General features: G+C 46.0%; 63 protein-coding genes, 2 rRNA genes, 1 pseudogene and 1 other annotated feature (1 of these 67 running past the window's edge). Of the genes and pseudogenes, 57 read left to right on the forward strand and 9 right to left on the reverse strand.

The genetic code is table 11. The features are described 5' to 3' along the window. The 4 genes from G6R27_RS00005 to G6R27_RS00020 form a co-directional block, all read left to right on the forward strand. Positions 1-251, forward strand: a 23S ribosomal RNA gene (locus G6R27_RS00005); the annotation flags it as partial. Positions 252-330: 79 nt separating this feature from the next. Further along, positions 331-447: ribosomal RNA gene (gene rrf / locus G6R27_RS00010) — 5S ribosomal RNA — on the forward strand. Positions 448-626: 179 nt separating this feature from the next. Next, positions 627-1334, forward strand: a complete 708-nt coding sequence (locus G6R27_RS00015; protein ID WP_213819040.1) for an adaptor protein MecA — start codon at positions 627-629, stop codon at positions 1332-1334. 63 nt (positions 1335-1397) lie between these two features. Next, positions 1398-1808: a rhodanese-like domain-containing protein gene (locus tag G6R27_RS00020; protein ID WP_213819041.1), complete on the forward strand. Its 411-nt coding sequence runs from the start codon at positions 1398-1400 to the stop codon at positions 1806-1808. Positions 1809-1855: 47 nt separating this feature from the next. On the opposite strand, the gene G6R27_RS00025 is transcribed toward G6R27_RS00020, so the two are convergent. After that, positions 1856-2041: a DUF3042 family protein gene (locus G6R27_RS00025; RefSeq protein WP_213819042.1), complete on the reverse strand. Its 186-nt coding sequence runs from the start codon at positions 2039-2041 to the stop codon at positions 1856-1858. A gap of 80 nt (positions 2042-2121) precedes the next feature. Between G6R27_RS00025 and miaA the strand changes: the two genes are divergently transcribed. The 25 genes and pseudogenes from miaA to G6R27_RS00150 form a co-directional block, all read left to right on the forward strand. After that, positions 2122-3030, forward strand: coding sequence for a tRNA (adenosine(37)-N6)-dimethylallyltransferase MiaA (gene miaA / locus G6R27_RS00030; protein WP_213819043.1), 909 nt, complete (start codon positions 2122-2124; stop codon positions 3028-3030). After that, on the forward strand, positions 3031-3204 hold the full coding sequence (locus G6R27_RS00035; protein WP_213819044.1) for a hypothetical protein: 174 nt from the start codon (positions 3031-3033) through the stop codon (positions 3202-3204). Between the two features lie 96 nt (positions 3205-3300). Then, complete coding sequence (locus tag G6R27_RS00040; RefSeq protein ID WP_213819045.1) at positions 3301-4308, forward strand: rod shape-determining protein; 1008 nt, start codon at positions 3301-3303, stop codon at positions 4306-4308. 67 nt (positions 4309-4375) lie between these two features. Beyond that, on the forward strand, positions 4376-5230 hold the full coding sequence (gene mreC / locus G6R27_RS00045) for a rod shape-determining protein MreC (protein ID WP_213819046.1): 855 nt from the start codon (positions 4376-4378) through the stop codon (positions 5228-5230). After that, positions 5231-5755 (forward strand): rod shape-determining protein MreD, encoded by a 525-nt coding sequence (gene mreD, locus G6R27_RS00050; protein ID WP_213819047.1) that lies wholly within the window; start codon positions 5231-5233, stop codon positions 5753-5755. Positions 5756-5794: 39 nt separating this feature from the next. Beyond that, positions 5795-6021 (forward strand) — a binding site (T-box leader). A 48-nt stretch (positions 6022-6069) separates the two neighbouring features. Beyond that, a complete protein-coding gene (locus tag G6R27_RS00055) occupies positions 6070-6711 on the forward strand; it encodes an amino acid ABC transporter permease (protein ID WP_213819048.1) in 642 nt (213 codons plus the stop codon). 3 nt (positions 6712-6714) lie between these two features. Then, positions 6715-7353 carry an amino acid ABC transporter ATP-binding protein gene (locus G6R27_RS00060; protein WP_213819049.1) on the forward strand — a complete coding sequence of 213 codons (639 nt, stop codon included), beginning with the start codon at positions 6715-6717 and terminating at the stop codon, positions 7351-7353. Further along, positions 7350-8225, forward strand: a complete 876-nt coding sequence (locus G6R27_RS00065) for an amino acid ABC transporter substrate-binding protein (protein WP_213819050.1) — start codon at positions 7350-7352, stop codon at positions 8223-8225. The genes G6R27_RS00060 and G6R27_RS00065 overlap by 4 nt, the downstream gene beginning before the upstream one ends. A 56-nt stretch (positions 8226-8281) precedes the next feature. Then, positions 8282-9577, forward strand: coding sequence for a M16 family metallopeptidase (locus G6R27_RS00070; RefSeq protein ID WP_213819051.1), 1296 nt, complete (start codon positions 8282-8284; stop codon positions 9575-9577). Then, positions 9567-10871, forward strand: a complete 1305-nt coding sequence (yfmH, locus tag G6R27_RS00075; RefSeq protein WP_213819052.1) for an EF-P 5-aminopentanol modification-associated protein YfmH — start codon at positions 9567-9569, stop codon at positions 10869-10871. Before G6R27_RS00070 ends, yfmH begins: the two co-directional genes overlap by 11 nt. After that, positions 10849-11703 (forward strand): helix-turn-helix domain-containing protein, encoded by an 855-nt coding sequence (locus G6R27_RS00080; protein WP_213819053.1) that lies wholly within the window; start codon positions 10849-10851, stop codon positions 11701-11703. The genes yfmH and G6R27_RS00080 overlap by 23 nt, the downstream gene beginning before the upstream one ends. Before the next feature lie 10 nt (positions 11704-11713). Next, positions 11714-12289 carry a CDP-diacylglycerol--glycerol-3-phosphate 3-phosphatidyltransferase gene (gene pgsA, locus G6R27_RS00085; RefSeq protein WP_213819054.1) on the forward strand — a complete coding sequence of 192 codons (576 nt, stop codon included), beginning with the start codon at positions 11714-11716 and terminating at the stop codon, positions 12287-12289. A 125-nt stretch (positions 12290-12414) separates the two neighbouring features. Then, complete coding sequence (gene recA, locus G6R27_RS00090) at positions 12415-13527, forward strand: recombinase RecA (protein ID WP_213819055.1); 1113 nt, start codon at positions 12415-12417, stop codon at positions 13525-13527. Between the two features lie 177 nt (positions 13528-13704). Continuing rightward, on the forward strand, positions 13705-14586 hold the full coding sequence (locus G6R27_RS00095) for a phosphate ABC transporter substrate-binding protein PstS family protein (protein ID WP_213819056.1): 882 nt from the start codon (positions 13705-13707) through the stop codon (positions 14584-14586). Between the two features lie 17 nt (positions 14587-14603). Beyond that, positions 14604-15527: a phosphate ABC transporter permease subunit PstC gene (gene pstC / locus G6R27_RS00100; protein ID WP_213819057.1), complete on the forward strand. Its 924-nt coding sequence runs from the start codon at positions 14604-14606 to the stop codon at positions 15525-15527. After that, the gene (gene pstA / locus G6R27_RS00105) at positions 15527-16411 is read left to right on the forward strand and encodes a phosphate ABC transporter permease PstA (RefSeq protein WP_213819058.1); all 885 of its coding nucleotides are present in this window, start codon (positions 15527-15529) and stop codon (positions 16409-16411) included. Before pstC ends, pstA begins: the two co-directional genes overlap by 1 nt. Before the next feature lie 85 nt (positions 16412-16496). Continuing rightward, positions 16497-17261, forward strand: a complete 765-nt coding sequence (gene pstB / locus G6R27_RS00110; RefSeq protein ID WP_420798188.1) for a phosphate ABC transporter ATP-binding protein PstB — start codon at positions 16497-16499, stop codon at positions 17259-17261. Further along, complete coding sequence (gene pstB, locus G6R27_RS00115) at positions 17258-18025, forward strand: phosphate ABC transporter ATP-binding protein PstB (RefSeq protein WP_213819060.1); 768 nt, start codon at positions 17258-17260, stop codon at positions 18023-18025. Before pstB (G6R27_RS00110) ends, pstB (G6R27_RS00115) begins: the two co-directional genes overlap by 4 nt. 58 nt (positions 18026-18083) lie before the next feature. Continuing rightward, complete coding sequence (gene phoU / locus G6R27_RS00120; RefSeq protein WP_213819061.1) at positions 18084-18758, forward strand: phosphate signaling complex protein PhoU; 675 nt, start codon at positions 18084-18086, stop codon at positions 18756-18758. 107 nt (positions 18759-18865) lie between these two features. Continuing rightward, complete coding sequence (locus G6R27_RS00125) at positions 18866-19219, forward strand: phage holin family protein (protein WP_213819062.1); 354 nt, start codon at positions 18866-18868, stop codon at positions 19217-19219. A 4-nt stretch (positions 19220-19223) separates the two neighbouring features. Beyond that, on the forward strand, positions 19224-20189 hold the full coding sequence (gene hprK, locus G6R27_RS00130) for an HPr(Ser) kinase/phosphatase (protein WP_213819063.1): 966 nt from the start codon (positions 19224-19226) through the stop codon (positions 20187-20189). Further along, the gene (locus G6R27_RS00135; protein WP_213819064.1) at positions 20182-21192 is read left to right on the forward strand and encodes an NAD(P)H-dependent glycerol-3-phosphate dehydrogenase; all 1011 of its coding nucleotides are present in this window, start codon (positions 20182-20184) and stop codon (positions 21190-21192) included. The genes hprK and G6R27_RS00135 overlap by 8 nt, the downstream gene beginning before the upstream one ends. A 70-nt stretch (positions 21193-21262) precedes the next feature. After that, positions 21263-22138 (forward strand): UTP--glucose-1-phosphate uridylyltransferase GalU, encoded by an 876-nt coding sequence (galU, locus tag G6R27_RS00140; RefSeq protein WP_213819065.1) that lies wholly within the window; start codon positions 21263-21265, stop codon positions 22136-22138. Positions 22139-22238: 100 nt separating this feature from the next. Continuing rightward, a complete protein-coding gene (gene trxB, locus G6R27_RS00145; RefSeq protein ID WP_213819066.1) occupies positions 22239-23183 on the forward strand; it encodes a thioredoxin-disulfide reductase in 945 nt (314 codons plus the stop codon). Between the two features lie 118 nt (positions 23184-23301). Then, positions 23302-23508: pseudogene (locus tag G6R27_RS00150) on the forward strand (elongation factor 4); the annotation flags it as partial. Between the two features lie 53 nt (positions 23509-23561). Here the strand turns inward: G6R27_RS00150 and G6R27_RS00155 are convergent. From G6R27_RS00155 to G6R27_RS00165, 3 genes are read right to left on the reverse strand one after another with little or no spacing between them, the layout of a single operon-like run. Continuing rightward, entirely contained in the window at positions 23562-23945 is a 384-nt protein-coding gene (locus G6R27_RS00155) for a VOC family protein (RefSeq protein ID WP_213819068.1), read from the reverse strand. Positions 23946-23993: 48 nt separating this feature from the next. Further along, the gene (locus G6R27_RS00160) at positions 23994-24707 is read right to left on the reverse strand and encodes a DUF6198 family protein (protein ID WP_213819069.1); all 714 of its coding nucleotides are present in this window, start codon (positions 24705-24707) and stop codon (positions 23994-23996) included. A gap of 5 nt (positions 24708-24712) precedes the next feature. Further along, entirely contained in the window at positions 24713-25729 is a 1017-nt protein-coding gene (locus G6R27_RS00165) for a zinc-dependent alcohol dehydrogenase family protein (protein WP_213819070.1), read from the reverse strand. Between the two features lie 439 nt (positions 25730-26168). On the opposite strand from G6R27_RS00165, the gene G6R27_RS00170 reads away from it, so the two are divergent. The 6 genes from G6R27_RS00170 (at position 26169) to G6R27_RS00195 (ending at position 32686) form a co-directional block, all read left to right on the forward strand. Beyond that, complete coding sequence (locus G6R27_RS00170) at positions 26169-26849, forward strand: DedA family protein (protein WP_230791113.1); 681 nt, start codon at positions 26169-26171, stop codon at positions 26847-26849. A 1-nt stretch (position 26850) separates the two neighbouring features. Further along, positions 26851-28557: a phospho-sugar mutase gene (locus G6R27_RS00175; protein ID WP_213819071.1), complete on the forward strand. Its 1707-nt coding sequence runs from the start codon at positions 26851-26853 to the stop codon at positions 28555-28557. Positions 28558-28677: 120 nt separating this feature from the next. Next, the gene (gene rplS / locus G6R27_RS00180; RefSeq protein ID WP_213819072.1) at positions 28678-29037 is read left to right on the forward strand and encodes a 50S ribosomal protein L19; all 360 of its coding nucleotides are present in this window, start codon (positions 28678-28680) and stop codon (positions 29035-29037) included. An 85-nt stretch (positions 29038-29122) separates the two neighbouring features. Further along, positions 29123-30208, forward strand: a complete 1086-nt coding sequence (gene dinB / locus G6R27_RS00185; protein WP_213819073.1) for a DNA polymerase IV — start codon at positions 29123-29125, stop codon at positions 30206-30208. Positions 30209-30290: 82 nt separating this feature from the next. Further along, the gene (locus G6R27_RS00190) at positions 30291-31253 is read left to right on the forward strand and encodes a DHH family phosphoesterase (protein WP_213819074.1); all 963 of its coding nucleotides are present in this window, start codon (positions 30291-30293) and stop codon (positions 31251-31253) included. 74 nt (positions 31254-31327) lie between these two features. Beyond that, positions 31328-32686, forward strand: a complete 1359-nt coding sequence (locus G6R27_RS00195) for a DEAD/DEAH box helicase (protein ID WP_213819075.1) — start codon at positions 31328-31330, stop codon at positions 32684-32686. Between the two features lie 83 nt (positions 32687-32769). Here the strand turns inward: G6R27_RS00195 and G6R27_RS00200 are convergent, their stop codons facing one another. After that, positions 32770-33633 (reverse strand): YslB family protein, encoded by an 864-nt coding sequence (locus G6R27_RS00200; protein ID WP_213819076.1) that lies wholly within the window; start codon positions 33631-33633, stop codon positions 32770-32772. A gap of 95 nt (positions 33634-33728) precedes the next feature. Between G6R27_RS00200 and murI the strand changes: the two genes are divergently transcribed. The 12 genes from murI to G6R27_RS00255 all read left to right on the forward strand — a co-directional run bounded on the left by murI (position 33729) and on the right by G6R27_RS00255 (position 43764). Next, positions 33729-34559, forward strand: coding sequence for a glutamate racemase (murI, locus tag G6R27_RS00205; protein ID WP_213819077.1), 831 nt, complete (start codon positions 33729-33731; stop codon positions 34557-34559). Positions 34560-34567: 8 nt separating this feature from the next. Continuing rightward, positions 34568-35176, forward strand: coding sequence for an XTP/dITP diphosphatase (locus G6R27_RS00210; protein WP_213819078.1), 609 nt, complete (start codon positions 34568-34570; stop codon positions 35174-35176). Positions 35177-35285: 109 nt separating this feature from the next. Further along, complete coding sequence (gene ruvB / locus G6R27_RS00215; protein WP_213819079.1) at positions 35286-36341, forward strand: Holliday junction branch migration DNA helicase RuvB; 1056 nt, start codon at positions 35286-35288, stop codon at positions 36339-36341. A 9-nt stretch (positions 36342-36350) separates the two neighbouring features. Continuing rightward, on the forward strand, positions 36351-37412 hold the full coding sequence (gene queA / locus G6R27_RS00220; RefSeq protein WP_213819080.1) for a tRNA preQ1(34) S-adenosylmethionine ribosyltransferase-isomerase QueA: 1062 nt from the start codon (positions 36351-36353) through the stop codon (positions 37410-37412). Between the two features lie 127 nt (positions 37413-37539). Further along, positions 37540-37995 carry a tRNA (adenosine(37)-N6)-threonylcarbamoyltransferase complex ATPase subunit type 1 TsaE gene (gene tsaE, locus G6R27_RS00225; protein WP_213819081.1) on the forward strand — a complete coding sequence of 152 codons (456 nt, stop codon included), beginning with the start codon at positions 37540-37542 and terminating at the stop codon, positions 37993-37995. Continuing rightward, on the forward strand, positions 37995-38549 hold the full coding sequence (locus G6R27_RS00230; RefSeq protein WP_213819082.1) for a GNAT family N-acetyltransferase: 555 nt from the start codon (positions 37995-37997) through the stop codon (positions 38547-38549). Before tsaE ends, G6R27_RS00230 begins: the two co-directional genes overlap by 1 nt. Further along, entirely contained in the window at positions 38546-39079 is a 534-nt protein-coding gene (locus G6R27_RS00235) for a 3'-5' exonuclease (protein WP_213819083.1), read from the forward strand. The genes G6R27_RS00230 and G6R27_RS00235 overlap by 4 nt, the downstream gene beginning before the upstream one ends. Before the next feature lie 279 nt (positions 39080-39358). Beyond that, complete coding sequence (locus tag G6R27_RS00240) at positions 39359-39517, forward strand: hypothetical protein (protein ID WP_213819084.1); 159 nt, start codon at positions 39359-39361, stop codon at positions 39515-39517. 13 nt (positions 39518-39530) lie between these two features. Next, positions 39531-39656, forward strand: a complete 126-nt coding sequence (locus G6R27_RS06380) for a hypothetical protein (RefSeq protein WP_274381116.1) — start codon at positions 39531-39533, stop codon at positions 39654-39656. A gap of 88 nt (positions 39657-39744) precedes the next feature. Then, complete coding sequence (locus G6R27_RS00245; RefSeq protein ID WP_213819085.1) at positions 39745-40452, forward strand: CPBP family intramembrane glutamic endopeptidase; 708 nt, start codon at positions 39745-39747, stop codon at positions 40450-40452. Positions 40453-40492: 40 nt separating this feature from the next. Next, positions 40493-42652 (forward strand): peptide cleavage/export ABC transporter, encoded by a 2160-nt coding sequence (locus G6R27_RS00250; protein WP_213819086.1) that lies wholly within the window; start codon positions 40493-40495, stop codon positions 42650-42652. Positions 42653-42666: 14 nt separating this feature from the next. After that, positions 42667-43764 carry an HlyD family efflux transporter periplasmic adaptor subunit gene (locus G6R27_RS00255; protein ID WP_213819087.1) on the forward strand — a complete coding sequence of 366 codons (1098 nt, stop codon included), beginning with the start codon at positions 42667-42669 and terminating at the stop codon, positions 43762-43764. A 49-nt stretch (positions 43765-43813) separates the two neighbouring features. Here G6R27_RS00255 and G6R27_RS00260 read toward each other — a convergent pair whose 3' ends face one another. The 3 genes from G6R27_RS00260 to G6R27_RS00270 all read right to left on the reverse strand — a co-directional run bounded on the left by G6R27_RS00260 (position 43814) and on the right by G6R27_RS00270 (position 46475). Then, positions 43814-44584 (reverse strand): helix-turn-helix transcriptional regulator, encoded by a 771-nt coding sequence (locus tag G6R27_RS00260; RefSeq protein WP_213819088.1) that lies wholly within the window; start codon positions 44582-44584, stop codon positions 43814-43816. A gap of 162 nt (positions 44585-44746) precedes the next feature. Beyond that, a complete protein-coding gene (locus G6R27_RS00265; RefSeq protein WP_213819089.1) occupies positions 44747-45565 on the reverse strand; it encodes an exodeoxyribonuclease III in 819 nt (272 codons plus the stop codon). 55 nt (positions 45566-45620) lie between these two features. Beyond that, positions 45621-46475: an NAD(P)H-hydrate dehydratase gene (locus tag G6R27_RS00270; protein WP_213819090.1), complete on the reverse strand. Its 855-nt coding sequence runs from the start codon at positions 46473-46475 to the stop codon at positions 45621-45623. A 165-nt stretch (positions 46476-46640) separates the two neighbouring features. On the opposite strand from G6R27_RS00270, the gene pepV reads away from it, so the two are divergent. Continuing rightward, positions 46641-48056 (forward strand): dipeptidase PepV, encoded by a 1416-nt coding sequence (gene pepV, locus G6R27_RS00275; protein WP_213819091.1) that lies wholly within the window; start codon positions 46641-46643, stop codon positions 48054-48056. 90 nt (positions 48057-48146) lie between these two features. On the opposite strand, the gene G6R27_RS00280 is transcribed toward pepV, so the two are convergent. Continuing rightward, on the reverse strand, positions 48147-48563 hold the full coding sequence (locus G6R27_RS00280) for a GtrA family protein (protein WP_213819092.1): 417 nt from the start codon (positions 48561-48563) through the stop codon (positions 48147-48149). 187 nt (positions 48564-48750) lie between these two features. Here G6R27_RS00280 and tig point away from each other — a divergent pair, with 187 nt between their 5' ends. The 9 genes from tig to G6R27_RS00325 form a co-directional block, all read left to right on the forward strand. After that, positions 48751-50043, forward strand: coding sequence for a trigger factor (gene tig / locus G6R27_RS00285; protein ID WP_213819093.1), 1293 nt, complete (start codon positions 48751-48753; stop codon positions 50041-50043). Positions 50044-50137: 94 nt separating this feature from the next. Then, complete coding sequence (gene clpX / locus G6R27_RS00290; RefSeq protein ID WP_213819094.1) at positions 50138-51388, forward strand: ATP-dependent Clp protease ATP-binding subunit ClpX; 1251 nt, start codon at positions 50138-50140, stop codon at positions 51386-51388. Between the two features lie 2 nt (positions 51389-51390). Beyond that, the gene (gene yihA / locus G6R27_RS00295; protein WP_213819095.1) at positions 51391-51975 is read left to right on the forward strand and encodes a ribosome biogenesis GTP-binding protein YihA/YsxC; all 585 of its coding nucleotides are present in this window, start codon (positions 51391-51393) and stop codon (positions 51973-51975) included. 94 nt (positions 51976-52069) lie between these two features. After that, positions 52070-52600, forward strand: a complete 531-nt coding sequence (gene msrA / locus G6R27_RS00300) for a peptide-methionine (S)-S-oxide reductase MsrA (protein ID WP_213819096.1) — start codon at positions 52070-52072, stop codon at positions 52598-52600. After that, positions 52593-53030, forward strand: coding sequence for a peptide-methionine (R)-S-oxide reductase MsrB (msrB, locus tag G6R27_RS00305; RefSeq protein ID WP_213819097.1), 438 nt, complete (start codon positions 52593-52595; stop codon positions 53028-53030). Before msrA ends, msrB begins: the two co-directional genes overlap by 8 nt. Positions 53031-53141: 111 nt before the next feature. Next, positions 53142-53447: a PadR family transcriptional regulator gene (locus G6R27_RS00310; RefSeq protein WP_213819098.1), complete on the forward strand. Its 306-nt coding sequence runs from the start codon at positions 53142-53144 to the stop codon at positions 53445-53447. Between the two features lies 1 nt (position 53448). Then, a complete protein-coding gene (locus G6R27_RS00315) occupies positions 53449-54054 on the forward strand; it encodes a DUF1700 domain-containing protein (RefSeq protein WP_213819099.1) in 606 nt (201 codons plus the stop codon). Next, positions 54047-54754, forward strand: coding sequence for a DUF4097 family beta strand repeat-containing protein (locus tag G6R27_RS00320; protein ID WP_213819100.1), 708 nt, complete (start codon positions 54047-54049; stop codon positions 54752-54754). The genes G6R27_RS00315 and G6R27_RS00320 overlap by 8 nt, the downstream gene beginning before the upstream one ends. Before the next feature lie 161 nt (positions 54755-54915). Continuing rightward, positions 54916-55319, forward strand: partial view of an AAA family ATPase gene (locus tag G6R27_RS00325; RefSeq protein ID WP_213819101.1) — the 5' end (the start) only. Its footprint extends 712 nt past the window's final position; only the first 404 of its 1116 coding nucleotides appear in the window; it begins with the start codon at positions 54916-54918; its stop codon lies off the right edge, out of view.

The raw sequence follows: 55319 nt of genomic DNA on the forward strand, positions 1-55319 counted from the left end.
CCTTAGTACGAGAGGACCGGGATGGACATACCGCTGGTGTACCAGTTGTTCCGCCAGGAGCATAGCTGGGTAGCTACGTATGGATGAGATAAACGCTGAAAGCATCTAAGTGTGAAACTCGCCTCGAGATGAGATTTCCCATCTAATGAATAGAGTAAGACCCCTCAGAGATGATGAGGTAGATAGGCTAGAAGTGAAAGTTCGGTGACGGATGGAGCGGACTAGTACTAATCGGTCGAGGACTTAACCAAAGAGTCAAATGAGTAAAGGGATATTTAAGGAAAAAGAGAAGTAAGGATTATTTAGTTTTGAGTGTAAAAGCTCAAAAGGTGTCGTGTTGATGGCAAAGAGGAACCACCTGTACCCATCTCGAACACAGAAGTTAAGCTCTTTAGCGCCAAAAGTAGTTGCCGGAACGCTGGCTGCGAGGATAGGACGACGCGATGCCTGTACATATGAAAGACCAGTCAAGCAATTGACTGGTCTTTTCTTTTATAAATTGGTTTCGAAAAAAGACCAAGTTTTCGATTCTTGGTGGGCTGTCATTTTATTTCGACCTTTTGTATAATAGTAAGTAAATACTAGATGAATTTCGAGTAGTCTTCTGGTGAAACAGAGGTGATCTGATGGAAATGGAACGCATAAACGATAACACCATCCGTGTAATGGTCGAAAACGACGATTTGAAGGATAGGGGGACTTCGGTTCGTGACCTATTATCGGACCGCAATAAAATTGAATCTTTTTTCTACAACATTCTTTCGGAATTAGACACGGAGGATGAGTTTGTCGACAACGACAAAGTTTCATTCCAAGTGTTGCCCAACCAAAATGGTTTGGAATTGTTTATTTCTCGTTTGGATGATGAGGAATCTCTTGGAAACTTTTTGAACTCGTTAACTGAAGGTCAAAAACAAGAAGGTGATCAAGACGAAAAGGGGCTTTCGGCTATCGACGAGCTTTCGCTTGACAAGAAGGTCGCTTTGCAAGAAGAAGATCTGAGTAAGGGCCAATCATCTGAATCGTCTGTTTCTACGACTGGTCGGATTGAAGTAATCGCTGTTGAAGACTTCGAAACCTTGTTGTCCTTGACTTCAGTCTTAGATAACTTTTCGGGCCGCTCTTTTGTCTATCGGTATAAGGATCAGTATTTCTTGTCCGTTGATGCCCGTTATTTGGAGTGGACGGCTGCTGAAATGAATGCCTTTTTTGCAACGCTGATTGAATACGGTCGTTTTTCTAAGTTATCAGACTCTTTTTTGTCTGAGCATGGTGAAGTTCTCTTTGAAGGCCGAGCAATTCAGTCGTTGAATGCGATTTTTGCTTCTCGCTAATTTGGTTCGCATGGAAAATCAAAGTCTTGTATAATAGTCTTATCTTATTTATGGAGTTTCTTTATGCAATTGTTTAGCTTTATTACCCTAATTCTGATTTTCATTTTGGCTTTTTACGTGATTTCCAATTTAATGACTCGGTTTCTTGCCAAGCAGCGTGGGACGGTATTGAAGGCCGATCAGTTTGTTTCAAAGGCACAGGAATCAAATGGTCAGTTGATCGATGTCCGTGAAAAGCAACCGTTCAAGCGTCATCACTTGAAAGGGGCACGTAATATGCCTGCACTGACTTTCTCACAGGGAAAATCGGGCTTGCGTAAGGATATGCCAATCTTTTTGTATGGGGACACGCTACAAGCAGCGAACGGTGTGGCGAAGCAATTAAAAAAAGAAGGTGCTGATAAAAAGCAGGTCTTTTTGATGGCCGGTGGTTTTCGTCAATATGTTGCGCGTCAAAACAATCAGCGTAAATAAAAAAGAATCGCTGGGTTAGCGATTCTTTTTTATTTGAAACGAAATGATTAGAAGCGTGACTGGTGGGCCGCTTTCGAACGACGAACAGCTTGCTTGGAAACGTCTTCATATTCTTCGTCTGCTTTTTCTTGTGGTGCAACAACGGCCTTCTTGTAACCAAAAGCAGTGGCTGCGGCAGCTGCGGCGGATCCAAGAACGCCAGCGATCAATCCAGATTTAAATCCCTTTGACATGTCAATCTCCTTTTTTTAACTTGTTTTCTATTATCGTCGATTTTGCTTCATTTGTAAATGTGAAGCAAGAAAGGATACCAATGGATTCTAATCAACTCATTGTCATTGCTGGACCAACGGCTTCTGGAAAAAGCAGTCTGGCCATGGACTTAGCCGAACAATTTAATGGCGAAATTGTTTCTGCCGATTCGATGCAGGTCTATAAAGATCTTGATATCGGGACGGCCAAAGCTGATGCTAAGGAACTTGCCCGTGGACCGCAGTGGTTACTTGATTTGGTTGATATGAAAGAGCAGTTCTCAGTAGCGGACTTTGTCAAAGAAGCTGATCAGGCGATTGCTGCGATTCGAAAGCGGGGGAAGCTGCCCATTGTGGTTGGTGGCACTGGTTTTTACGTTAAAGCACTCTTAGGCCAGCAGAAACTGGATTTTGCACCTTCAAACGAAGAAGAACAGCGGATTGATGCCAAACGGTCGTTGACTGATTTGGTTGACGAGCTCAAGAAAATAGCTGATGAAAACTTATTCAAACGGGTTGATCTGAAGAATAAAGCTCGGGTCCTTCGGGCCTTGCAGATTGCCCGTCACGGCAAAAAGACGGAAGAAGCGCCGAAAAGACCGATCTACAACGCCTTGGTCTTAGGACTTGACTGGCCACGGGAGAAGCTCTATGAGCGAATTAACGATCGGGTCTTAGTCATGCTGGAAAAGGGGCTAGAAAACGAAGCAAGAGCACTCTACGATGCTGGTGGACTTGCCTTGCAAGCTGGTCGTGGAATTGGCTATAAGGAATTTTATCCTTATTTTGAAGGAACAATGACCAAAGAGACGGTGATTTTTTTGATTCAGCAGGACTCGAGGCGCTATGCCAAGCGCCAATTGACCTATTGGCGTCACCAAATTGAAGGGCTCGAATGGATTGACGGACAAAAGCCGTTTGCTGAAGCTGTCAACCGTGTAACGAATTTTTTAGAAGAAAAGGATAACTAAATGGATTACGCACAAGCTTTGTTAGATTTACGAAACGGCGAGATTGAAGCCATTACTGTCGAGCCCCAAAATTTCCCTGCTTTTCAGAAAGCTTGGTCTGCTTTTCCTTATCAAAACACGGTCAAGGGCATTGCCCAACGTGCCGGAAAAGTCACTTACGTTCGCTCAAAATAGGGTGTTCAATGAGTTGATTTGTGCTACAATATTAGCAAGTAAACTAAAATTATAAATGGCCAGCTATCGGCTTGGCCCTAATTGAGAGGCAAGATTGTGGCATTATCTTTTGGACAACATAACGTCGGTATCGACTTGGGAACAAGCAACACTTATGTATACGTAGAAGGCAAGGGAATCGTCTTACGTGAACCTTCTGTTGTGGCTCGAAATACTGAAACCAACGAAATTATTGCAGTCGGTGAAGAAGCCCGTGCCATGCTTGGACGCACACCCGCTTCCATTGCGGCGATCCGCCCAATGCGTGATGGCGTAATCGCGGATTACGATACAACGGTTGCCATGATTTCTTATTACTTGAAGAAGGCCCTTGGTGGTCGCGTTGGTAAGCCGTTTGTAACGCTTGGTGTCCCAGCAAAAATTACGGCTGTAGAACGTCGAGCCGTTATTGATGCTGCCCGTGTGGCAGGCGCTCGTGATGCCTATGTCTTGGAAGAACCATTTGCCGCAGCGATCGGTGCTGGCCTTCCAGTTATGGAACCAACCGGATCGATGGTGGTTGATTTTGGTGGCGGAACGACGGATGTTGCAACGATTTCGCTTGGTGGAATTGTTTCATCTCGTTCGACGCGTTTTGCCGGTGATAAGTTAAACGAATCGATCAGTTCTTATGTTCGTAATAACTACAACCTAGCCATTGGTGAAACGACGGCTGAACGCTTGAAGATCGAGGTCGGAACGGTTTCTTTGCAAGATGCCAAGGAGATGTCCGCATCAACGGCTCGTGGTCGTGATCTATTGACTGGGTTGCCAAAGACAATTGAAGTACAGGCAATCGATATTGCGCAGGCTATCCAAGACCCCGTTAACGAAGTGGTTAATGCGATCCGCGAAACACTGGAGTCAACCCAACCTGAAATCGCTGCTGATGTGATCGATCATGGGATGGTTTTGACTGGTGGTGGCGCTCAATTGCGTGGCTTACCTGAAATGATTGAAGCCGTAACCAAGGTATCGGTTATTGTGGCTGAAGAACCAATGGACGCCGTTGTAAAGGGCGTTGGTGAGTCTTTGAAGTCACTTGAAATTTTGCGCCGTAATTAAGAAAGTTTTAGAAAAAGCGTAGCGCTTGCGCTACGCTTTTATTTGTCAGCGCAGAGGGGAATGAAGCATGCGTAAAATCTTTTCATCGCGAACCGTTGTGTTACTAATGGTTGGCTTCCTGATGGTGGCCGGTCTAATCGCAGGTTCGAACTGGTGGGCAAAGAAAACCAATAATCCGCCATTCTTCCAACGAGTGGTCAACGATTTGACTGGTGGTGTTGCCAAAATTATCTCGATTCCGACAAACGCTGTCGGAACAAGAGCCAATTCGTTGGCTAATTTGCTGAACACCTTTTCTGAGAATAAGGCCTTGAAAGCTAAGGTGGATGGATACGCTCAAAATAAGGTTAAACTGCAAACGGTAGAAGACGAAAACCGGTCGCTAAAAAAGCAACTTGAATTAAAGAAAACAATGACCGATTATGACACGATCTCTGCCGTGACGATTTCACGCTCACCAACTACTTGGAATTCACAGTTAGTGATTGATAAAGGGGCCAAATCAGGTGTGAAAAAAGGAATGGCTGTTATGGGCGATTCAGGCATCATTGGAATGGTGACCGAGGTCAATACCGTCAACTCGAAAGTCACCTTGATTTCTGATACTTCAGAAGATACCAACCGAATTGCGATTACGGTGAAGGGGGGATCGGGTGACACAAACGGTATCGTTACGGATTACGATGCTGACAAGAAATTGTTAGTCATGAGTTCCATTGCTAATTCGGCCAACATTAACAAGGGCGATACCGTCGTTACCTCTGGGCTTGGCGGTCTGGTTCCTTCTGGCCTTTTGGTTGGAAAGATTGCTGATGTTACGACAGATTCTTACGGGTTGTCGAAAAAGATTTATATCGAACCGTCTTCTGACCTTTCTAAAATCGCTACGGTTCTGGTCGCAAAGAAAGAGATGGATGCTTAAATGGCAGGTTGGCAATTGATTCGTTTCCAATTCATTTTCCCTCTCATCTTACTTGTTTTGTTTTTGATGGACGGAAACCTGGCGGCTTCACTCGGTTTTTTGATGAAAGAACCGATTCATGCCATGCCAATGATGACCTTTACTTGGCTTTTTTACGCCATTCAATTTGGCGTTGAAAAAAAGCTGCCTTATTACACCTATGTGGTTCTTTTCGGCATTTTGTTCGATGTGTTTTATACCGGAATCTTGGGAACCTATACCTTGGCCTTTTTGGTTGGGACCTTTGCGATGGAAAAGTTACGTCCTTACTTTGATGAACGGATGATGTCTGGCTTACTCTTGCTCTTAATCGGCTTGATGATTTATCTTTTCGTCACTTATGTGGCTGGACAGTTGATTGGGGCTGCCAACTTGAGTTTGCTGGCATTCATTGTTTATCTGTTCATGCCAACGGCATTGTTCAATTTAGTTGTCGCAGCTATTTTTTACTACCCGGCTTGGGGGTTGTTCCAACGTTTGGGATAAGCTTGCAAAGTCCCTTCGTCCCCGTTATAATAAACAGAAGATAAATCGTTGACTAGGCGAGTAGCAAAGACGTTTCTTTCAGGAAGCTTACGGTCATTGGAAGTAAGCAGAAGCCCTTTTGTGAACCACCCCTAGGAGTGTGCTAGTGAATTATAGTAGCTAACATCGGTTGTGCCCGTTACGCACGAACGTTTTCAAACGTTTTGAGATTTCGCCAGCAATGGTGGGATAACGATGAGGTGGGACCGCGTCTATTCGCCCTCTAAGCATGTCGCTTGGAGGGCTTTTTATATGTTGTAACTTTGGAGAAAATGATGGAAAACATGACAGCTTTCTTACCGGGCATTTTGTCCGGCTTACAGATGACACTCGGTGTCTTTTTTATCACCATTATTGGGTCAGTTCCTTTGGGTATTTTGGCCTCTTTGGCCATGAAGTCGCCCTACTTTACCATTCGATGGCTCGTTAATGGTTATATCTGGATTATGCGTGGTACGCCATTGCTGTTGCAGTTGATCTTTATTTATTATGGCTTAGCTATGGTGGGCGTTCCGTTTACTCGATTCGAGGCTGCGGCCTTTGCATTTATCATTAATTATGCGGCCTACTTAGCTGAGATTTTCCGTGGTGGTCTACAGTCCGTTCCCCAGGGGCAGTTTGATGCCGCCCAGGTTTTGGGACTGTCGAAAACGCAGACTTTTTTCAAAGTGGTATTACCACAGGTTGTTAAAATTGTTGTCCCATCCTTTGGAAACGAGGTCGTTAACTTAGTTAAGGATACGTCTTTGATCTACGTTATTGGGTTGGGCGATATTCTTCGTGCTGGTTCGATTGCGGCTGCCCGGGACGTGACCTTGGTTCCTTATCTGATTGTTGGTGCCCTTTATTTGATCATGACGGCTGTTGTGACGGTGCTCTTGCGCGCCAGTGAAAAGCGCTTGAATGTGTGGAGGTAAACCATGATTGAAATCAAAAATTTATCCAAACAATATGGCGAAAAAGTAATTTTTAACGATTTATCGTTAACCTTAAACGATGGTGAAATCTTATCCATTTTGGGACCATCTGGCATTGGAAAGACCACGCTGATCAAGACGTTGACTGGCTTAGAAGAAGCCCAGTCTGGTGAAATTGTGATGGATGGCCGGGAATATGCCGTTTCCGATTCAGCCTTTACTTCTCAAATTGGTCTGATTTTCCAAGATTTCAACCTCTTTCCACATCTCACAGTCGAAGAAAACATCATGTTGGCTCCCTTGACAGTGAAGAAGATGGTGCGAGTTGATGCTGAAACGAAAACGGCTGATCTATTGGCTAAATTAGGTTTGTCTGATCAAGCGAAGCTTTACCCATACCAACTTTCGGGTGGCCAAAAGCAGCGGGTGGGCATCGCTCGGGCCCTGGCCATGGATCCACAGGTCATCGCCTATGATGAACCGACTTCTGGTCTGGATGAAAAGGCAACCGATCAGGTGGCAGATGTCATGCTAACGCTTAAAAAAGAGGGGGTCTCACAGATTGTCGTGACACACGACCTGCCTTTTTCCAAGAAGGTAGCAGACAAGACCTTTGATTTTGAAAAAGAGGTCGCACGATGATTTCAAGAAAGAAAAAAATTACCGTCAACCTCTTGGTTGCTTTGGCCTTTTTTTCCTTTTTGATTTGGGCTTTTTTGGTTCTTGCCAAGCCAAATAGTGGCGGGGTTGTCGCCCGTGAGGATCAATGGTCGGAGATTAAGAAACAAAAGACAATCACGATTGGCCTTGATGACACCTTTGTACCCATGGGCTTTCGCGATCGATCGGGCAAGTTGGTTGGCTTTGATGTCGATTTGGCAGAAAAAGTTTTTGCCGATTTGGGGATTAAGGTCAAGTGGCAGCCAATCGATTGGTCCATGAAAGAAACCGAATTGAACACCGGAAATATTGATGCCTTGTGGAACGGGTATACCAAAACGCCAGAACGTGCTAAACAAGTGGCCTTTTCATCAACTTACCACCGCGCTCAGCTGGCTTTGGTAGTGAAGAAGTCATCGGGCGTCCATCGTTTTGATCAGATGGCCGGTAAAGTGTTGGGTGTGCAAACCGGATCTTCTGGAGAAAATGCTTTGAACAGCCAACCAGCCGTCTTAAAACAATACATTGCTGGAAAAAAAGCGATTGGGTACGATACTTTTGATAAGGCCTTTACAGACCTGAATGCAAATCGGCTTACCGGTCTTTTGGTTGACGAGGACTACGCAGCGTACTACATTAAACAACAAGCCAATCCGGATGATTATGCTTTGCTGACTGGAGATTTTGCTATTTCAGACGATGTTGTGGCCTTCCGAAAAGGCGACAAGGGACTGAAAAAAGCAGTGAATCAAGAATTAGCTAAGTTGAAAAACACTGGTTTTATCCAGCAGTTAGAAAGACGCTGGTTTGGTCAAACGAGTCTTGATTTTGGACCAACAGAAGAAAAACGATAACTTTAGTCGCGTGAGGGGAGTCCCGAACGCGACTTTTTCGAAGAAAGGAAAGGGTGATGGCGGAAAAAAGTCGATCCGACTGGTCGGTTAAAAATACGCGGAGCCAACAATTTAATAGCCAGACGGTCACCATTGCTTTTGTTAAAGAAGCCGTTTTTGGTGAAGCCAGCAAACGAGCCCTTTTGTCTTATCTGATGGCGGTGGCCTCAATGAAGTATCCCAATCAGCAGGCAGTCACTAAAAAATTGATGGCTTTATTTGGTGCGAACTATCAAGTTCGCGTCCAGTCCTATGGAAATTTAAACGTGCTCCTTTTTTCATTAACCTTTGTTAAAAGTGAGCGTTTGGATCCGTCCTTAGTCCATGGGATGGACTTAGAAAAAGAAGCTCTTGCTTTCTTGAAGGAAATGATTTTTGACCAGCGTTTTGATGAAAAGGCAGGGTTCGATCCGGCTGTTTTAAAAGCGGAGAAGCAAAATTTAGCACAAGCAATATTGGCGCGTACGGATGACAAAGTCACGGTCGCCATGGATGAAGCGCGGCAGCGACTCTTCAAGGATAAAGCAGCGCAAGAATCAATTCTTGGGTCTCTTGAAGAAGTTAACGCTTTGACTTTAGACGAACTTCAGCAAGCCTACGAGGAGATGGTGACAACTGACTGGCGGATTGTCGACGTGCAAGGAGATATGTCGGATACGTTTTTAGAAAAGCAATTGGCTACTTGGCCAAAGAAAGCAGTAGGACAGGATTCGAATACCAAGACGTTGCAGCCAAGAGCGAAGCGTCCTGCTGTGCTAAATCGTCCATTTTCAGTTGTCTTCCGAGAGGATTTTCAACAAGCTATCGCCCTGGCGCATTTTAAGTTACCAAACGAAGGCGAGACCTTAGCCGCCGCAATGGTTTTAAACGCTTACTTCGGTGCGGGGCCATCTTCCTTGCTCTTTCGTGAAGTGCGTGAAAAGCAATCGTTGGCCTATCATGTTGCGTCACGTTTGCATTGGGATCTTGGTTTGGTGACGGTTTTGGCTGAATGCTCCCTTGGTAAAGGAAGGTTAGTCCTGACGCTGATCGACGAACAATTAGAAAGTTTGAAACAAGGAAAAATTGACCAAGGGGCTTTTGACCAAGCCAAGCAACTTGTCTTATCCGGTCGCAAAAAAATGGCGGATTCACCCCAAGAAAGTGCCATGGAAGAACTTTTCCGGGGGCTGACGGTTGATTTTCCGACTGCCTCCGAATTGGCAGCTGCCATATCAGCTGTGACCATTGAAGAAATCGTTGCCTTAGCAGCTAAACTAAAATCGATTAACCGCTTAGTCATGGAGAAAGGAGCAGCAGCAAATGGTCAGTAAACCCTCCCAAGCGATAGTCGAAAGCCATCAGGTCAAGCATTTTGTCACGAAAGATGGCCTTCGTGTTCATTTGATAAAAAAACCATTTTATCATCAGACAGTGGCTTCCTTAGCGACACGTTTCGGTGCGTTGCAGCGGCACTTTGTTAATCAAAAAGGGGAGTTGGAGACGATTCCGGCTGGAACGGCTCACTTTTTGGAGCACAAACTTTTTGATAAGCAAGCAGGCGATGTGCTCCTGGACTTTGCTGCTTTTGGTGCCGATGCGAATGCGTTTACTTCAAACGATGTCACCTGCTATTATTTTTCAACGAATCAAGAAGTTAAAAAGAATTTGACTATTTTATTGAAATTTGTCCAGGAACCCTTCTTTACAGAAAAAACGGTGGCGCGCGAGCGGGGGATTATTGAAGAAGAAATCGCGGGTTATGAAGACGATCCTTTTTCCGCTCTTTATCAGGGACTAATGGCGACGGCCTTTCCAGATACCGCCTTAGCTTCTGATATCGCCGGTACTCCAGAATCGTTAAAAACCATTTCGGCGGAGTTGCTTTACCGCGTTCACGAAGCCTTTTACCAGCCGAGCAATTTGACGTTAACCATTGTTGGTGACCAAGATTTCGATGAGTTAACAAAATGGGTGCAAGAAGCACAAGACAAGGTGGCGACCCGCTCGGGGATGAAACAAGACCAGAACGTGTCGTTAAAACTGCCGACCGATCGCAATCGGACGGCTGTTCAAGATTTTTCAGTCGCACAAGACAAATTGGCGTTACTCAAACGTTTGCCAGTTTTGCCCGAATTAAACAAAGTGACCCAGCGCTTGTTGGGGGAGATCGCTTTAGATTTGGTTTTTGGCGAACAAAGCGATTGGTACCAAAAACATTATCAGCAGGGGGATCTTGGCGATGACTTTGACTATGAGTTGGTCGTGATGGAAAAAGATGCCTATGTGGTTTTCTTTACCTCGGGAAAACGAGTACAAGAACAGGGGGATCTCATCGCCAAACGATTGACTGTTTTACCGGATCGACTAGCGGATTTTAAAAGGGAATGGACTTTGTTGCAGCGGGCGTTGATCGGTGAAAACAGCCAACAACAAGATCGATTAGAACAGTGGGCCCTAGATGAGGATTTGATCTTGTGCGACCTCTCACTCTTTGATAAAATGAAGCTATTAGCAGGGTTTGCACCAGATGCTGTTAACAAGTATGTGCAGGCTGCCTTTAAACCGGGTCCTTTGACCCAATTTATGTTAAGAAGTCGAGATAATGGTAGAAAATTTAACAAGTGACATTCGCCAACAACTAAAAGAAGCTCGCGAAGCAAAGGGTTACTCCTTTGAACAACTCGCTGAAATGACCAAAATTCAGCCAAAGTTTTTAAAGGCTATCGAAGAAGATGACCAAGATGTCTTGCCAAGCCCCTTTTACACCCGGGCTTTCGCCAAGAAGTTTGCTTCGGCGGTTGGTTTGAACCCAGATGATATGTTTGAAGAAGTTGATTTCGATCCTTATGTTTCTTCTGATTTATCTTATGCACACCGTGATGACGATGGGGTGGTTCGTGCTGGCGTTAGTTCGACAGAGACGTTCAAGTCACGCTTCCGTGGCTTCATTCCAAAGATTTGGCTGGTTATTTTGACCCTAGCTGTTTTGGCCGTTGCCTGGTTCGTCATGACCCGGGTCAACAACGGGGGAAGCGACTCATCGAATGATACAGTGCACGTAGCTTCTTCTTCCGTTCCACAGCCGTCATCATCCATCTCATCATCTTCTTCGGCTAATAACCTGAAGCTGGAGAATCCACAGACGGATACAAACGCCAAAAAGACCACCTACAATGTGGCCAACTCGTTGACCCAAGCCCACAAGCTGGTCTTGAAGGGACAAGATGGCGACACGACTGTGAAAGTTACTGATGGGACGGGCAAGGTTTTGTTGGATAAGACGGTGAAAAAGGATGCGGAAGAAACGCTTGACGTATCGGCCAACACAGCAGGGATGACGGTGACGGCAAACAACATTAGTCACCTGACGATGACCATCAACAATAACCACATCGACGTGCCCAACTTACCAAATGGTGCAACGACTTGGAATGTGGCCTTGAACTTTAACAAGTAAGGAGTTCTTCATGAATTTGCCAAATAAATTAACGGTCTTTCGCATCATCTTGATTCCGGTTTTCATGATTTTATTGTCATGGCCGGGTCAAGAAGAATCCATCTTCATGACGGAACCCAACATGAACTGGGTCTTGGCAGCCATCGTTTTCGCGATTGCCTGCATCACGGACTTCTTGGACGGACAGATCGCCCGTCGCAAACAGTTGGTGACAAATTTCGGAAAATTCTTCGATCCATTGGCTGACAAACTTTTAGTGATGACGGCCTTGATTTACCTAACGGCTTTCCTGCAAGTGCCAGCCTGGGTGACAACGGTGATTGTGATTCGCGAATTGGCCGTTACTGGCTTGCGTACGTTGATCGTTGAAAACAACGGAACGGTATTGGCTGCTGCTTGGCCGGGCAAGATTAAGACCTTCTCGCAGATGTTTGCTATTTTCTTCTTGTATTTGAAGGACTGGCCATTTTCATTGGTCGGCTTGCCATTTGGCGAAGTACTGCTTTACATCGCGGTCTTCTTTACGATTTATTCTGGAATTGATTATTTTTGGCAAAATCGCTCGGTTTTTGCTGACGGACTTTAAGCGCTTCAGGCGCTTTTTTCGTTTCATCTAATAGTTGGGGAAATAAAGCGAACAAATGTTCGAAAAACCCTTGCATTTTAGAACGGATATCCGTAAACTATGAGTAGACGATAAGGAGTTTTCATATGGTTTCAAAGAAGACGAGCGATAATAAAAAGGACGGCCGTCAGGCAGCCTTAAGTGAAGCGCTCAAGAAAATTGAGAAAAATTTCGGTAAGGGTTCGATTATGACCCTTGGCGACAATCAGACGACACAAGTAGCCACGTCACCTTCTGGATCCGTGAAGTTGGATGTGGCGCTCGGTGTTGGTGGTTATCCAAAAGGACGGATTATTGAAGTTTACGGTCCAGAATCGTCTGGTAAGACGACGATTGCCTTGCACGCCGTGGCAGAAATCCAAAAGAACGGTGGGACAGCTGCTTACATCGATGCTGAAAACGCCTTGGATGTAAAGTATGCCGAAGCGTTAGGTGTCAAGAAGGATGAATTGTTGCTGTCCCAGCCAGATACTGGTGAACAGGGCTTGGAAATTGCTGATGCTTTGGTTCAATCCGGGGCAGTTGACATGGTCGTTGTCGATTCGGTTGCTGCTTTGGTTCCACGTGTCGAAATCGAAGGGGAGATGGGCGATGCCCACGTTGGCTTGCAAGCCCGTTTGATGTCCCAAGCCTTGCGTAAGTTGGCTGGAACCTTGAACCGAACGGGTACGATTGCGATTTTCATCAACCAAATTCGTGAAAAAGTCGGCGTGATGTTTGGTAACCCTGAAACCACGCCGGGTGGTCGCGCTTTGAAGTTTTATTCGACGGTTCGGTTGGAAGTTCGTCGGTCGACTCAGATTAAAGACGGGTCTGACGTCATGGGAAACTTGACCAAGGTAAAGGTTGTTAAGAACAAGGTTGCCCCTCCCTTTAAGGTGGCCGAAGTCGACATTATGTATGGAAAAGGAATCTCGCAGACTGGTGAGATTCTTGATCTTGCCGTTGATCAAGACATTATTGACAAGGCTGGTTCCTGGTACGCCTATCAGGGCGAACGAATTGGTCAGGGTCGAGAAAAGGCCAAAGAATATTTGGATGATCCAGAACACGCTGAATTGCGTGAGGACTTGTATAAGAAAGTTCGTAATGCATACGGAATTGGTGATGAGAAAGCGACTGAAGCTGGACCAGATGAAACGGATGCAGCCGAAAAGCCTGAGAAAGACGATGGTTTAACGGACGAACCAATTATTTAATCCCCTAAATTAAGATATTAATTTCATTTCAAAAAGCGTCCTGGACGCTTTTTTTTGTTATAATGGCCTTGTTCCTTACTGGTTATCCTTTGTTACGATACAAATCGATTTACGTAGTTTTGGAACATTTTTTCTGTTGTTAGTTCATCTTTTGCACACAGTGGGGGAAAAACGCTCATGCAAAGATCGCACCGTGGGGCTTATATCACGGCCCTTGTCGTCGTTTTCATGGTAGGATTACTTGCCTTTGCTTATCAAACAAGAGATAAGAATGGAAACAAAGCACCGATCACCGCAGTCGGTTCCACCGCGCTACAACCTCTAGTCGAAGCTGCTGGGGAAGACTATCAAAAGTCTCACCCTGGCGTTTCGGTCACGGTTCAGGGTGGCGGTTCTGGTACCGGCCTATCGCAAATTGCACAAGGAGCGGTTTCTCTAGGGAACTCCGATCTTTATGCGGAAGAAAAGAAAGGAATCAAGTCAAAAGACCTTGTTGATCACCGGGTTGCCGTTGTTGGGATCATGCCGATCATCAACAAATCAGCCGGTGTGTCAGACCTGACTTTGCAGCAGTTAACGGATATTTTTACTGGAAAAATCCAAAACTGGAAAGAAGTCGGCGGACAAGATCAACCGATTGTCTTAGTCAACCGAGCCGCTGGTTCGGGAACAAGAGCAGCCTTTGAAAAATGGGCGATGAAGGGGGCTTCTTCTAAGGAAGCACAGGAACAGGATTCTTCTGGAATGGTAAAATCCATTGTCAAAAGCACGCCTGGCGCCATCTCTTACGTCGCCTTTGCCTACAAGTCAAACGATGTCACGATGGCCAAAGTGAACGGGATTCAGCCAACCAACGAAAACGTTGAAAACGGCACTTACCCAATTTGGTCATACGAGCACATCTACACGAAGGGCAAGCCCGAAGGTGACACGAAACAGTTCCTCTCATACATGGATTCAAAGGAATTCCAAGATAAGTATGTCGAGAAACTGGGTTACATCACGATGAAAAACATGCAAATTGATCGCGATGTAAATGGTCATGTTACCCGCAAATAAGAGGAAGCGATCGAATAATGGATTTGATTACTGAGAAAATTAAAAAAACTTCCCTTTCGACCAAACAGGATCGATTCGGAAAACTGATCTCGATTACGGCCTTGATTTTAATTGCGTCCGTTGTCGTCTTGATCTTCGGCTTTGTCATCTCGCGTGGCTTGGCTACCTTTACAACCAACAAAGTCTCGCTTGGTCACTTCCTCTTCGGAACGGATTGGAACCCAAGCGTTGTGAACAAAAAAACCGGTCAACCCGGCGTCGGAGCCCTGCCCTTGATCGTCGGTTCAATGGCCGTGACCTTCTTAGCGGCTTTGGTCGCCACACCCTTTGCCATTGGAACGGCTGTCTTCATGACAGAAGTTGCCAATAAAAGGGGCGCCAAGATTATGCAACCGGTCATCGAATTACTGGTGGGAATTCCCTCCGTTGTCTACGGTGTCATTGGCTTGACAGTTGTTGTGCCAACGGTTCGTGCCATCTTTGGCGGAACGGGACTGGGCATTTTGTCTGGAACGATCGTCTTGTTCGTTATGATTCTGCCAACGATTACGTCCATGACGGTCGACACGCTCAAGGGTGTGCCGCGTCATTACCGAGAATCCGCTTTGGCCATTGGGGCGACCCGCTGGCAAATGATCCAAAAGGTCATTTTGCGGGCAGCAACACCTGGTATTTTGACTGCCATCGTCTTTGGAATGGCCCGTGCCTTCGGTGAAGCGCTGGCTGTCCAAATGGTGATCGGAAACGCCGCAAACATGCCAAACTCCTTGGTATCGGCATCAGCTACGTTGACTTCCGTCTTGACGATGGGAATCGGAAACACGGTCATGGGCTCGCTTCAAAACAACGTCTTGTGGTCTTTGGCCATGATTCTCTTGTTAATGTCTCTGGTCTTCAACATCTTAATCCGATTCATTGGACGTAAAGGAGAGTTGAAATAATGAATGCAAAGACGGCCGACAAAATCGCGACTGGCGTCATCTACGCCATTGCGTCATCGGTGGCCTTGATTTTGGTCGCCATGCTCGCCTTTATCCTGGTGCGTGGATTACCGCACCTTTCCTGGCATTTCCTAACGGCTTCTGCCCGCTCCTTTGAAGCGGGTGGGGGAATCGGAATTCAGCTTTTCAACTCCTTTTACCTCTTGGTATTAGCGATGCTGATCTCCTTTCCAATCGCCTTGGGCGCTGCCATCTACCTAAATGAATACGCCAAGCCAAGTCTCTTTATCTCAATTATCCGTACGGCCATTGAAGTGATGTCTTCTTTGCCTTCCGTTGTCGTTGGACTCTTTGGCTTTCTGATCTTTGTGGTGAAGTTCCACTTGGGCTTCTCCATCTTGTCTGGTGCGATCGCACTGACTTTCTTCAACTTGCCAATTTTGACGAGTTCCATCGAAAGTTCGCTCAGCCAAATTCCCAACCTGCAACGAGAAGCAGGAGCAGCACTTGGCTTATCTCGATTCGAAACGGTCATTCACATCATTTTGCCCGCTTCGGTACCCTCGATTGTGACCGGGGTTGTGATTTCTGCTGGACGAGTCTTTGGTGAAGCGGCGGCTTTGATTTATACGGCTGGACAATCCGCGCCAACGCTTGATTTTGGCGATTGGAATCCCTTCAACTTAGCTTCGCCACTATCGCCTTTCCGACCTGCTGAAACCTTAGCGGTTCACATTTGGAAGATTAATTCCGAAGGAATTATGCCTGACCTTTCGGCGGTTTCGGCTGGTGCCTCCGCTGTTTTGATCATCGTGGTGCTCCTGTTTAACTTTTCAGCACGACGACTTGGTATGATGCTATACAAGAAGTTAACGAAATCGTGAGGTTAGCATGACAGATAAAAGTCAAGAATTGAAGCCTGTTGCTGATTTTATTCCAGAGAAGCGGCCGGATCGTTTCATTTATCAAATGGACAATGATAAGCACGAAGTGGCATTGTCAACGGAGAAGCTCGAAGTTCGCTACGGGGACAAACTCGCTTTGTCTGAGGGGGATCTTTCGTTTGAGCGTTATAAGATTACTTCTTTGATTGGTGCTTCTGGTTCTGGAAAATCGACTTTCCTGCGGTCTTTAAACCGGATGAATGACGGCGTTGCCAATGTTAGTGGACACATTTGGTACCGTGGCTTGGATATCAACTCGAAGGATATCGACGTTTATGAAATGCGTCGGCACATCGGAATGGTTTTCCAGCGGCCAAATCCCTTTGCCAAGTCGATCTACGATAACATTACGTTTCCACTAACAAGACGGGGAAAGTACACAAAAGAGAAGCTGGACGAGATTGTCGAAACGACACTAAAGCAAGCTGCTTTGTGGGATCAGGTCAAAGATGAGCTGAACAAGTCGGCCCTTGCTTTGTCCGGGGGACAAGCACAGCGTTTGGTGATTGCCCGTGCGCTGGCGTTAAAACCAGACATCTTGTTATTGGACGAACCTTCTTCTGCTTTGGATCCAATTTCTTCTGCTAAGTTTGAAGAAACATTGCTTGAGCTAAAGAAGTATTACACCATCATTATTGTCACGCACAATATGCAGCAAGCTGCTCGAATCTCTGATTACACGGCTTTCTTCCATCAGGGAAAAGTGGTGGAGTATGATTTGACTCGTAAGATTTTTACTCGCCCCAAGGTCAAGTTGACCGATGATTATATTTCAGGTAATTTCGGATGACAAAAGAAAATAAAACGATCTTAGAAACGCGTAACGTCAAGCTTTGGTATGGAAATAAAGAAGCATTGCACGGCATCGATTTGGACTTTCCTGAAAAGGGGATTACGGCCTTGATCGGCCCTTCTGGTTCGGGAAAGTCGACTTACTTGCGTGCTTTAAACCGCATGCATGATTTGGAAGATAACATTACCGTAACGGGCTCTTTTAACTTCAAAGGTCAAGATATCTATGCACCAACGACGGATACAGTTGACCTACGAAAAAAGATCGGAATGGTCTTTCAGCAACCAAATCCCTTCCCATTCTCGATTTATGATAACGTGGCCTTTGGCCTACGATTGGCTGGCGTAAAGGATAAAGCTGTCTTGGATAAAGCAGTTGAGGAATCCCTCAAGGCGGCCTCTATCTGGGAAGAGGTGAAGGATAGTTTGAATAAGTCTGCTCTTGGCCTTTCGGGTGGACAACAGCAGCGTGTTTCGATTGCTCGTGTTTTGGCCACCCAACCCGATTTGCTGCTATTGGATGAGCCCACCTCGGCTCTGGATCCGGTATCCGCACATAACATCGAAGAAACCCTGCTCGAATTGCGCGACAAATACGCCATGATTATTGTGACGCACTCGCTCTCACAAGCTTCTCGAATTTCTGACCGGACGGCTTTTTTCCTAAATGGTGACATGGTCGAAACGGGGGACACGAGAAAGCTCTTTATCGACCCAAAGAAGCAAGAAACCGCGGATTATATTTCCGGTCGCTTCGGTTAAGGTTGACTGTTTTGTCTTTGCATAGCCCACTTGGCTCTTAGTTTGAAAGGAATACACCATGCGTCGATTATTTGATGAAGAATTAGCTGATTTGGACTCATCCTTTACGGAAATGGGTGAAGAGGTTGCTAGGACGATCAAGGCAGCCGTTCAATCGTTTATTAAGCATGACCGCGAAGGGGCTCACAAGATCATTGACAACGATTATAAGATCAATGAGCGCGAAGCCGCTTTGGAAAAGAAAACCTTTGAAATGATTGCCTTGTACCAGCCAGTGACGACCGACTTGCGCGAAATTGTCACGATCCTAAAGGCGGTTTCTGTATTGGAACGAATGGGAGATCAGGCACGAAACATTGCCACATCAACGATTCGTGTGAAGGGGACCAAGCACATGCATCCCGTTGAAAAGAAATTGGGTGAGATGGGTGAACTGGTCGCTACAATGGTTTCAGAGGTCATGTCCTACTATGTGAAAAACGATGCCCTCGGTGCCGAAAACATTGCGGCTAAAAATCACCAATTATCCAATGCTGCCGCTAAAGTTCGGACTGATTCGGTCACTGGAATGAAAGAGGATTCAGACTTAGTTGACTCAGCAGCCGATTATTTGGTTATTGCCGGCTACATTAAGCGAATTGGCGATTACACGACTGACATCGCCGAATGGATTGTTTATAAGCGAACGGGTAAGATCATTGAATTAAACCCTGGTTACAATTACTTTATTTAAACGATTTGTTGAAAAGCCCCTTTTTGGGGCTTTTTTCTTGCTTTTAATTTTCCGACTGTCTGGTCTTTGGTATAATGAAGCTAGTAAATACGATTAAAGGAGTGCCTATGCGCTTTATCATGCAAGCAGCCATCAACATGGCGGTTTTCTTGGCTTGTGCCCTGTTATTCCCGAATGGCTTTATTTTAGAAAACATGCTGGCAGCAGCAATTGCCGCCCTCGTCTTGGCGGCTTTGAATCAACTCTTAAAGCCGGCATTGTTGATGGTGGCGCTGCCACTTTTGGTGCTTAGTTTGGGCGCGTTTTCTCTGGTGATTAACGCTGCAATGCTTGAGTTAACGGCCTACTTGGTGCCGGGCTTTGCCTTTGCAAACTTTTGGTGGGCCTTGCTTGTGGCCGTGTTGCTAACCGTTGCCAACTTAATTTTCATGGATCGGACTCATATTGACATTAGGAGGTAGTCAGATGGCAGTAAAAAAAGTAACTGTAAAAGATTTAGTCGAACACACGCGGTTAACCATTGTTTCTGGAGAAAAGCATTTGGATCGAACGATTCAAACCGCTGATATTTCCCGTCCTGGACTCGAAATGACGGGTTATTTCACCTATTATGCTCCCGAGCGTGTCCAACTTTTGGGTATTACGGAGACGTCTTTTTCCGAGCGGATGTCACATGATGAATTGCTGATGGTTTACCGTAAGATGGCTGATGAAAAGACACCTGCCTTTGTTGTGTCGACGAATTTGCCAATTGCCGATGAATTAAAGCAGGCGGCTGATGAAGCGGGCATTCCAATTTTGACGACTCATTTGACGTCTTCTCAGATTCTGTCGAACATGACCTATTATCTTGGTGGCGAATTGGCACCAAGGCAGGCTGTTCATGGGGTTTTAATTGATGTTCATGGACTGGGTGTCTTGATTACTGGTGATGCTGGGATTGGTAAGACCGAGTCAGCTTTGGAGTTGATTCAGCAAGGAAAAGCGCGACTGGTCGCTGATGATCGGGTCGACATTCACCAAGAAGATGAACAACGACTAATCGGTCAACCATCGGAAGTACTACAGAATCTGATGGAAGTTCGTGGCGTTGGAATTATTGACGTTCAACAGGTGTACGGAGCGGTTTCAGTTCGTTCGCATGCGTCCATTCGATTAAATATCCACTTGTCTAACGGAAAGATTGGTGAAGAGAACTTTGACCGGCTGGGTAATGAAGATGAAACCTTGGATATCCTAGGCGTCAAAGTTAAAAAGATGGTGGTTCCCGTGACCCCTGGACGGAATACGGCGTCCGTCATTGACGCGGCCGCTGTCAAATTCCGCACCCAAAACATGGGCTACGATGCCTTACAGACGTTGCAAGAACGGATGGATAAAGCCATGCAAAGTAACGAAAAAGAAGACGCTGAGGAAAAGAAACATGACTAAAATTGCAGTCCTTGGAGCCGGTTCATGGGGAACCGCCTTGGCCAATACCATGGCCAAAAACGAACAAGACGTCACCATCTGGTCACATAAAGCAGAACAAGCTAAAGAAATTGCTTTAAAAAAGACAAATGCACGATATCTTCCAGGCGCCTCTTTGGATTCGAACTTAAAGGCTACAGACGACATGGCTCTGGCCGTTCAAGGAGCCGATATCGTGCTCTTGGTTGTGCCAACGAAGGCCATTCGTCAGGTTGCCAAACAGTTGGGCACCATTCTAGAGGAAAAGCGGCAACAAGTGGTTTTGGCTCATGCAGCAAAGGGGCTCGAGCAAAAGACTCATTTGCGCATTTCGCAAATGATTGAGGCCGAAATTCCAGCTGAATTTGTGACTGGCCTGGCGGTGATCTCTGGGCCATCCCACGCTGAAGATGTCGTAAAGGGTGACCTTACGGCCATCTCAATTGGGTCGACGGATGACGCGGCTGCCCGCCTTTTGCAGGCGGCTTTAGCCAACGAACATTTCCGTCCATACACGAATTCTGATTTGGTTGGCTCCGAACTTGGTGGCGCCTTGAAAAACATCATCGCCATCGGTTCTGGAATGTTGATTGGCAAAGGTTATGGGGCCAATGCGCAAGCGGCTTTGTTGACACGTGGCTTAGTTGAAATAAGAGAGGTCGGAAAAGCCTTGGGTGCCGAAGGAGAAACGTTCCTTGGCTTGGCTGGCATTGGCGATTTGATTGTGACCGGGATGTCACCCAACTCAAGAAATTACCGTGCTGGCGTTGCTTTGGCATCAGGGAAGCCCCTTGCTCAAGTTGAAGAAGAAATGGGGATGGTCATTGAAGGCGTAAATACCATTAAGGCCGTCGTTGACTTTGAAGAGGAATTTGACCTAGATTTGCCAATTACGAGAACCCTGTACCAAGTCATCTATGAAGGCAAGACAATCGATCAGGGAATTAACGATTTGATGACAAGGCCCTTGAAAGCTGAAGATTAGTGAAAGTTTTGCTATAATGGATAAGAACGACAGTCGTGCAATTCTGCGGCTGAAAAGAAAGTAGGATAGAATGAAACCTGTACGTAAAGCCATTATCCCTGCCGCTGGTTTGGGAACTCGTTTTTTGCCAGCAACAAAGGCTTTGGCAAAGGAAATGTTACCAATTGTTGATACGCCAACGATCGAATACATCGTTCGTGAAGCCATCGCGTCTGGCATTGAAGACATTGTCATCGTTGATGGAAAGTCAAAGCGCTCCATCGAAGACCACTTCGATTCCAACCCTGAATTGGAAAACAACTTGCGTGAGAAGAACAAGTTGGAATTGTTGAAGTTGGTGGAGGAAACAACGGACATCAACATGTACTTCATCCGTCAGTCACGTCCAAAGGGCTTAGGAGATGCCATTTTGACTGCTAAGAGTTTCATCGGCGACGAGCCATTCGTCGTTTTGCTCGGTGATGACTTGATGCAAGACGAAGAACCATTGACTAAGCAGTTGATTGACCGATACAACGAAACGGGCGAATCGACACTGGCAGTAATGGAAGTGCCACACGATCGTGTATCTGAATATGGTGTGATCGATCCAGCCGCTAAGGTAAAAGAAGACGGGCTCTACCGTGTGAAGTCCTTTGTTGAAAAGCCAAAGCCAGAAGATGCTCCTTCTGATTTGGCTATTATTGGTCGTTACCTCTTGACCCCTGAAATCTTTGAAGAATTGGAACAGACAAAGCCTGGTAAGGGTGGTGAAATCCAATTGACGGATGCCATCGACACGTTGAACAATCGGCAACATGTTTATGCTCACAAGTTTACGGGTAACCGATACGACATCGGTTCTAAAATCGGCTTCTTGGAAACCAACATCGAATTTGGTTTGAAGCACCCACAGGTAAAAGACGAACTGCGTGCTTACATTAAGGAAATCGCAGCTAAGTTGTGATAAAAAAGAGGTCTAGACACCTCTTTTTTTAATTCGACAAATGTATTTTTAAGATATACAATAGAACTGATGATTCATCCAAATGAGTAAAGGAGTGCTTATGGCTGAAGAAGTGAAGAATTATGATGTCATTATTATCGGTGCTGGACCTGCCGGTATGACTGCAGCAACCTACGCCTCCCGTGCGGAGCTAAAGACCGTAATGCTGGACCAGGGGATTTACGGTGGCCAAATGAACAACACGGCTGAAGTTGAAAATTATCCGGGCTATAACAGCATCATGGGGCCTGACCTGGCTGAAAAGATGTACGCTTCTTCTACGCAATTTGGCGCAGAATATGCCTTTGGTTCGGTTACTTCTGTTGACGTGTCGGATCGCAAGAATAAGGTGGTGCACACGGACATGGGGGACTTCTCGGCGCCCGCTGTGATTTTGGCAACTGGATCGGAACACACACATCTGGGTGTTCCTGGAGAAGAAGATTACCAAGGAAAAGGCGTTTCTTACTGTGCCGTCTGTGATGCTGCCTTCTTCAAAGGAGAGCATGTTGTTGTTGTCGGTGGTGGCGATTCTGCTGTCGAAGAGGGCATTTTCTTGGCCAATATCGTCAAGGAAGTTACTATTTTTGTCCGTGGGGATAAGTTGAAGGCTCAGCCAATCTTGCAAGAACGAGCCAAGCAAAAGGATAATATTCGCTTTGTCTATAATACGTCGGTGACCGCGATCAACGGTAATGAAGAAGAGGTTCAGTCTGTTGATTTGAAGAACAATGAGACGGGGGAAACTTCTGTCTTTAAAACGGCCGGTGTGTTCATTTACATCGGATTAAAGCCGAATACAGCCTCTTTTAAATCCATGGGGATAACGAACCAAAATGGTTGGATTAAAGCCAATGAACGCTTAGAAACGTCGATTCCGGGTGTTTTTGCAGCTGGCGATGTTTTGGAAAAAGACCTTCGTCAAATTACCACGGCTATTGGCGACGGCGGACTGGCTGGTCAAGAAGCTTATAACTATGTCTCTTCACTAGGTGATGAGCAATAAAATTGAGTAAAAAAAGCAACCCTGGTGTTGCTTTTTTTGTATAAAGGAGCGCGTATGCCAATTCAACTCATTGGACTTCCATTCTAACCGATCGAATGGAATTGATTGAATCAGTGCCATTCAAGCTATCATTGAAGGAAAAGTCGTTGCTCGAGTCGATATGCCGCCTTTGCGAAAAAACGCTGCCGTGAATGGGGAACAGCGGAGTGTCTCGAAAAAGCAGGCCTTATTACGCCGACAAAACGTCAACAAGCGTTCAGCTGCACATTTTGATATTGTGTTATTACAAGAAGTGTTTAACGCGCTGCTTTCATTAAATGAATGAATATAAAAAGCGCCCTGCCATCGAATGGTAGGGCGCTTTTTCATTTGAAAAAGTTATTTAACGATTTCACAGAATTCCAAGGTTACGCCGTCTGGCGTCCGAACGTTGAAGAACTTGATGCCGTGATCCCAGAAAGGCAAGTGTTGCACTTCTGAATCGATCAGGTCTAAGTCCATCTTCTTGGCTTCCTCAAATGCCTTGTCGGCATCCGTTGTGTTCATCGAGATGTGATTAATGGCACCAGGCTTACCGGTTCCTTCATCGGACAACCAGGTCTCGATAACCAAGTGGCCATATTGCATGAACTTGACGGGGCCAGCAGCAAAGTCACCGATCTTCTTAAAACCGATGCTTGACCAAAACTTTTCGGCCCGATCCAAATCAGTCGTAGGAATGCCTACGTGTTGAATATCATCAAAGTAATCCGTTAATGCCATGTTGTGCACTTCCTTTTTCTTTTTTCTTCTACGAGCAGGTGAATGGAATTAGTCAACGGTGATTCCCTGGTGCTTTAACCCTGAGAAAATCCGTGTGTCAGCCCAACCAGTAATGTTTCCTTGGAAGAGGAAGGCAAAGACCGTTCCTAATCCATAGTTTGAAAAGTCTGGTACGGCAATCAACGCGATAATTCCGATGATTGTTGGCGGAATGTAGGAAACCCACATTGCAATTCCGGCGTTGCCCTTGAAATACTTAAAACGTAAGATCTGCATTAAGTCATCTGCAGGGTGCAACACAACGTTTGTCCGTTGGTAAATGGAAATGGCAGTTGCGATCAAGGCCACACCCAAGAAGTTCAAGAAGACGTACAAAACAACCATTGGCCATCCGTGTGCTTCTGGCATCCATTGGTTGAAGGCGTTGGAGAAAATACCAATCAAGAAAGAGAAGGGCAAGACGAAGGCGATGTTTCCAAAGAAACGAAGCCAGTCAATCTTGTGTTCCAACATCATGTTCATGATGGCGATCAAAACACCAACAGCGAAGAAAACGACGGACAAACCGAGGGAAGTGTTTCCCATGAAGGAAATGTTCCAGCCGTTTTCAGCAGCTGTCCAGTAGGCAGATCCCAAAAAAGCGGGGTGGATTTTTTGACTCGTAGCAATCGTTAAGACGTTTCCCATGGCGTTAATCACCAAAGAGAAAGCGAAGTAGGAAAGGGTCGCCCCCCAGCCTAGTGTACGGGTGCTGTTTTTCATAGGTCTTAGGCCTCTTCACCACCGACCTTAACAACGGCCTTTGAGACAACGCCCAACTTACCGTTAACAAAGTCGTCAACTTGTGCCAATTCGAGTTCGTGAGACATCAATGGCTTGATGTTCAACTTACCAGATGCCAAGAGTGCCAATGAGTCTTCAAAGGCGTTAGGGTTGATGAATGATCCTTGGATCGTCAATTCCTTTTGGAAGACTTCGTATGTGTTCATTTCGAAGCGAGCATCAGGACCACCAACACCAAACATCAAAACTTGACCACCACGGGCAGCTGATTCGATGGCTGATTCTTGCGTTTGTGGCATACCAACGGCTTCGATCACAATATCGTATTCTGATGAAGGGATCTTGTCGCCGTTCATCGTGTTGAACGTGTTCTTTACACCGAAGAGATCCTTGTTCATCTTCAACTTTTCATCAACGATACCGGCCAAGTCAACTTGGTGGATACCGTATGCTTGCAAGATTTGAACGAAGAGTTCACCCATGAAACCGTCTCCGATAACCAAAGCCTTTTGGTAAGGGGATGGCTTCAACAACTTCATACCGTGGATGGCACATGAGATTGGTTCAACAATGGCTGCTGACTTCAAGTCAACGTTGTCAGGGATTGGGTAAACCACTTCTGCTGGGGCAGTGAAGTATTCTTCAAAACCTCCGTCACGAGTAACCCCAACGGCTGACAAGTTTTCGCACAATTCTGGACGGTTCGTGTGGCAGAACTTGCACTGGCCACAGTAGATGTTTGGATCGATTGAAACACGGTCGCCAACCTTCAAGTTTGTAACCGCTGAACCAACTTCCTTAACAACTCCAGAGTTTTCGTGGCCCAAAACGATAGGTGGAACAGCATCAGCTGATCCTGGTTCTCCGGCGTAAAGGGCGTGGTCGGTACCACAAACACCAGCGTAAGCCGTGTGAATCAACACCTCATTAGGCTTTACTTCAGGCTTATCAATGTTCTTGATTTCCAATTGTTTCTTTCCAGTTAAGACAAGTGCTTCCATGACTTGATCCTCCAAATAAATTCTTTGTATTTCTTTACACAATATATATTAAACATTGAGCAAACTAATGTCAAGTGAAAAAGAAAACTTTTTGTTATTTTAGTATTACGAACATTTAATGCCTATTCATTCATTTATAATAAGTGAACAAAGTGACCGAAAGGTTGATGCTTTTTTGCTTCGTATGCTGCTTAGTGCCTTGGGTGCGCCTTTTTTTTACCTTAGAATGCTTGGTGATGGTGCGAACTTTTTTGATTTTTGGATGCTTTGTTAAAAAAGTGCGCTTAGGAGGCAGACTTTGACGGGCTCTTAGCGTATGATGGAAGTAGGTAAACGGTGTTTTATCTTAGATTAATCGGAATTGTTTAAGATAAGATCCAAGAATTTTTTGCTGGTCGACTGTGGCCTTTTGGATAGCTCAATTGAGGAGTTTGAATACATGATGATAGCGGCCTTTGGCGCAATTGGAGAATGGGTGACCCACATCGGGCATGTTGATGCGAATTTCTCAATCGTTGAATTAAGCATCCTATTCTTACTGATTTTAATTGAAACTGGTGGCATCGTGACCGGTTTTATTCCGGGCGATGCCCTGGTGATGACGGCCGCTGGTTTTGCTGGGCGGCACCATTCGCCACAGGAGTTTTTGATTTTGGTCCTGCTCTTTGCCTTGGCTTCTGCAATTGGCGATTCAATTAACTATTGGCTAGGCGCTTGGGTTATTAAACAGGTCGACAAAATTCCTTGGGTGAAGCGGCACTTAAATGAAGAAATGACCGAAAAGATAACGGCCAATTTGAATCCGAAACGTTGGCAGCTTTTCATTATTTTGGGCCGGTTCGTCCCTTTTGTTCGAACCATTGTGCCACTTTCGGCCCACCGGTTGAAATTACCTTTTAAAACGTATTTCCACATGTCAGCCTTAGCCTCGACCATTTGGTCGATTTCGATGGTAACCATCGGCTACTTCTTTGGGCACTTAACTTTGCCAAAGGGCGTATTGCCGGTTGGCATCGGATTAGCAGTGATCGTGGTTGTGTTGACGTTACGCTCTGCTAAATTTCGGCAGTGGATCATTGACTTAATTACAAAACCCAGCCAAGAGAAAGATGAGGACTGAGATGACAACTTATAAAGAAACGTTTGAAAAGTGGCAAAAGGCGGACCTACCAAAAGACTTGGCGGCCGAATTAGCGGCCTTACCCGAAGCGGGTATTGAAGAAGCCTTCTATCAAGACATGGCTTTTGGAACGGCTGGTATGCGTGGGCACATGGGCGTTGGCCCAAATCAGATCAATGTGGTGACCGTTGCAAAAGTCACCGAAGCCTTGGCTAGCTACATCGATCAAAATGGTCAAACAGCAAAGGAACGCGGAGTCGTCATTGCCTTTGATTCCCGTCACCATTCTGAAGAATTTGCGACGGTTGCCTCTCGTGTTCTTTCAGCTCACGGTATCAAGGTTTACCGTTTCTCATCCTTACGACCAACGCCTGAACTGTCCTTTGGTGTTCGCCATCTGAAGGCCTTTGCTGGAATTATGATTACCGCGTCCCACAACCCAAAGGAAGACAACGGCTACAAAGTATACGGTGAAGACGGTGGACAAATGATTCCAGAAGCCGTCCAAGCAGTCATCGATGCTCGGGCCGCCATTGACGATCCATTTACGATTGAACAGGACCGCTCGGAAGCAACTGTTGCGATCATTGATCGTCTTGTTGACGATCCTTATTTGGCTGAAGTAAAAACGATTTCAGTGGATCAAGCCCTCATCCAAAAAGAAGGGGCAGCTTTAAAGTTCGTTTACTCGCCCCTGCACGGAACGGGTCAATACATTGGAGAAAAAGCTTTGCAACAAGCTGGCTTTTCCAACTATACGATTGTAAAAGAACAAGCCGAACTGGATGGGGATTTCCCAACGGTCAAAAAGCCTAATCCTGAAGATCCAGCCGCACTTTCTTTGGCTATCGACTATGCCAAAAAGGAAGCGGCGGATTTGGTAGTGGCAACCGATCCCGATGCTGACCGAATGGGGGCAGCCGTACGTTTGGCTGATGGTTCCTACCAGGTGCTTTCTGGTAATCAAATTGCGGCCTTGATGGTTAATTACTTGCTAACGGCTAAGAAGAAGACGCAAACGTTGCCAGAAAACGGAGCAATCGTGACGTCCATCGTTTCATCACGATTTGCTTCTGAAATTGCCAAGTCCTTTGGCGTTTCGACCTTCGATGTCTTGACTGGCTTTAAGTACATCGCTGCCATGATTGACCGTTTTGAAGCAAAGAAGGACTACACTTATCTCTTTGGTTTTGAAGAATCCTTTGGTTATTTGATCAAGCCATTTGCCCACGATAAGGATGCCATCCAAGCCTTGGTCCTCTTTGCCGAAATGGCCGCTTATTATAAGGAACAGGGCCGTTCCTTTGCAGATGGCCTAGATGACTTGTACAAGCAATTCGGCTACTTCGAAGAAAAGACAATTGCCTACGAATTCCCAGGTGTCTCCGGTCACCAGGAAATGGCCGATTTGATGGCCAAGTTCCGCAACGAAAAGCTGGAAAAGGTTGCGGATCAATTGGTCTTGGCGACCCAGGACTTTGCCAGCCAGACACAAAGGGATCGTGTTGGTGCGGTCAAGAAAATGCCACAACCAAAAGCTAACGTGTTGAAATACTGGTTGGCCGATGGTTCATGGATTGCGCTGCGTCCTTCCGGTACTGAACCGAAACTGAAGCTCTACTTGGGTGTCGTGGCAGATTCGAAGGAAGAAGCCGATCGTAAGTTGGCGTCTTATGAAAAGGAAATGGCCGGAAAAGTTCAGGACTAAAAATTGCAAGCCGGCTCATCCTTTGCTATACTAGTAAAAGGCAATAAGCCATAATTAACGGTAATCCGCTGTGCGTCAGTCGTTAGGCAAGCATAAGATTGGCGATTAGGAGAATGACACATGCGTCAAAACAGTTTGTTAGAAAAAGTTACGTCATCCCAATTGCGGAACGATGTTCCAGAATTCCGCGCAGGGGACACGGTTCGAGTTCACGCTCGGATCGTCGAAGGTACTCGCGAACGTGTTCAGCTCTTTGAAGGAGTTGTGATTAAGCGTAAGGGCACTGGAATCCAGGCTACTTACACGGTTCGTAAGATCTCTTCTGGTGTTGGTGTGGAACGTACTTTCCCAGTACACTCACCACGTGTTGACAAGATTGAAGTGACTCGCTTTGGTCAAGTTCGCCGCGCCAAGCTTTACTACTTGCGCTCATTGCAAGGTAAGGCAGCTCGTATTAAGGAACGTCGTCGCGACGCCTAAGTTCGAGTTTAAGTCTCCACTTTTTAGTGGAGACTTTTTCTTTTGCGATAAGATAGGAAAAATGGAGCAGAAAGGGGGCACTAAAATGACCGAATTTTTACAGGCGGTTGATCATCGAAAGATTTTACACGTCGATATTGACGCTTTTTATGCGCAGGTCGAAATGCGGGACAATCCAAAGTTAAAAACAGTCCCCCTCGGTATCGGTCGTGACCCTGATCAGCATCATGGTCACGGGGTCATCGCCACGGCTAATTACCTTGCTCGAAAGGCTGGGGTTCACTCGGCCATGGGATCGATTGAGGCGAAACGGGCCTGTCCGGACTTGGTTTTTGTGGCACCGGACTTTGATAAATACCGTCAAATTTCGGTACAGATTCATGCTATTTACCATGAGTTCACGGATACGATTGAGCCGGTGGCTTTGGATGAGGCCTACTTGGACGTGACCGAAAACAAGATGGCTTCTCCTACTTTGGCGGCCCAGCTTCGCCATCGAATCTGGCAGGAAACGGGGCTAACCTGTTCCGTCGGGGTTTCCTATAACAAAGTGTTGGCCAAGCTCGGTTCTGAGCACCACAAGCCAAACGGGGTGACGGTGATTCCCCGTGAATTGGCTCAGGACTTCATGTTGGCTCTGCCCATCAAGGCCTTTCGTGGTGTCGGAGAAAAGACGCTCGAAAAGTTTCAAAAGCTTGGCGTTAAAGACGGTCGGGATTTGCACGCGATGTCCTTGGATGACCTGCGCGTTTATTTTGGGTCTTTTGGTGATGTCTTGTATTGGCAAGCCAGAGCGACTCATTTTAGCCCGGTGAAGGACCGGTCGGTTCGTCAATCGGTTGGTAAGGAATCGACTTTTGAGTTCGCCTTGCACGACCGCCAACAGGTTGAAGCTGCCTTCAAGGAATTGGCCGAAAAGGTCGTGCAAAACATGGAAAAGCGCAAGTTGCTCGGCCGGACGTTAACGGTCAAGATTCGAGACGACGATTTCCACACTCAGACCAAGGGCATCACCTTGGCCGACACCTTTGATTTGGATCCGGCCTTTATGACTAGGCAAGCGATGTTGATCTTTGATGACTGTTATCCGGATGAATTTTCCGTGCGTTTGCTGGGACTAACCTTTTCCAATATCGTGCCTCAAAAATATGAAGCAGTGACACTTTTTTAAGAGCAGCGCACGGGATTCCCCTTTTGTTAGCCTCCTTTTCTGGGGTATAATAAAAGACAGACAAAAAAGACAGGACGACGATATGGCAAGCATTCAAGAAGATATTCTTTCACAAATCAAGCGTTACGATACCATCATTATTCACCGCCACCAGCGGCCTGATCCGGATGCTTATGGTTCGCAACTCGGCTTGCAGGCCATTTTGCAGGCCTCTTTTCCCGAAAAGAAAATCTATGCGGCTGGTAAAGAAATTCCTGGCCTTGCCTGGATTGGGGATGGTAAGAAAATTGCCGATGATGTACCGGATTCGGCCTACAAAAAGGCGTTGGTGATCGTGGTTGATACGGCCAACGATCCTCGGGTGGATGACCAACGCTGGCGTAACGGTATGGAAGTTGTCAAGATCGATCATCATCCAAATGTCGAACCTTATGGCGATTGGCAGTGGGTCGAAGATGACGCCTCGGCGACAGCCGTTTTGATCTACAAATTCTTTTGGGCTTTGAAGGACCAAGGGTTGGTGATGACTAAGGAGGCGGCTCGTTTCCTTTACATCGGTATCATCGGGGATACCGGGCGTTTCATGTACTCATTGAATCAAGACGTCTTCGATGTTGCGGGTAAGCTTGTCGCTTATGGTTTTGACTACCAGACCATGTACACAGCAATGACAACGTTACCAGAACCGGCGGTTAAGCTTTCTGGATGGGTCATGCAAAACATTACCGTGCTTGACTCTGGCTTTGCTTACGTGGTGTTGGACCGTGATCTGCTGAATTCCTTCCACTTAGGGGATGCTGGTACGTCATATACGGTTTCGATTCCATCACGAATTGATCGGGTGAAGGCCTGGGCCATTTTTGAGGAACAAGACAACGGGGATTATCGTGTCCGCTTGCGTTCACGCTCGATTGTCATTAATGACATTGCCCAAGACTTTGACGGCGGGGGACATCCGCTTGCTTCTGGTGCCTGGGCTTATGGAAAAGAACAAATTCAAGAAGTGATTGATCGTGTCGACGCTGCATTGAAAAAGCAGGACTAAGCGCAAGAAACGCTCACATTTCGCTCTCTGCTCGGTCTATTGGGCCGAGCACTTGCAAAGAAAGTAAGGACAATATGCCAGAAGAAAGCCAACAATTTGGCCAATTTAATTTAAAGCCAGAAGTGATCGCTGCCTTAAAAAAGATCGGCTTTGACCAACCAACGCCGATTCAGGCTAAGTTAATCCCGACGATCTTACGTGGTGGGGATGTGGTCGGCCAGTCGCAAACGGGTTCTGGGAAAACCCACACCTTTTTGGTGCCGATCTTTAACAATTTGGATCCGCGAGTACAAAAGACTCAAGTTGTGATTACGACGCCGTCACGCGAGTTGGCCGCTCAAATTGCAAAGGCCGCCCGTGCCTTTGGAGAGGCCATGGCTATGGAGAAGGTTGCGATTTCCGAATATGTCGGTGGTACGGACAAAGCGCGTCAAATCCGTCAGCTTGACAAGCACCAACCACAGTTGGTTATTGGAACACCGGGCCGCTTGTCCGACTTGGTCAAAAGTGGGGCCTTGTCATTGAACCAAGTGAAGACTTTGGTTGTTGATGAAGCTGATATGACACTTGACATGGGCTTTTTGCCCGATGTGGACTTCTTGGCCGGCGCGATGCCAAAGGACTTGCAGACTTTGGTTTTCTCGGCTACCATGCCAGAAAAGCTGAAGCCATTTTTGAAGAAGTACATGGATAATCCGACCTTCACGACGATTCCAACGTCGGCCACGATTGCTGACACAATCGATAACTGGCTGATTGCCACGCGTTCAAAGGACAAAGAAGAAGTGATTGATGGGTTACTTAAGGCTTTCAACCCTTATCTAGCGCTGATCTTTGGAAATACAAAGGAGCGTGTCAAGGAATTGGCCGCTCACTTACGTGGTCAAGGTTTCAAAGTTGCTGAAATTCATGGAGATGTACCACCACGCGAACGGCGTCGTGTCATGAAGGGCATTTTGCATTTGGATTATCAATACGTGGTCGCGACGGATCTGGCTGCTCGCGGGATTGATATTGAAGGTGTCTCCCATGTCATCAATGATGGCGTGCCGGGTGAATTGGAATTTTTCGTTCACCGTGTTGGCCGAACGGGTCGAAACGGTATGCCTGGAACGGCCGTCACGTTGTACGGACCAGACGAGGAGAAGAAGATTGAAGAGTTGGAAAAGCTCGGTGTTATCTTCCAAAACAAGCAGCTGAAAAAAGGCGAAATTGTTGATGTCAAAGACCGTAAGGCGCGTTATCAAAGACAAGCAACGACTAAGAAGCTCGATCCTGAAATGGTCGGAATGGTCAAGAAAAAGAAGAAGAAGGTCAAGCCTGGCTACAAGCGCCAAATTAAGAATAATTTGAAGCGTAAACAGCAAATGGACCGGCGAATCGAAGCTCGTCAAGAACGGCGAAATACGCGTCGTGACAATAAGAATAGTTAAGAAAAGTGCCTCTGATGAGTGGCGCTTGTCAATAAAAAAGCACCCAACGTTTACAAAACGTCGGGTGCTTTTTTTATAAGTGGTTAGAAGTCTAGGGCTGTCTTAGAATCCCGGTGTTTCTTGCTCTTTGGGTCAAAAGCCAGAAGTGAATTGGTGATCGATTGTTCGACTGAAAGGCTGTCTTCCTCATTTTCGACCGGTGTATTGGTCGTTTCAGTCGTCGCCGAAGCAGTCCACTCTTCGGTAGGTGTTTTTGGTTGGCTGACTTGGCTTTGACCGTCTTTAGTATTCACGACGGCTTCATCTTCGGCTTCAGAAAGCGCGCTTGGCTGCTGCATCGCGTCCTCTTCTTTGACTTCAGCCAATTGGTCAAGCATGTGCGATTCTGAAGCGGGCTTTACAGCGCCAGAATTTTCAATTTGTGCGGTGACGGCCTCTGTTTTTTCATCCATGAGATCAAAGAAACGGTCACGAAGGGCAACTTGTTCCGATGCGGTCAGTGATTCGACACGGTGTTGATTATCTACCATGACAGTAATCGTTACCGTGTGCTTTCGCATATTGACCTGAAAGTAACTTTCAGCAATCGCTTCGTTTTGTAATTCCACTTGTTGGGCCAAGAAACCAGCTTCCAGTGAGAAGTCGGCTTGCCGGTTCAAAGCTAAGCGGTCTTTGATAACAGGACCAGCAACGAGCCACTGTTGCTCGGCTTCGCCCTGATAAGTGATCGTCAAATTACCAAAGCCAGCTTGTTCGAAGAAGTTCGCAATTTCAGCGATCGACTCGAGTGGGAATTGGCGGGCCAATTCTTTCCCAGCCCAATAAGTGATGTTCGCGTAGTCGTCTGTTAACAAATTTTGCAACAAAGCATCCCGGAGGAGCAGCGAGGCAAAAGCGTTTTCAGAACGATTCATGCCGATTTGTTGGTGTGTTCGATCGTTTGCCATGAAAAGAAATCCTTTCTTCTGTTTATTATAACAAAGTGATCAGCTTTAGACCCAGTCTCTCTTGCTTTTTTTTATGATTATCCGATAATAGGAGTATGGAAAATGAAGCACATGCAATTGGAATGATGGATTCGGGAATTGGTGGATTGACAGTCGTCAAGGCGGCTAAGGCGCTTTTGCCAAACGAATCGATTGTTTTTGTCGGGGATAACGCGCGCAATCCATACGGCCCTAAAGATCCAGAAGAAGTGATCAAATACAGCCGACAGATTGCTCATTATTTGGTCGAAAAACATCAAATCAAAGTGTTAGCTATCGCTTGCAACACGGCAACGGCTTGCGCCTTGCCGGTTTTGCAAGATGAGTTGGACATTCCGGTCATTGGCGTGATTGATTCTGGAGCCAAGGCGGCGGTGGAAGCGTCTCGTTCAAAGAGAATTGGCTTGATCGCGACGCAAGGAACGGTTCGATCAAATAAATATCAGCAGGGAATCGCTGCTTTAGATAAAAACGCCAAAGTTTTTGCCCAGGCGGAGCCAGATTTTGTCCAACTGGTTGAACAAAATCGTTATCAAGAGCCGGCAGCTGAAGCGGAAGTAGCCGATCATTTGGCCGCTTTTAGAAACGATCAAATCGATACCTTGATTCTTGGCTGCACCCATTTTCCCTTGTTGACATCGGCCATCAAAAAAGCTGTTGGCAATGACGTCACACTCATTGATGCGGGAGCAGTAACGGCTTTGGAGCTGGCGGCTGATTTAAAAGTCAACGGCTTGTTGCGGAAAACCGATACGAAAAAGCCGAGTTATCAACTCTATACGACTGGCTCGGTTGCCTCTTTTGAGACGATTGCCAGAAATTGGCTGGGCCAAGGGGACTGGCAATTTAGCCACCTCCCTTTAGCCACCTTGACCAAAGAAGAATGAGGATGATGATGACACGATTAATTATTGCAAGTAATAACGTCAATAAGGTGAAAGAAATTAAGGCAACATTGATGGCTGCCTCAATTGATCTGGTGGTGGTGTCACTGTCGGATTTGCCTGAAGTACCAGACATTATAGAAGATGGCGCCACCTTTTTCAAGAACGCGAAGAAGAAGGCGGAGACGATTGCTGCTGTTTACCCACACGACTTCGTTTTGGCTGATGACTCTGGGTTGACGATTCCAGCTTTGAATGGGGAGCCGGGTGTTTACTCCGCCCGTTACGCTGGGGACCACGATGATGCCGCTAACAACCGCAAGGTCTTGGAAAAGATGGAAGGGTTCGATGCGCCAACCGATCGCGAGGCTTTCTTCACAACGGTGATGGTGGTCGCTTTCAAGGGCTATGAGGAATTGGTGGCCGAAGGGCGTGTGGATGGCTTCATCACTGAAAACTGGGATGGTAAGGAAAGCTTCGGCTACGACCCCATCTTTTATTACGCACCTGCTCAAAAGACCTTTGCCGAGATGACAATGGAAGAAAAAAACGCCGTCTCCCATCGCGCTCGGGCACTAAAAGAGTTGATCTTAAAACTACCAGCATGGCTGAACCAATAAAGTCGGGGAACCGGCTTTTTTATTTGGTAAATGAGGCGAGTAGAAATGGTCAAAAAGAGGACCAGCGGAAGCAGCCAAAAATCGAATCAAATACGCTATAATAGGACTAATGACTGACGAAAATCCACAATTTAACACCTGGTTCGAAGGGCAAAACGAGACGGACGAGCTCTTAAAAAACGCTGCAGCTAATCAAGAAGAGCAAGAAGGCGAATTGTCCTTGCGACCAAAGAAACTGTCCGAATACATCGGACAAAAGGCCTTAAAAGATGAGCTTTCTGTCTATTTGCAGGCTGCCAAAATGCGTGAAGAAGCCTTGGATCACGTGCTTTTATTTGGCCCTCCAGGACTAGGTAAGACGACGTTGGCGATGATTATCGCAAGCGAATTAGGGGTGAACCTGAAGACGGCATCCGGTCCGGCCATTGAAAAGGGCGGTGATCTTGTTGCTTTACTAAACGGCTTGGAACCGGGCGACGTTCTGTTCATCGATGAGATTCACCGTCTGCCAATGAACATCGAAGAAATGCTCTATTCGGCCATGGAAGACTACTACATCGACATCATGGTCGGTCAAGGGCCAACAGCTCGAGCGGTTCATTTCCCATTGCCACCCTTTACTTTGGTGGGGGCGACGACTCGTCCGGGGATGCTGTCGAAGCCTTTGCGTGATCGCTTTGGCATCATCAACTCGCTGGCTTATTATGAGCCCAAAGATTTGGCGGAAATTGTGACACGAACGGCCGCCATCTTCGAAGCACCGATTACCAAAGAGGGCGCCCTGGCGGTCGCCCTGCGTTCACGGGGAACGCCGCGGATTGCTAACCGCTTGCTGAAGCGGGTTCGCGACTTCGCTCAGGTAGCTGGAAAGACGGCTATCGAACCCGAATTGGTCGACATGGCGCTGGATAAGCTGCGCGTCGATCAGAAGGGATTGGACGAGACCGACCACAAGTTACTGCTGTCGATGATTGACCTCTACCATGGCGGGCCAGTTGGTCTGGCGACGATTGCGGCCAACATTGGCGAAGAGCAGGACACGATCGAATCGATGGTCGAACCTTATTTGCTACAGATTGGCTTTTTGAAGCGGACGCCACGCGGCCGTGTCGTGACCGAAGCGGCTTATGAGCATTTAAACCGCCCATACGAAGAAGAACATTAGGAGGCTTTCATGACGGATGCACCACACTATCAATTAAGCGATTTCGACTATGATTTGCCGGAAGAATTGATCGCCCAAACGCCTTTGGCGGACCGCTCGTCTTCCCGTTTGCTGGTCTTAAACGCCGAAACGGGGGCGTACGAAGACAAGCACTTCTATGATATTTTGGATTATCTGAACCCAGGCGATGCCTTGGTTATGAATAACTCCCGTGTGTTACCAGCACGTTTGCACGGAATTCGTCCGCAAACAGGCGGTCATGCCGAAGTGCTCTTGCTTCGCCAAGACCATGGGGATGTCTGGGAAGTTCTGGTCAAGCCTGCTAAAAAGTCACCAGTCGGCTCTACGATTGTCTTCGGAGATGACCCCAAAAATCCGGTGATGACCGGAACCATCGTTAAGGAACTCGATCATGGTGGGCGTTATATCGAATTTGATTATCAAGGCATCTTCATGGAACGCCTGGAGCAGTTGGGCGAGATGCCGCTGCCTCCTTATATCAAGGAAAAGCTGGAAGATCAGGAGCGCTACCAGACGGTTTACTCTAAGGTCGATGGCTCGGCGGCTGCACCGACAGCCGGCTTGCACTGGACCCCGGAGCTTTTAAAAAAGGTGGCTGACAAGGGCGTTGAACTGGTCGAATTGACCCTGCACGTTGGTCTTGGGACTTTCCGTCCGGTCGACGAGGAAAACATCGAGGATCATAAGATGCACTCCGAGTTCTATCAGCTGTCTGAAGAAGGCGCTGACGTGCTGAACAAGGTGAAGGCCAATGGTGGTCGGATCGTGGCGACGGGAACGACCTCGATTCGGACTTTGGAGACGATCGGGACGAAGTTCTCTGGCGAACTGAAGGCCGATTCCGGCTGGACCGACATTTTCATCAAACCGGGCTATGACTGGCAAGTTGTCGATGCTTTCATCACCAACTTCCACCTGCCAAAGTCGACGTTGGTGATGCTGGTGGCGGCCTTCACCGGCCGGGAGCACATCCTAAACGCTTACGAGCACGCAGTGGCCGAAAAGTATCGTTTCTTCTCCTTTGGGGATGCCATGTTTGTGCACAAATAACACGTTAAAAAGCAGCCGTTGTGGCTGCTTTTTTTGTATGGTCATCTCTGGCACTCGACTGGATTTTTTTAATTTTTGCATCGAGTGCTTCAGACCCTAAGCCTTCCCAGCATGCTATAATAGGCCTATGAAAACATTTGAAACAACCGATGTAAAAGAAACAAAAGCGCTGGCCGAACAAGTGGCTGCCTTGGCTGAACCGGGACTGGTTATCACGTTAAACGGGGATTTGGGGGCCGGTAAAACGACCTTTACCAAGGGATTTGCCCTGGCCTTGGGCGTCACGGATCGGGTCAAGAGCCCGACTTTTAACATCTTGAACACTTACGAGACAGGTCAGATTCCGTTGTATCATTTCGATGCTTACCGCTTGGAAGAATCAGGCGCAGCCGACCAGGGCTTCGAGGACTATCTGGGAACAGATGGGGTCACCTTGATCGAGTGGCCGCAATTCATGGCCGACCTGCTACCGAATGATCGCCTGGTCATGACCTTTGAACGGACAGGAAATGGTCTGAACGATCGAACCATCACGGTTAAGGGCCTTGGCAAGGCTGAAAAGATCGAAGAGAGGCTGTCTTAATGACTGAGAATAAAGAACAAAACGAAGCAACCTTGTCTTATTCTTTGAAGGGGATGGATTTGATGCAAGCACAAGCGGCTCAGGATCTGCTTGCGGTCTTGGATCAGGAATCGGATACCTTTTTATTGGCTGACGAGCTTGCTCGTCAGCAGTCACAAAGCATTGATGAAGAAACGCTGTCAAAAGAGATGGAACAGCCGGCTAAAACTTGGCTGGTTTGGGCGGAGGCGAAAAGTGAAAGTGATTCGGATGAGAATCCGGCCGTCAGCTACCCCGTTGGGATCGGTTCGATTTCAGAAGGCGAGGTTGGCATTGCCATTTTAAAGGCTTACCAAAATCAGGGGCTTGGTCGAGCGACCTTAGACAAAATGGCTGATTGGGCCAAGACGGTCGGCTATGATTGCCTTTGGTTGGATGTCGATGTAAAAAACGGCCCGGCCCGCCATCTTTATGATGAGATCGGCTTTGTCATTCAGCCAGACCAAGAACAACTGGTCACGCTGCCAAACGGCCGCGTGGCCACACTGGAAAGAAGGGAGTTGGCACTTTCATGAATTTTGTTGCCATCGATTTTGAAACGGCTTCGGGTCAGCGCCATTCAGCGGTTTCATTGGCTTTGGTCGTGGTTCGAAACGATCAAATTGTCGACCAGTTCTATACGTTACTAAAACCAGATACGCCATTTTCCGCCCGGAATTCGCAGATTCACGGCATCTACGAACAGGATGTCGTTGACGCACCCAGCTTCAAAGAGATCTGGCCAACGATCGCGCCTTTCTTCACCGAAGAGAAACTGGTTGTGGCCCATAATGCCACCTTTGACGTTTCTGTTTTGAAGGCCTGTCTGGACTACTATGATTTGCCGGATGCGCATTTCCAGGTCTTAGATACCTTGAAGACCTCACGTAAACTGATGACCGATCTGCCGAACCACAAGCTGAACACCGTTTCAGCTGCTTTGGATATCTCTTTGAAAAACCATCACAATGCTTTAGCTGATGCGGTGGCCTGTGCGGAGATTTTGATTCGCCAAGGACAATTGTTTGGCTTGGAACCGTTGAAAGAAGCGGTGCGGTATAAATAAGAGCTTATCAATAAAAACGTACCAAATAAGAGGCGTGTTGCTGCGCAAAGGAAAAGCACTTTCGATTGTATCGAAAGTGCTTTTTTGTTTGGCTCTTGAGAGCTTCCGAAAAACTGCCAGGCTACTTGAAACAGATATCCCAAAAATAAGCAAGCAAAAGGTTCAGTTAGGCTGCTATTTGATTGGCAACACGTTGTGTGGGAGGGTGCTATATTGTGGATGTTAGCTAACACGTATTCATTGGTCTGTCAGTAGAAAGTTGTGAAGAAGGAGGAAATTATGAAAAATAAGATTTCAATTGCTAGTGATGTTGAATTGAAAAGTGTGGTCGCCGGTAGTGGCCGTGGCATGCTATGGGCAGATACTTTTTCTGGAAAAGGCCGCAAGGGACGTAATGATTTTTATAAGGGATTTATTGATGGGTTTCTAGGACGTTAATTGGAGGAATTAAATGTTGAAATTGACTGATAAGGATTTATTAGCAGTAAGTGGTGGAAGTAAAAAAGACTATCGCGCCGGATATGCCTTTGGAAAGCTTATGAGTGGGGTGGCAACCTTGGGTAGAAGTTTCCTTTAAACTGATTTTTAAAATAACATGTTGAAAAAAGAGGCTGACGAATTGGCGAAAGCGATTTGCCGGCCTTTTATTCCGAGAAAGGCAAAAAATGAAAACGTTTAATTTTTTTAAAACAACTGGGCAGCTGATCATTTTAATTTTACTAATCGTATTTTTAATTCTGATAGCGAAAATAGAATTGATCTCTGACTCGATCCTTAATAGTTTTGTGGCTCTTGTCTTATATGTACTTGGCATCATTTTGTCAGTATTTTTAATTCGGAAATTTCTAAAAGTTGATTTAACTTTTAGCCGATTAAACCGTTTCGATTGGAAGGTGATTGTCCAAAATTATATTAGCCAGATTATTTTGATCTCTTTTATCTTTGGGTTAATGATGCTTTTTAAATTAAATGGCGCTAACGTGAATCAGAAAAATATCGTGACTGAATTTCTTGGGTCGAATCCCTTTAGCTTATTTTGTTTTATTTTCACAACGGTAGTTTTGGCGCCAATATTTGAAGAGCTTGTCTTTCGAGCTTTTTTGATGAACGTATTTTCTAGAAAGTCTTTGACTATTACTAGTTCAGTGATTTCGGCTACGGCGTTCTCTTTCCTCCATCTTCCAGGGTATTTCATTTCTCTTGATAATCTGTATCCGTTTTTGATTTATTTCGTGATTGGACTATCCTTTGCCACTGCTTATCGTCAGACGAAAAAAATATCAGCAAGTATTGTTTTACACGGTATGAATAATCTTTTTTCAACGGGGCTGATACTATTTACTATGTGGCTGGAGCATCTAGCAAGCGCATAATGCAAGGATTTTATTTTGTAAACAGTAGAAAGCAGGCGCTATGAGATTTAGATACTTATCGCAAGTCGACGAGCGGGATTGCGGAGCGGCTTGTTTAGCGATGGTTGCTGCAACATTTGGTCAAGAAAGATCAATCGCAGAAATTCGAAAATTAGTGAAAACCAACCTAGAGGGAACGACAGCTCTAGGATTAAAGAAGGGGGCGGAAAAACTCGATTTCACTGTTCAAGCATTTCGTACAGGTATGTCGATGTTCGAAGATTCGAAAGGGTTATCCTATCCATTTATCGTACACGTGCAAAAGCCAGATAATGGGCAGCTTTTTGAACATTATTGTGTGATTTATCGTGTAGCGAAAGATAAAATCTTTATCGCTGATCCGGATCCGAATGTCAAAAAGAAGTCGATGACTTTTGATGAGTTTGCTGAACAATGGACGGGAATTGCTCTTTTCTTTGCCCCTAACCCCGCATTTAAACCTGAAAAAGGAAAAGGAAGAATTACAGGGATTTCCAAGATTATTTTTAGGCAAAAAGGATTGGTTGCTAACATTGTGGTTGCTTCTCTTTTTGTGACCTTAGTGAGTATTGTTGGTTCCTATTTCATACAGTTGCTGGTTGATGAATACATTCCAAATAATATGATGTCGACCCTTGCCATTGTGAGCCTTGGCTTGATTGTCGCATATGCTTTCCAACAAGTGATGACTTACGTACAACAATTTTTGTTAATCATTTTAGGACAGCGCCTGTCGATTGACATTATCTTGTCTTACATCAAACATTTGTTTAAATTGCCGATGACTTTTTTCTATACCCGTCGCGTGGGTGAGCTGACTTCTCGTTTCAATGATGCCAATGCTGTCATTGAGGCAGTAGCTTCATCGATGCTGTCACTCCTGATTGACGTGGCGATCGTGTTAATTATGGCAGCCGTTTTGTTGGGTTACAATGTCCGACTGTTTATGATCACAGCCATATCGATTCCGATATATGCTTTAATAGTTTTTAGCTTCGTGAGAACCTTTGAAAAATTGAATGTGAAAACGATGCGCTCTAGTGCGGATCTCGAATCATCGGTAATCGAACGTTTGAACGGGATGGAAACGATCAAGTCCTTGGGAGCTGAATCGAAAAGTTATGGTGATATTGATCAACATTATGTCCAATTTTTAAAGCACTCTTTTTCTAGATCCCGAATAACAGTGGTACAAGAATCGCTTAAAGGATTTTTGAAACTCTTTTTCCAGGTCTTAGTTCTTTGGTATGGGGCTCGTCTTGTTGTTCAGGATAAACTGACGGTGGGAGAGCTGATGGCTTACAATGCGCTACTCAGCTATTTCACTGACCCGTTGCAGACCATTATAAACCTGCAAAGTAAAATTCAAACGGCGCTTGTCGCAAGTCATCGACTAAAAGAAGTTTATGAAGTCTCTTCTGAATTTGAAAATGACGACCAAGCGTTATCGATTGAAAAAAGGCGATTAACAATTGAATGTCATGATGTTTCTTTTGAGTATCAATATCAACAGCCAATCCTTGAAGGCTTAAATTTACGAGTAGCTCCAGGTGAAAAAATCGCCTTAGTCGGCATTTCAGGTTCTGGAAAGTCAACGTTAGCAAAACTGTTTGTGCGATTTTTCGATCTAGAGAAAAATAAGGGGAAAATCACGCTAAATGGTTCTGATATTCGCCATTTAAGTAAGTTATCGCTGCGTTCCACCATCACGTACGTTCCCCAGGAAGCGCATCTTTTCACTGGAAAGATTATTGATAACTTACTCCTTGGGGCCAAGGATTCGACCACCATTGAAGAGGTTTATTGGGCGACCGAAGTAGCAGAGATTCGCTCGGATATCGAAAAGATGAGCCAGGGCTACAATAGTGAAATTAGTGATTTGGGTACTTTGTCCGGTGGCCAAAGACAGCGCTTGTCTCTTGCAAGGGCCTTACTGGCGGACTCGCCCATTATTGTCTTCGATGAGTCGACCAGTAATCTTGATTTGTTAACGGAGAAAAAGGTGGTCGATAATCTTTTATCTTTAGAGGAAAAAACCATCATTTTCGTGGCGCACCGTTTAACAATTGCAGAGCGTGTGGAACGTTTGGTGATGCTAGAAGAAGGACGAATCGTAGCGGATGGGAAGCACCAAGACTTGTTGAAAACGAATCGTGCCTACACTGCTTTAGTACAGAAATAAGCGGGGGGTGAAATATGGATGATCAATGTTATGAAAGCGTTGAATTTTATCATCGTCGATACGGTAATTTTTCTAATTGGGTGATTTGGCCGATTATTTCCTTATTAGGATGCTTAGTACTTTTTTTATGTTTTACCAAAAAAGAAATCACGATACAGGCAATTGGGCAGGTTGCTCCGAAAGAAGGTAAGAGGACAATTTTATCGCCAAGCAATTCCAAAATAGTAGTAAATCATTTGAAAGAAAATAAATTGGTTCATCGAGGCGATGTTCTTCTGCGTTTTGATCATGCGGAACGGGAAATTAGCTCGGTTAATAATCAAGAGAAAATAAAGCGGAATGATGAACATCTTGGACTTTTGAGGATGTATCAAGCAAGTGTTGAAAGTGGGCAAAATCGATTTGGAACTCAAGATGCCTTTGGGCTTTATAATCAGTACCAAGCTTATCGAAGTCAGATTGAGGAGCTCACCCTTGAGGAAGAAAATGGTTTGAATCAAATTAGCTATTCCCTAGATGAGACAAAAGAGAAAGAGCTTCAGCGACAACATCTGTCCAGAGACACCCAACAGAAACGAGAAGGCTTAAAGAACAAAACAATTGCGTCAATCAAGCAAGAAATACAAAGTCTTTCAGATAATCAATTGGATTTGAAAAGTAATCATGCTAGCGATCAACAGGCAGAAGAACTTGAAACCCTGAGGGCACCAACGGACGGCCGACTGCATTTGCGAAACGATGATTTGAGTTTAACGACAATTCCAGCAGGAACGGAAATGGCGGATATCTACCCTGATTTGAAAACAGGGACAATCGTGGATGTGCAATTTACGATACCGGCAAAAGAGGTAAAGCAGCTGAAAATTGGTCAAAAAGTCCGATTTTATGCTAACCAGAGTGGACCGAAAGCGTTACTGTTGAGAGGAAAGGTTCGACAAATTGACCAGGCACCAATAAAAACAAAAGAAGGCAACGTCTATTTAGCCAAGGCGGAGCTTGTACTCAGTACAAGAGACTATGATCAAATCCGATACGGTTTGGAAGGAAGGGTATCAATCATAACGGGAAAAATGACTTGGATGAACGATCTGAGAAAGTTGGTTTTTAAATGATTTCAAACAAAAACGACCACTTTTTTAGTGGTCGTTTTTTTGGATAAGGTCAGGCAGTTTCGATCAGTTCAGATGTGGAGTGAGTGGTGTATAGGCGAAAGGCCTTCTGTGCTTGTTCCAGTGAAAGAGGAACAGAACGGCGCATCCAAACTTCGATAAATGATGTGATGAGCGACACTAACAGTTCAACATGAAAAGAACGATCGTGAATGAGATGTTGAATATGGTGCTTTTTTAAAAAGTTTTCGCAAAGCTGGTGATTTCGTTTTCGGGTGGAACGACTCCATGATTTATCGCTGTATTCGCGTGAATAGAGGATGTGCAGAAGGGTGTAGTGCCGATGAATTTCTGGTAGAACATCTCGACAAAACGCATCCAATGGGGATGGCTCAGAAGACGAAATGGCTGAGATTTTATTTTCGATTGCGTTGTAAGTTTCGAGGACGAGTTCGAAAAAAATGCTTTGCGTGTGTGGGTACAGCTCCCGTACTTCATCTGTTCTAAGATTGCAGGCAAAGGCGACGCTTTCCAATCGAATATTCTTGTTTTCTCCAGAGGCCACGATGGAAAGGAAGGCATCCTTGATGCTCTTAACTTTTAACTGGCGACTTTTTTGTTCTTTAATATCTTGTTGGCTCATCAGTTTTTCTTTTTCAATATGGAAAAGCTCGGCAATTAAGATTTTTGTTTCTAAACTTGGTTGACTCTTTCCTTTTTCCCAAGCCGAAATGGTTTGCCGTGAGACAAAAATTTTCTCAGCGAGTGCTTGTTGAGAAAGGTGTTGCTTCGCCCTTAGGTGAAAAATAACATTCTTATCCATGTGATACTCCTTTCAAGGCCTTTTTCGACCTTAGACTAGCATGAGACCGAACCAGCAACAAGCAAAGATGTTGGTTAGGCTAGCACTTTTTGCGATATTTTTGCATAACAAAACAAAAAAGCTCTCAACGTCTAATAACGTTGAGAGCTTAATCTTGAATTCTTACATTCCAATCTCCAACACCAACGGTGCGTGATCCTGACGTGCGCCAGTGTCGACAACGTGGATGTCTTGGACTTTGTCCGCGATGCGGTTGGAGACCAAATAGTAGTCGATGCGCCAACCGGAATTGTTGATCTTAGAAGTTTTGGAGCGCTGCGCCCACCATGAATAGATGTCTGGTTCGCCTGGGTGTGCGGCGCGAAGCGTGTCCGTGTAACCGGCGTCGAGCAACTTGCTGAAGTGGGAACGTTCCTCGTCCGTGAAACCAGCCGAGTGGTGGTTTTGGTTCGGGTGCTTCAGGTCGATTTCTTCGTGCGCGACGTTGAAATCGCCGGAGAAGATGACGGGCTTTTGTTCGTTTAAGCCATTGATATAGGCGCGGTAGGCGTCGTCCCAGGATTGGCGGTCGTCCAAACGGGCGAGTTCGCCACCGGCGTTTGGCGTGTAGACTGTCGAAACAAAGCAATTATCAAATTCAGCGGTGACGATGCGGCCTTCTTGGTCCATTTCACCGGGGGCGCCGATTTCAGGATATTCGACGTTAACCGGTTCTTCTTTTGTAATCAGCATCGTGCCCGCATAAGATTTGCGAGCAGAAGATGAGTTCGTGTAAAAGTGGTAGCCGGGGAAAAGCTCTTCCAGGGCTTCTCTTTGCTTCTTCGTCAACCCATCGACCTTGAGCTTCGTCTCCTGGATGGCGACGACGTCGGGTTTTTTTGAAGCGATGCCCTTCAGCACGTCCCAAGTCATGAGCCCGCGGTCGGACTTGTGTTCGACGGCAGCGTTGATGGAGTCAATGTTCCAAGAAATCAATTTCATGTTGTGTTCTTCCTTTATTTACAATAATGCCCGCTGGCAAATGACTAAACGACAGTCATTCTTCTGATAACTTCTTCATATAAGCCGGAATTTTTTCAGCAATTTTAGAAGGTAACGTGACGTAGGCTTTTTGGCTTAATTCTTCTGCGATAGCCGAATGGCAGTAAACAGCCGCCAAAACGGCTGAAGAAGTAGGCGCAAATTGTGCGGCAAAGCCCGCGATCATTCCGGCTAATGTGTCGCCCATGCCCCCGGTTGCCTGGTAAGGGCCGCCAACGGTTAACTGGTAGACATCATCTTTCAAGTATACCTGCGTCGCTTCGGATTTCAAAACGAGAGCTGGGGTCTTGTTGTTGGCCGAAGTATTTGACTCAGTTGGTGCTAATCGTTGCAAGGCGGCCTGATTTGTTTCTTGGTTGACTTGTTCTGCGATGGCCACGCCAGACAAGCGTTGCCACTCCATCTGGTGTGGGGTCAAGACGAGCTGGCTAGCATCAGGTAAGGCAAGATCGAACGCTGCCATCATCGACAAAGCGGAACCATCGACGATTAGCGTCTGTTCGGAAGAAATTGCTGAGAAGCAGGTTTCTAAGACATCTCTTTCGTCGCCTAGGCCCGATCCGATCAAGATGACGTCGGCTTTTTTAACATAGGCCGCTAAATTATCTCGATAATTCACAACCATCGCTTCGGGCAGACGGGCATGGATGGCGGTTTTGTTGGTCAAATCCGTTGCGACCGTGACCAAACCAGCGCCTGACTGAACGGCCGCTTGCGCGTTCATGATGGCGGCACCACCAAATTGGTGGTTACCAGCAATAATTAAAACGCGGCCATAATTGCCTTTGTGGCTATGTGCAGGCCGTGGCCGAACAACCGAAGCGGCAATTGTTTTGGAAATTTTTTTCATAAAGAATTTGGCCTCCTATACACATTTTAACGCGCAGACGTGTATAATAAAAATTAGTTTATGAGAAAATTATGAAAAAGTTAGCTTACTTCTTTTCCAAATGATCTGTGGATCTTTTAATTAGATAAAAGCAATGATTTCGTATATTAAAAGGAGGCGACGGCAATGGTCGATTGGCAGTTAAAAGCAAAGCAAGAAGAGGCCGCTTATTTGGCGGATTTAGCGGATTATTTGGCAATTCCGTCCGTTCGTGACGATAGCAAGGCTACCCAAGATGCGCCACTCGGACCCGGTCCGAAGGCGGCTTTGGAACACATGCTGTCCCTAGCGGATCGTGATGGATTTACCACAAAGAATATTGACAATGTGGTCGGCTATATTGAAATTGGTCCCAAGGACAGTGAAGAATACGTGGCGCTTTTGGCTCACGTTGATGTGATGCCGGCTGGTGAAGGCTGGGCCACAGATCCCTTTACGGCCGTCATTGAGGATGGCAAAGTCATTGCACGTGGGGCCTCTGATGACAAGGGGCCTGGCTTGGCTGCTTACTATGCCTTCAAAATGATTCGTGACCTGAATTTGCCGTTGAAACGCCGTGTTCGTTTGATCTTTGGAACGGATGAAGAAAACGACTGGACGGGAATGACTCGTTACTTTGAAGTCGAACCGGCACCAGCCTTTGGCTTCTCGCCTGACGCGGAATATCCAATCATCAATGGGGAAAAGGGAAATGTTCAGGTCAATGTTACGGCCGCTGGAACTAATGGCGGTAAAGTTACTTTGCTCAACTTCGAATCTGGATTGCGGACGAACATGGTACCTGGGGTGGCACGCGCCACAGTCGCGGGGCTTTCATTTGATGAAGCGGATCAGGACTTTTCGGCTTACCTGAAAGCTCACCCACAAATTCAAGGAAAGGTTAGCCTTGATGGTGACGAAGTTTCCTTTGAATTGATCGGTAAGCAGGTACATGGTTCTTTGCCAGAAACGGGCGAAAACGCCGGTACCTATCTGGCACATTTCTTGGAACAATATGAATTTGGCGGATCGGCTGCTGGTTTCTTGGCCTTCTTGGGTACCTGGTCACACGATGATCCAACGGGTCGTCAGCTCGGTGTTGCTTTCGAAGACGACGTGATGGGCGCTCTTTCGATGAACGTCGGCATCATCCGCTTCGATGAAGAAAACGGCGCCTTCATCAACTATAACTTCCGCTATCCAAAGGGAATAAGTCCAGATTTCATTCGCGGTCAACTGGCATCAGATGTGGCCAACTGGCCGCATGAAGCGACAATTGGTGGTCACGCCCAAGTGCCACACTACGTCGCACCGAAAGATCCCGTGGTGCAGACACTTTTGTCGATTTACCACGACCAAACTGGCCTGCCTGCCCATGACCAAGTCATTGGTGGTGGTACCTATGGCCGGTTGATGGAACGCGGCGTGGCCTTCGGCGCACTCTTCCCTGATTCACCCGAGACGATGCACCAAGTCAATGAATTTGCTCTTGTAGATGATCTAGTGCGCTCAATGGGCATTTACGGACAAGCCATTGTTGAATTGGCTAATTTGAAAGAATAAGGGCGGCCGAAAAGTAGCCGCGCGGCACGCTTTCCTGACTAAAAACGATACAAAAAAGCATCCCATCATGGGATGCTTTTTTTGGTGGTGTTAGTCGACTACTGGTTCTTTGGTTTCTTTGAATACGTAGATTTTAGCTAAATAGTAATTTGGAATAAGCAATAGTGCGTTACGGGTGATGTTAACGTAGAAGTCGTCAAAGTGCAGAATCTGCACGCCCAGCCACATGATGACAAGGCCCAGCCAGAAAGTCAGGCCACGCGATAAGTAGTAATTGATGATTTCTGGGACCAGCTTCCAGCCAGTCACTTTGGATTCGAAGACCCACTGTCGATTAGTGACGTAAGCGAAAAGAACAGCGATTGCCCAGGCTAAGGTATACGAAATGGAATAGTTGGCCACCTTGGCGATTAAGCCATAAGAAAACATATTAACCAAAAAAGTACCGAAACCCAAAAAAAGGTAGAGGAGAATTTTATGGTATTTTTGAAGCAGTCGTTTCACCATGGCCTGTCCTTTTTAAATATAGCTCTAGATTTATATACCATGATAACAAAATTTGTTCTAAAAAGGTTTATTTGGCCATAGATTAGAAAGAATGCCGGTTATAATTGAAATTTAATGGCCCGAAACCTTGAGATAATCGGCTAGATAGTCTAAAATTAATAGGAAGAAATGACTTGGAGGATTTGATATGTCTAAATGGACAGCAGCTGCGGATGCAAACCGTGGTACGTTAGAATTTTCAATTGCACAAGAAGACGTGCAAAAGGGCTTGAAGGCCGCTTTTGAAAAGAACAAGAACAAGATTGCGGTTCCTGGATTCCGTAAGGGGAAGGTGCCAATGTCACTGTTCTTGCAAAAGTTCGGTGAAGAAGCCTTGTACCAAGACGTGATGGACATCGTTTTGCCAGCCGCTTACCAAGCTGCGGTTGCAGAAGCTGGTATCACGGTTGTTGGACAACCTGACATTGCCCCAGTTTCAATGGACAAGGGTGCTGATTGGCAAATGAAGGCTGAAGTGGCCGTTGCCCCAGAAATCAAGTTGGGTGACTACACGGGCTTGACTGTTGAAAAGCAAGACGCAACGGTTTCAGACGAAGACGTTGATGCTGAAATCAAGCGCATGCAAGAAAACCAAGCCGAATTGGTTTTGCAGCCAGAAGGCACGAAGGCTGAAAAGGGTGACACGGTTGTCATCGACTTCGATGGTTCAATTGATGGTGATCACTTCGAAGGTGGTCAATCAAAGGATTACTCACTTGAATTAGGTTCCGGTTCATTTATCCCTGGCTTCGAAGACCAATTGGTTGGTCACGTTGCCGGTGACGATGTGGACGTGAAGGTAACTTTCCCAGAAGAATACCAAGCCAAGGATTTGGCTGGTAAGGAAGCTTTGTTTGAAGTAAAGCTTCACGAAATCAAGCGCAAGTCATTGCCTGAATTGGACGATGAATTTGCCAAGGATGTTGACGAAGACGTTGACACGCTTGCTGAATTGAAGGAAAAGACGAAGAAGAACTTGGAAGAAGCTCGTAAGCAAGCAGCCAAGGATGCTTTCGAAGACGCAGCCGTTGAAGCTGCTGTTAAGAACGCCGAAGTTGTCGGTGGGGACATTCCACAAGCCATGGTTGATGAAGACGTGAACCGTCAAATGCAACAATACCTTGGTCAATTGCAACAACAAGGAATTTCACCACAGATGTTCTTCCAAATCTCAGGTCAAACTGAAGATTCATTGAAGGAACAATTCGCCGAAGGTGCCGACACGCGTGTTAAGACGAACTTGGTATTGGAAGCCATCGTGAAGAAGGAAAACTTCGAACCTTCAGATGAAGAAGTGGCTACTGAAGTGAAGGACTTGGCTTCACAGTACAACATCTCTGAAGAACAAGTTAAGCAATCCTTGTCTGATTCATTGTTGAAGCATGACATCGCCATGAAGCAAGCGGTTGACAAGATCGTTTCTTCTGCAAAGGCAAAGTAAACGAAAAAAGCCCGTTTCGGGCTTTTTTTCTTAGAAAGATTTTGACGGTTGTAAAAATTTATGACCAAACAAGTAGTAAATGAAAGGACGGCTTATGACAGAGCAAAATCAAGGACCGATGGTCCACTGTTCCTTCTGTGGTAAGGATGCTGACGAAGTCAAAAAATTGGTTGCCGGGCCAGATGGCTTGTACATTTGTAATGAATGTGTTGATCTGGCTGAGCAGATCATTAAAGAAGAGATGCAAGTCGATGCCAAGCAAGAACAAATCGACTTGCCAACACCAAAACAAATCGTTGAATCGCTTGGCGACTATGTCATTGGTCAAGAAGATGCGAAGAAAACGTTGGCCGTTGCAGTGTATAATCACTACAAGCGAGTGAACGAAAACGCGCTGAAAACAACCGAAGTAGAATTGCAAAAGTCAAACATTGCCTTACTTGGACCAACGGGTTCTGGTAAAACCTACTTGGCGCAATCCTTGGCTAAGATCCTCCAGGTTCCCTTTGCTATTGCGGATGCAACAACGTTAACTGAGGCCGGATATGTCGGAGAAGACGTCGAGAATATTTTGCTGAAGCTTTTGCAAGATGCTAACTTCGACGTTGAGCAGGCACAACGAGGCATCATTTACGTTGATGAAATTGATAAGATTGCCAAAAAGTCCGAGAATGTCTCGATCACGCGTGATGTCTCTGGTGAAGGTGTCCAGCAAGCGCTTTTGAAAATGTTGGAAGGAACGGTTGCTTCTGTTCCACCTCAGGGTGGTCGGAAGCACCCGAACCAAGAACTGATCCAGGTAGATACGACCAACATTCTTTTCATTGTTGGTGGGGCATTTGCCGGTTTGGATACGATCATCAAAGAACGCTTGGGTAAGCGTGTGATCGGATTTGGTTCAGCTTCTGCAGAAAATGCGGAAGCGTTAAACGAGCCCAATATTTTGCAAAATGTCGAACCAGAAGACTTGTCAAAATTCGGCCTGATTCCAGAGTTTATCGGTCGTTTACCGATCATCACCGTCTTAGATGAGTTGACGGTTGATGATCTGACCCATATTTTGACTCAGCCAAAAAACGCCTTGGTGAAGCAATATCAGGCTTTGCTTGGTTTGGATCAGGTTGATCTTGAGTTCCAGCCGGCTGCCTTAAAAGCCATGGCGGATTTGGCGATTGCTCGTGGAACGGGTGCACGTGGTTTGCGCTCCATCATTGAAAACGTCATGAAAGACGTGATGTATGACATTCCTTCCCGTGACGATGTAGAAAAGGTCGTCATTACGAAGGCCTCTGTGGAAGCTGGTAAGGCGCCTAAGTTGGTGTTGAAGACGAAAGAGAAGGACTAAGCATGGATGTTCATAATGTGGAAATGGTCATGTCAGCTGTTTCACCTAGCCAATATCCAGAAGACGGCCGCCCGGAATTTGCTTTGGTTGGTCGTTCGAACGTCGGGAAATCTTCTTTGACCAACACGTTGATTAATCGAAAGAATTTCGCCCGGACATCTGGCCAACCAGGTAAGACGCAAACGTTGAACTTCTACGCGGTAGAAGATGCTTTGTACTTTGTCGATGTGCCGGGCTATGGCTATGCTAAGGTCTCGAAAAAGAAGCGTGAGGAATTCGGTCAGATGATCGAGACCTACATTACCTCTCGTAAGCAGTTGCGTGGGGTGATTTCTTTGGTTGACGCTAGGCACAAGCCTTCTGAAGAAGATATTATGATGTACCGGTGGTTGGATTATTACAATATTCCCATTCTTTTGGTGGCAACCAAGGCGGACAAAATTGCCCGTGGAAAACTAAACCAATCGGAGTCGGTTATCAAAAAGGCTGTCGAATATAATCCGGAAAACTCGGACTTTTGTTTCTTCTCCTCCGTAACGAAGTCGGGTAAAGAAGACGTCTGGGACTGGATTGAGAGTAAGATGTAAGGGTCTTGAAGGTAGTTTTTTACTGACAAATGACAACTAGACCATTGACGATAATGGCCTCTTGAGTACAATAGTACTTAGGAGGTCTTTTCATATGGCAGAAGATACAGCAATTTTTGCGGGTGGATGTTTCTGGTGTATGGTTGAGCCTTTTGATTCCCTACCGGGCATTAAAAAGGTTCGATCTGGCTACACTGGTGGACATGTACCAAACCCAACCTATGAAGAAGTTTGCTCGCATACGACCGGACATACCGAAGCAGTGAAAATCTGGTTTGATCCGGATAAGTTTTCCTATAAAGATTTAGTCGACCTCTATTGGCAGGTGGCTGATCCAACGGATGCGACTGGTCAATTTGCCGATCGGGGGGATACTTACCGGCCGGTGATTTTCGTGAACTCGGATGAACAAAAAAAGATTGCCGAAGAATCTAAGAAGGAATTGGAAGATTCCGGTCGTTTCGATCGGCCAATCGTGACTAAAATTGAAGACGCTAAGCCCTTCTATGAAGCAGAAGAGTACCACCAAGACTTTTATAAGAAGGATCCTTTCCGTGAGGCCATGATGATGGCACCAAGAAAGCGTTACCAACAACAGTATTGGGAGGACAAAATCAATGGCTAAGTATGATCAAGAGGAATTAAAAGCACGCTTGACTCCAGAGCAGTACGAAGTGACACAAAACGCGGGGACTGAACGACCATTTACTGGGAAATACGACCAGTGGTGGGATGATGGAATCTTTGTTGATGTTGTTTCTGGGGAACCACTTTTTTCATCGACGGATAAGTATGATTCGGGCTGTGGTTGGCCCGCCTTCACCAAAGGAATTGACGATGCCGACTTACAGGAAAACACCGATCATTCCTTTGGTATGACGCGGACCGAAGTACGCTCCCGCGACGCCAATTCGCACTTGGGACATGTCTTTCCAGACGGTCCTTCGGATAAGGGCGGTTTACGCTATTGCATTAATTCGGCTTCTCTTCGTTTTATTCCAAAGGAAGATATGGAAAAAGAGGGGTACGGTCGGTACCTGAAGTTGTTTAAGTAAAGAATCAATGAATTAAAAAGACCAGGGCGGGGTGCCCTGGTCTTTTTTCAATTAGAAAATAATTTGTTTGCAAATACTATATGGCATATAATATAGACGAGAGGAGTTACCATGGCAATTAAGGTACCAAACCAGGTCTTAGAAGCAGTCGTTTTGGAAGTCTTGATCAACGAATCGCTTTACGGCTATGCATTGACGAAGAAAATTCAAACGAAACTGAAGATCTCGGATTCAACCACCTATCCGGTGTTGCGTCGTCTGGAGAAGGCCGGTTTTGTTTCGACGCGTTCGGCTGTCTTTGCGGAACGGATTCGGAAGTACTATCAGGTAACCGATCTAGGTCAGCGTTATTTAGATGAAGTGAAGGCCGATTGGCGTCTTTTTGCTTCACAAATAAACGACCTTTTGGGAGAATAGCATGACCTATCTAGAAAAGCTCGAGCAAGCCCTTAGTGGTTTGTCAAAACAGGAGCGTCAAGAAAAAATTGACGAATGCCGCCATTATATTGAAACGCATCAGTTAGACGATGCGGCTGCTTTTCAATTATTGGGAACACCAACGGAATTAGCGGAGAAGATGCGAGCTGATGTAGCCAACAAAAAAGAGTTGTCCGAAGACGATGATGAAAAGAAATGGCTTGATCCAACAGCGCAAAAAAAAACCAAAACAAGCAAGTCTTGGCATGACACTCTGCCTTTTTGGTTGCTTGTTTTGGGCGTGCCAATTTGGATGCCCTTACTGTTAGCCCTTTTTTTGCTGCTTTGGATTTTTTCGATTGTGGCCTGGTTGATGATGTTTGCCTTTACTTTGGCTTCGGCTTTTGTCGGTATTGCTGGGGTGGTAGTGTTGCCACAAGCATTCTGGGGTGGCCTATTTTACATTGGCTCTGCGGTTTCGGCCATTGGCTTGACCGTTATCTTTACGCCCTTAGCGGTTTTCCTTTCGGTGAAAGCTACGGATTGGACGAAACGTGTTGGGCTATCTCTTTTGACAGCCGTTCGAAAGGTGGTCTTGCATGAATAAAAAAATCTTAGTTGGCTTGACCTTTGTATTGATTGGCTGTGTTTTGATGGTGACGGCCTTTTTGCAAGATGGATTTCCTGGTCCAATTTATTGGAATAACGGGCCTGTTTACTTGTCAGCAAAGGACGAAAAAGGGGAGATTGATCTGACGCCTGACCAAATAACGTCCGGTAAACAGGAGCTTTCAGCGTTGGATGTATCCGTTAAAAACGCGGATGTCCTTGTTAAATCCGGGGATCATTTTGCTGTTGTCACGGATAAAGCAGAAAAGGCCAACCTCACGGTCTCTTCTGCGGATGGGCTCGTGAAGATCACAAGCGATGATAAGCCGAACTGGACGATCGGTTTAAATAACCTGAATAGTCATAAGATTGTGATCACGGTTCCAGAAAAGACGACATTGAAAAAGTTAGCTTTGGCCAACATCAATGGGGATCTGACGATTCAAAACCAGAAAGTGAATCAATTATTGTTAGATGAAGAAAACGGCGATATTCGTCTGTCCGATAGTAAGGTGCTGCTTTCGGGCTCGGTCGAAAATCGTGCTGGTGACACCATCGTTAAACGTTCAACCTTACCAAAGCTAAAGACATACAGTCGCTATGGCGATATTAACGTGACGAACAGCTACCAAAATGTGCCAGCTGATCAAGCGGTCTTTAGTTTCCGGTCGTCGCTTGGCGATATTTCGTTGACGTAAAGGGTCCTGTATTTTTTATCCTATAAAATTAGATGAATGAAAGGCGAGCAAGCGATGCCCGCCTTTTTTTATCAATGGGCTCGCTGTGCTGCGCGCTTTTTAACATCTCTGGTATAATAGAAGCAATTCTTCCATCATCAGATGGCAATCGGTAGGAGAACATGGTTAAAGCAAATTTAGTCAAAGAAAATCTGACAGGTGACCATATTGGGGTCTTTTTCGGGACGTTGGCTCCAATGCACATCGGCCACCAAGCTGAAATTTATAAGGCCGCTGCTTTAAACGATGGCGTGGTCGTGATTACGTCCGGCTACACTGGGGATCGTGGTGACCAGATTGGTTTGCCTGTTGAAAAACGCTTTCGCTATTTACGCGAGGCTTTCAACGACGAAAGTGCGATCAAAGTTGATTACATTAATGAAGACGATATCCCGCAGATGCCAAATGGTTGGCAGGAGTGGACGGCCAGGTTAACGTCGACGATTAGGCGAAACATCACGAACCCAAACGCACACATTACCTTGTACACCGGCGAAGCTGACTACAAAGAAATGCTTGAAAAATT

Source organism: Fructobacillus papyriferae (assembly GCF_018437225.1).
In the GTDB taxonomy this organism is placed as follows: Bacteria; Bacillota; Bacilli; order Lactobacillales; family Lactobacillaceae; genus Fructobacillus; species Fructobacillus papyriferae.

Bases quoted from the DNA above. Each gene is read 5' to 3' on its own strand.
- pepV (WP_213819091.1), top strand. From the start codon at position 46,641: ATGGTCGATTGGCAGTTAAAAGCAAAGCAAGAAGAGGCCGCTTATTTG.
- G6R27_RS00175 (WP_213819071.1), top strand. From the start codon at position 26,851: ATGACAACTTATAAAGAAACGTTTGAAAAGTGGCAAAAGGCGGACCTA.
- G6R27_RS00260 (WP_213819088.1), bottom strand. From the start codon at position 44,584: ATGGATAAGAATGTTATTTTTCACCTAAGGGCGAAGCAACACCTTTCT.
- G6R27_RS00240 (WP_213819084.1), top strand. From the start codon at position 39,359: ATGAAAAATAAGATTTCAATTGCTAGTGATGTTGAATTGAAAAGTGTG.
- galU (WP_213819065.1), top strand. From the start codon at position 21,263: ATGAAACCTGTACGTAAAGCCATTATCCCTGCCGCTGGTTTGGGAACT.
- G6R27_RS00095 (WP_213819056.1), top strand. From the start codon at position 13,705: ATGCAAAGATCGCACCGTGGGGCTTATATCACGGCCCTTGTCGTCGTT.
- yfmH (WP_213819052.1), top strand. From the start codon at position 9,567: ATGGTCAGTAAACCCTCCCAAGCGATAGTCGAAAGCCATCAGGTCAAG.
- G6R27_RS00210 (WP_213819078.1), top strand. From the start codon at position 34,568: ATGACACGATTAATTATTGCAAGTAATAACGTCAATAAGGTGAAAGAA.
- G6R27_RS00230 (WP_213819082.1), top strand. From the start codon at position 37,995: ATGACTGAGAATAAAGAACAAAACGAAGCAACCTTGTCTTATTCTTTG.
- phoU (WP_213819061.1), top strand. From the start codon at position 18,084: ATGCGTCGATTATTTGATGAAGAATTAGCTGATTTGGACTCATCCTTT.
- G6R27_RS00190 (WP_213819074.1), top strand. From the start codon at position 30,291: ATGGCAAGCATTCAAGAAGATATTCTTTCACAAATCAAGCGTTACGAT.
- mreD (WP_213819047.1), top strand. From the start codon at position 5,231: ATGGCAGGTTGGCAATTGATTCGTTTCCAATTCATTTTCCCTCTCATC.
- pstC (WP_213819057.1), top strand. From the start codon at position 14,604: ATGGATTTGATTACTGAGAAAATTAAAAAAACTTCCCTTTCGACCAAA.
- tsaE (WP_213819081.1), top strand. From the start codon at position 37,540: ATGAAAACATTTGAAACAACCGATGTAAAAGAAACAAAAGCGCTGGCC.
- hprK (WP_213819063.1), top strand. From the start codon at position 19,224: ATGGCAGTAAAAAAAGTAACTGTAAAAGATTTAGTCGAACACACGCGG.
- G6R27_RS00170 (WP_230791113.1), top strand. From the start codon at position 26,169: ATGATGATAGCGGCCTTTGGCGCAATTGGAGAATGGGTGACCCACATC.
- recA (WP_213819055.1), top strand. From the start codon at position 12,415: ATGGTTTCAAAGAAGACGAGCGATAATAAAAAGGACGGCCGTCAGGCA.
- G6R27_RS00055 (WP_213819048.1), top strand. From the start codon at position 6,070: ATGGAAAACATGACAGCTTTCTTACCGGGCATTTTGTCCGGCTTACAG.
- G6R27_RS00135 (WP_213819064.1), top strand. From the start codon at position 20,182: ATGACTAAAATTGCAGTCCTTGGAGCCGGTTCATGGGGAACCGCCTTG.
- miaA (WP_213819043.1), top strand. From the start codon at position 2,122: ATGGATTCTAATCAACTCATTGTCATTGCTGGACCAACGGCTTCTGGA.
- dinB (WP_213819073.1), top strand. From the start codon at position 29,123: ATGACCGAATTTTTACAGGCGGTTGATCATCGAAAGATTTTACACGTC.
- pgsA (WP_213819054.1), top strand. From the start codon at position 11,714: ATGAATTTGCCAAATAAATTAACGGTCTTTCGCATCATCTTGATTCCG.
- mreC (WP_213819046.1), top strand. From the start codon at position 4,376: ATGCGTAAAATCTTTTCATCGCGAACCGTTGTGTTACTAATGGTTGGC.
- G6R27_RS00160 (WP_213819069.1), bottom strand. From the start codon at position 24,707: ATGAAAAACAGCACCCGTACACTAGGCTGGGGGGCGACCCTTTCCTAC.
- rplS (WP_213819072.1), top strand. From the start codon at position 28,678: ATGCGTCAAAACAGTTTGTTAGAAAAAGTTACGTCATCCCAATTGCGG.
- G6R27_RS00080 (WP_213819053.1), top strand. From the start codon at position 10,849: ATGGTAGAAAATTTAACAAGTGACATTCGCCAACAACTAAAAGAAGCT.
- G6R27_RS00015 (WP_213819040.1), top strand. From the start codon at position 627: ATGGAAATGGAACGCATAAACGATAACACCATCCGTGTAATGGTCGAA.
- G6R27_RS06380 (WP_274381116.1), top strand. From the start codon at position 39,531: ATGTTGAAATTGACTGATAAGGATTTATTAGCAGTAAGTGGTGGAAGT.
- queA (WP_213819080.1), top strand. From the start codon at position 36,351: ATGACGGATGCACCACACTATCAATTAAGCGATTTCGACTATGATTTG.
- G6R27_RS00165 (WP_213819070.1), bottom strand. From the start codon at position 25,729: ATGGAAGCACTTGTCTTAACTGGAAAGAAACAATTGGAAATCAAGAAC.
- msrB (WP_213819097.1), top strand. From the start codon at position 52,593: ATGGCTAAGTATGATCAAGAGGAATTAAAAGCACGCTTGACTCCAGAG.
- G6R27_RS00265 (WP_213819089.1), bottom strand. From the start codon at position 45,565: ATGAAATTGATTTCTTGGAACATTGACTCCATCAACGCTGCCGTCGAA.
- G6R27_RS00195 (WP_213819075.1), top strand. From the start codon at position 31,328: ATGCCAGAAGAAAGCCAACAATTTGGCCAATTTAATTTAAAGCCAGAA.
- G6R27_RS00070 (WP_213819051.1), top strand. From the start codon at position 8,282: ATGGCGGAAAAAAGTCGATCCGACTGGTCGGTTAAAAATACGCGGAGC.
- G6R27_RS00025 (WP_213819042.1), bottom strand. From the start codon at position 2,041: ATGTCAAAGGGATTTAAATCTGGATTGATCGCTGGCGTTCTTGGATCC.
- G6R27_RS00310 (WP_213819098.1), top strand. From the start codon at position 53,142: ATGGCAATTAAGGTACCAAACCAGGTCTTAGAAGCAGTCGTTTTGGAA.
- pstB (WP_213819060.1), top strand. From the start codon at position 17,258: ATGACAAAAGAAAATAAAACGATCTTAGAAACGCGTAACGTCAAGCTT.
- G6R27_RS00035 (WP_213819044.1), top strand. From the start codon at position 3,031: ATGGATTACGCACAAGCTTTGTTAGATTTACGAAACGGCGAGATTGAA.
- murI (WP_213819077.1), top strand. From the start codon at position 33,729: ATGGAAAATGAAGCACATGCAATTGGAATGATGGATTCGGGAATTGGT.
- G6R27_RS00250 (WP_213819086.1), top strand. From the start codon at position 40,493: ATGAGATTTAGATACTTATCGCAAGTCGACGAGCGGGATTGCGGAGCG.
- G6R27_RS00315 (WP_213819099.1), top strand. From the start codon at position 53,449: ATGACCTATCTAGAAAAGCTCGAGCAAGCCCTTAGTGGTTTGTCAAAA.
- msrA (WP_213819096.1), top strand. From the start codon at position 52,070: ATGGCAGAAGATACAGCAATTTTTGCGGGTGGATGTTTCTGGTGTATG.
- yihA (WP_213819095.1), top strand. From the start codon at position 51,391: ATGGATGTTCATAATGTGGAAATGGTCATGTCAGCTGTTTCACCTAGC.
- G6R27_RS00245 (WP_213819085.1), top strand. From the start codon at position 39,745: ATGAAAACGTTTAATTTTTTTAAAACAACTGGGCAGCTGATCATTTTA.
- G6R27_RS00280 (WP_213819092.1), bottom strand. From the start codon at position 48,563: ATGGTGAAACGACTGCTTCAAAAATACCATAAAATTCTCCTCTACCTT.
- trxB (WP_213819066.1), top strand. From the start codon at position 22,239: ATGGCTGAAGAAGTGAAGAATTATGATGTCATTATTATCGGTGCTGGA.
- pstA (WP_213819058.1), top strand. From the start codon at position 15,527: ATGAATGCAAAGACGGCCGACAAAATCGCGACTGGCGTCATCTACGCC.
- G6R27_RS00235 (WP_213819083.1), top strand. From the start codon at position 38,546: ATGAATTTTGTTGCCATCGATTTTGAAACGGCTTCGGGTCAGCGCCAT.
- tig (WP_213819093.1), top strand. From the start codon at position 48,751: ATGTCTAAATGGACAGCAGCTGCGGATGCAAACCGTGGTACGTTAGAA.
- G6R27_RS00060 (WP_213819049.1), top strand. From the start codon at position 6,715: ATGATTGAAATCAAAAATTTATCCAAACAATATGGCGAAAAAGTAATT.
- clpX (WP_213819094.1), top strand. From the start codon at position 50,138: ATGACAGAGCAAAATCAAGGACCGATGGTCCACTGTTCCTTCTGTGGT.
- G6R27_RS00020 (WP_213819041.1), top strand. From the start codon at position 1,398: ATGCAATTGTTTAGCTTTATTACCCTAATTCTGATTTTCATTTTGGCT.
- G6R27_RS00155 (WP_213819068.1), bottom strand. From the start codon at position 23,945: ATGGCATTAACGGATTACTTTGATGATATTCAACACGTAGGCATTCCT.
- pstB (WP_420798188.1), top strand. From the start codon at position 16,497: ATGGACAATGATAAGCACGAAGTGGCATTGTCAACGGAGAAGCTCGAA.
- G6R27_RS00255 (WP_213819087.1), top strand. From the start codon at position 42,667: ATGGATGATCAATGTTATGAAAGCGTTGAATTTTATCATCGTCGATAC.
- G6R27_RS00125 (WP_213819062.1), top strand. From the start codon at position 18,866: ATGCGCTTTATCATGCAAGCAGCCATCAACATGGCGGTTTTCTTGGCT.
- G6R27_RS00065 (WP_213819050.1), top strand. From the start codon at position 7,350: ATGATTTCAAGAAAGAAAAAAATTACCGTCAACCTCTTGGTTGCTTTG.
- G6R27_RS00320 (WP_213819100.1), top strand. From the start codon at position 54,047: ATGAATAAAAAAATCTTAGTTGGCTTGACCTTTGTATTGATTGGCTGT.
- ruvB (WP_213819079.1), top strand. From the start codon at position 35,286: ATGACTGACGAAAATCCACAATTTAACACCTGGTTCGAAGGGCAAAAC.
- G6R27_RS00270 (WP_213819090.1), bottom strand. From the start codon at position 46,475: ATGAAAAAAATTTCCAAAACAATTGCCGCTTCGGTTGTTCGGCCACGG.
- G6R27_RS00200 (WP_213819076.1), bottom strand. From the start codon at position 33,633: ATGGCAAACGATCGAACACACCAACAAATCGGCATGAATCGTTCTGAA.